The organism is Allobosea sp. 67-29 (assembly GCF_001898115.1).
Classification (GTDB): domain Bacteria; phylum Pseudomonadota; class Alphaproteobacteria; order Rhizobiales; family Beijerinckiaceae; genus Allobosea.
Genome location: NZ_MKSQ01000008.1, coordinates 19,250 through 75,709, shown reverse-complemented (window position 1 = coordinate 75,709; position 56,460 = coordinate 19,250). Strand labels below are relative to the sequence as shown.

At 67.1% G+C, this 56,460-nt stretch carries 55 protein-coding genes (1 of these 55 running past the window's edge); 30 read left to right on the top strand and 25 right to left on the bottom strand.

The features are described 5' to 3' along the window. From BGO20_RS06985 to BGO20_RS06970, 4 genes are all read left to right on the top strand, one after another. Positions 1-1,185: the end of a translocation/assembly module TamB domain-containing protein gene (locus BGO20_RS06985; protein WP_291661041.1), read on the top strand. The gene continues 3,135 nt to the left of window position 1, outside the view; 1,185 of the gene's 4,320 nt are visible here — the last part of the coding sequence; its start codon lies beyond the left edge, outside the window; the stop codon is at positions 1,183-1,185. A 390-nt stretch (positions 1,186-1,575) separates the two neighbouring features. Beyond that, positions 1,576-2,859, top strand: a complete 1,284-nt coding sequence (locus tag BGO20_RS06980) for a porin (protein ID WP_291661040.1) — start codon at positions 1,576-1,578, stop codon at positions 2,857-2,859. Positions 2,860-3,125: 266 nt separating this feature from the next. Next, positions 3,126-5,483: an OmpA family protein gene (locus BGO20_RS06975; RefSeq protein ID WP_291661039.1), complete on the top strand. Its 2,358-nt coding sequence runs from the start codon at positions 3,126-3,128 to the stop codon at positions 5,481-5,483. 10 nt (positions 5,484-5,493) lie between these two features. Then, entirely contained in the window at positions 5,494-6,564 is a 1,071-nt protein-coding gene (locus BGO20_RS06970) for a hypothetical protein (RefSeq protein ID WP_291661037.1), read from the top strand. Positions 6,565-6,684: 120 nt separating this feature from the next. Here the strand turns inward: BGO20_RS06970 and BGO20_RS06965 are convergent, their stop codons facing one another. Continuing rightward, a complete protein-coding gene (locus BGO20_RS06965) occupies positions 6,685-7,578 on the bottom strand; it encodes an alpha/beta fold hydrolase (RefSeq protein WP_291661035.1) in 894 nt (297 codons plus the stop codon). 92 nt (positions 7,579-7,670) lie between these two features. Continuing rightward, positions 7,671-9,749: a lytic transglycosylase domain-containing protein gene (locus BGO20_RS06960; protein WP_291661033.1), complete on the bottom strand. Its 2,079-nt coding sequence runs from the start codon at positions 9,747-9,749 to the stop codon at positions 7,671-7,673. 170 nt (positions 9,750-9,919) lie between these two features. Here BGO20_RS06960 and dapA point away from each other — a divergent pair, with 170 nt between their 5' ends. Genes dapA through smpB form a run of 3 tightly spaced genes read left to right on the top strand, consistent with a single transcriptional unit; the run spans position 9,920 to position 11,984 of the window. Next, positions 9,920-10,813, top strand: a complete 894-nt coding sequence (dapA, locus tag BGO20_RS06955) for a 4-hydroxy-tetrahydrodipicolinate synthase (RefSeq protein WP_291661031.1) — start codon at positions 9,920-9,922, stop codon at positions 10,811-10,813. 53 nt (positions 10,814-10,866) lie between these two features. Then, on the top strand, positions 10,867-11,514 hold the full coding sequence (locus BGO20_RS06950) for an FMN-binding negative transcriptional regulator (protein ID WP_291661029.1): 648 nt from the start codon (positions 10,867-10,869) through the stop codon (positions 11,512-11,514). Further along, positions 11,511-11,984, top strand: a complete 474-nt coding sequence (gene smpB / locus BGO20_RS06945; RefSeq protein WP_291661027.1) for an SsrA-binding protein SmpB — start codon at positions 11,511-11,513, stop codon at positions 11,982-11,984. Before BGO20_RS06950 ends, smpB begins: the two co-directional genes overlap by 4 nt. A 31-nt stretch (positions 11,985-12,015) precedes the next feature. Here the strand turns inward: smpB and BGO20_RS06940 are convergent, their stop codons facing one another. From BGO20_RS06940 to BGO20_RS06920, 5 genes are all read right to left on the bottom strand, one after another. Further along, positions 12,016-12,651: a LabA-like NYN domain-containing protein gene (locus BGO20_RS06940; protein WP_291661025.1), complete on the bottom strand. Its 636-nt coding sequence runs from the start codon at positions 12,649-12,651 to the stop codon at positions 12,016-12,018. 239 nt (positions 12,652-12,890) lie between these two features. Continuing rightward, positions 12,891-13,802, bottom strand: coding sequence for a GTPase Era (gene era, locus BGO20_RS06935; RefSeq protein WP_291661023.1), 912 nt, complete (start codon positions 13,800-13,802; stop codon positions 12,891-12,893). Continuing rightward, positions 13,795-14,526, bottom strand: coding sequence for a ribonuclease III (rnc, locus tag BGO20_RS06930; protein ID WP_291661020.1), 732 nt, complete (start codon positions 14,524-14,526; stop codon positions 13,795-13,797). Before rnc ends, era begins: the two co-directional genes overlap by 8 nt. Further along, a complete protein-coding gene (gene lepB / locus BGO20_RS06925; protein WP_291661018.1) occupies positions 14,523-15,290 on the bottom strand; it encodes a signal peptidase I in 768 nt (255 codons plus the stop codon). The genes rnc and lepB overlap by 4 nt, the downstream gene beginning before the upstream one ends. Positions 15,291-15,571: 281 nt before the next feature. Then, positions 15,572-16,693: a mechanosensitive ion channel family protein gene (locus BGO20_RS06920; protein ID WP_291661016.1), complete on the bottom strand. Its 1,122-nt coding sequence runs from the start codon at positions 16,691-16,693 to the stop codon at positions 15,572-15,574. 150 nt (positions 16,694-16,843) lie between these two features. Here BGO20_RS06920 and aqpZ point away from each other — a divergent pair, with 150 nt between their 5' ends. After that, positions 16,844-17,569 carry an aquaporin Z gene (aqpZ, locus tag BGO20_RS06915; RefSeq protein WP_291661014.1) on the top strand — a complete coding sequence of 242 codons (726 nt, stop codon included), beginning with the start codon at positions 16,844-16,846 and terminating at the stop codon, positions 17,567-17,569. 86 nt (positions 17,570-17,655) lie between these two features. Here aqpZ and acpS read toward each other — a convergent pair whose 3' ends face one another. Together acpS and BGO20_RS06905 are read right to left on the bottom strand one after the other, a co-directional pair. After that, entirely contained in the window at positions 17,656-18,060 is a 405-nt protein-coding gene (gene acpS / locus BGO20_RS06910; RefSeq protein ID WP_291661012.1) for a holo-ACP synthase, read from the bottom strand. A gap of 9 nt (positions 18,061-18,069) precedes the next feature. Then, positions 18,070-18,822 carry a pyridoxine 5'-phosphate synthase gene (locus BGO20_RS06905; RefSeq protein ID WP_291661011.1) on the bottom strand — a complete coding sequence of 251 codons (753 nt, stop codon included), beginning with the start codon at positions 18,820-18,822 and terminating at the stop codon, positions 18,070-18,072. 233 nt (positions 18,823-19,055) lie between these two features. On the opposite strand from BGO20_RS06905, the gene BGO20_RS06900 reads away from it, so the two are divergent. From BGO20_RS06900 to BGO20_RS06890, 3 genes are all read left to right on the top strand, one after another. Further along, a complete protein-coding gene (locus BGO20_RS06900; protein ID WP_291661010.1) occupies positions 19,056-20,771 on the top strand; it encodes an ATP-binding protein in 1,716 nt (571 codons plus the stop codon). Positions 20,772-20,875: 104 nt separating this feature from the next. Further along, the gene (gene rpoZ, locus BGO20_RS06895) at positions 20,876-21,271 is read left to right on the top strand and encodes a DNA-directed RNA polymerase subunit omega (RefSeq protein ID WP_291661009.1); all 396 of its coding nucleotides are present in this window, start codon (positions 20,876-20,878) and stop codon (positions 21,269-21,271) included. A 158-nt stretch (positions 21,272-21,429) separates the two neighbouring features. After that, a complete protein-coding gene (locus BGO20_RS06890; protein ID WP_291661704.1) occupies positions 21,430-23,640 on the top strand; it encodes a RelA/SpoT family protein in 2,211 nt (736 codons plus the stop codon). A 51-nt stretch (positions 23,641-23,691) separates the two neighbouring features. Here the strand turns inward: BGO20_RS06890 and BGO20_RS06885 are convergent, their stop codons facing one another. Beyond that, positions 23,692-24,537: a LysR family transcriptional regulator gene (locus BGO20_RS06885; protein ID WP_291661007.1), complete on the bottom strand. Its 846-nt coding sequence runs from the start codon at positions 24,535-24,537 to the stop codon at positions 23,692-23,694. Between the two features lie 117 nt (positions 24,538-24,654). Here BGO20_RS06885 and BGO20_RS06880 point away from each other — a divergent pair, with 117 nt between their 5' ends. The 3 genes from BGO20_RS06880 to parC all read left to right on the top strand — a co-directional run bounded on the left by BGO20_RS06880 (position 24,655) and on the right by parC (position 28,229). Beyond that, a complete protein-coding gene (locus BGO20_RS06880; RefSeq protein WP_291661005.1) occupies positions 24,655-25,038 on the top strand; it encodes a tautomerase family protein in 384 nt (127 codons plus the stop codon). Positions 25,039-25,100: 62 nt separating this feature from the next. Continuing rightward, entirely contained in the window at positions 25,101-25,862 is a 762-nt protein-coding gene (gene recO, locus BGO20_RS06875) for a DNA repair protein RecO (RefSeq protein WP_291661004.1), read from the top strand. Between the two features lie 120 nt (positions 25,863-25,982). Next, positions 25,983-28,229: a DNA topoisomerase IV subunit A gene (gene parC, locus BGO20_RS06870; RefSeq protein WP_291661003.1), complete on the top strand. Its 2,247-nt coding sequence runs from the start codon at positions 25,983-25,985 to the stop codon at positions 28,227-28,229. A 101-nt stretch (positions 28,230-28,330) separates the two neighbouring features. Here the strand turns inward: parC and BGO20_RS06865 are convergent, their stop codons facing one another. From BGO20_RS06865 to BGO20_RS06840, 6 genes are all read right to left on the bottom strand, one after another. Further along, entirely contained in the window at positions 28,331-28,939 is a 609-nt protein-coding gene (locus BGO20_RS06865) for an outer membrane protein (RefSeq protein WP_291661001.1), read from the bottom strand. A gap of 99 nt (positions 28,940-29,038) precedes the next feature. After that, entirely contained in the window at positions 29,039-30,055 is a 1,017-nt protein-coding gene (locus tag BGO20_RS06860; protein WP_291660999.1) for a DUF2336 domain-containing protein, read from the bottom strand. A 150-nt stretch (positions 30,056-30,205) separates the two neighbouring features. Beyond that, the gene (locus BGO20_RS06855) at positions 30,206-31,576 is read right to left on the bottom strand and encodes a PepSY-associated TM helix domain-containing protein (RefSeq protein ID WP_291660997.1); all 1,371 of its coding nucleotides are present in this window, start codon (positions 31,574-31,576) and stop codon (positions 30,206-30,208) included. 34 nt (positions 31,577-31,610) lie between these two features. Continuing rightward, positions 31,611-32,000 (bottom strand): hypothetical protein, encoded by a 390-nt coding sequence (locus tag BGO20_RS06850; RefSeq protein WP_291660995.1) that lies wholly within the window; start codon positions 31,998-32,000, stop codon positions 31,611-31,613. 90 nt (positions 32,001-32,090) lie between these two features. After that, a complete protein-coding gene (locus tag BGO20_RS06845) occupies positions 32,091-32,738 on the bottom strand; it encodes an RraA family protein (protein WP_291660993.1) in 648 nt (215 codons plus the stop codon). 111 nt (positions 32,739-32,849) lie between these two features. Beyond that, positions 32,850-33,614, bottom strand: coding sequence for an arginyltransferase (locus BGO20_RS06840; RefSeq protein ID WP_291660991.1), 765 nt, complete (start codon positions 33,612-33,614; stop codon positions 32,850-32,852). 81 nt (positions 33,615-33,695) lie between these two features. Between BGO20_RS06840 and BGO20_RS06835 the strand changes: the two genes are divergently transcribed. Continuing rightward, positions 33,696-34,526 (top strand): class I SAM-dependent methyltransferase, encoded by an 831-nt coding sequence (locus BGO20_RS06835; RefSeq protein WP_291660989.1) that lies wholly within the window; start codon positions 33,696-33,698, stop codon positions 34,524-34,526. Between the two features lie 24 nt (positions 34,527-34,550). Here BGO20_RS06835 and BGO20_RS06830 read toward each other — a convergent pair whose 3' ends face one another. From BGO20_RS06830 to BGO20_RS06800, 7 genes are all read right to left on the bottom strand, one after another. Further along, positions 34,551-35,024, bottom strand: a complete 474-nt coding sequence (locus BGO20_RS06830; protein ID WP_291660987.1) for an RDD family protein — start codon at positions 35,022-35,024, stop codon at positions 34,551-34,553. 57 nt (positions 35,025-35,081) lie between these two features. Beyond that, positions 35,082-36,326, bottom strand: coding sequence for a threonine ammonia-lyase (locus BGO20_RS06825; protein ID WP_291660985.1), 1,245 nt, complete (start codon positions 36,324-36,326; stop codon positions 35,082-35,084). Positions 36,327-36,405: 79 nt separating this feature from the next. Continuing rightward, positions 36,406-37,746: a branched-chain amino acid ABC transporter permease gene (locus BGO20_RS06820; RefSeq protein ID WP_291660984.1), complete on the bottom strand. Its 1,341-nt coding sequence runs from the start codon at positions 37,744-37,746 to the stop codon at positions 36,406-36,408. Positions 37,747-37,816: 70 nt separating this feature from the next. Continuing rightward, positions 37,817-38,122 (bottom strand): hypothetical protein, encoded by a 306-nt coding sequence (locus BGO20_RS06815; protein WP_362889177.1) that lies wholly within the window; start codon positions 38,120-38,122, stop codon positions 37,817-37,819. Positions 38,123-38,199: 77 nt separating this feature from the next. Beyond that, positions 38,200-39,165, bottom strand: a complete 966-nt coding sequence (hemB, locus tag BGO20_RS06810) for a porphobilinogen synthase (protein ID WP_291661701.1) — start codon at positions 39,163-39,165, stop codon at positions 38,200-38,202. A 363-nt stretch (positions 39,166-39,528) separates the two neighbouring features. Then, on the bottom strand, positions 39,529-39,660 hold the full coding sequence (locus tag BGO20_RS06805; RefSeq protein WP_291660983.1) for a hypothetical protein: 132 nt from the start codon (positions 39,658-39,660) through the stop codon (positions 39,529-39,531). Between the two features lie 163 nt (positions 39,661-39,823). Next, positions 39,824-39,979, bottom strand: a complete 156-nt coding sequence (locus tag BGO20_RS06800) for a hypothetical protein (RefSeq protein WP_291660980.1) — start codon at positions 39,977-39,979, stop codon at positions 39,824-39,826. A gap of 322 nt (positions 39,980-40,301) precedes the next feature. Here BGO20_RS06800 and BGO20_RS06795 point away from each other — a divergent pair, with 322 nt between their 5' ends. From BGO20_RS06795 to BGO20_RS06780, 4 genes are all read left to right on the top strand, one after another. Further along, positions 40,302-41,357, top strand: a complete 1,056-nt coding sequence (locus tag BGO20_RS06795) for an enoyl-CoA hydratase/isomerase family protein (protein ID WP_291660978.1) — start codon at positions 40,302-40,304, stop codon at positions 41,355-41,357. Beyond that, positions 41,354-41,800 (top strand): DUF6163 family protein, encoded by a 447-nt coding sequence (locus BGO20_RS06790; RefSeq protein ID WP_291660976.1) that lies wholly within the window; start codon positions 41,354-41,356, stop codon positions 41,798-41,800. Before BGO20_RS06795 ends, BGO20_RS06790 begins: the two co-directional genes overlap by 4 nt. A 228-nt stretch (positions 41,801-42,028) precedes the next feature. Further along, positions 42,029-42,541 (top strand): transcriptional regulator LdtR, encoded by a 513-nt coding sequence (gene ldtR, locus BGO20_RS06785; RefSeq protein WP_291660974.1) that lies wholly within the window; start codon positions 42,029-42,031, stop codon positions 42,539-42,541. 265 nt (positions 42,542-42,806) lie between these two features. Further along, the gene (locus tag BGO20_RS06780; RefSeq protein ID WP_291660971.1) at positions 42,807-44,051 is read left to right on the top strand and encodes a L,D-transpeptidase family protein; all 1,245 of its coding nucleotides are present in this window, start codon (positions 42,807-42,809) and stop codon (positions 44,049-44,051) included. Between the two features lie 186 nt (positions 44,052-44,237). On the opposite strand, the gene BGO20_RS06775 is transcribed toward BGO20_RS06780, so the two are convergent. After that, positions 44,238-44,366 carry a hypothetical protein gene (locus tag BGO20_RS06775; RefSeq protein ID WP_291660969.1) on the bottom strand — a complete coding sequence of 43 codons (129 nt, stop codon included), beginning with the start codon at positions 44,364-44,366 and terminating at the stop codon, positions 44,238-44,240. Positions 44,367-44,457: 91 nt separating this feature from the next. Next, positions 44,458-45,699 (bottom strand): MFS transporter, encoded by a 1,242-nt coding sequence (locus BGO20_RS06770; protein ID WP_291660966.1) that lies wholly within the window; start codon positions 45,697-45,699, stop codon positions 44,458-44,460. Positions 45,700-45,767: 68 nt separating this feature from the next. On the opposite strand from BGO20_RS06770, the gene BGO20_RS06765 reads away from it, so the two are divergent. The 11 genes from BGO20_RS06765 to BGO20_RS06715 all read left to right on the top strand — a co-directional run. Further along, entirely contained in the window at positions 45,768-46,232 is a 465-nt protein-coding gene (locus tag BGO20_RS06765) for a helix-turn-helix domain-containing protein (RefSeq protein ID WP_291660965.1), read from the top strand. A gap of 116 nt (positions 46,233-46,348) precedes the next feature. Further along, complete coding sequence (gene glyA / locus BGO20_RS06760) at positions 46,349-47,647, top strand: serine hydroxymethyltransferase (RefSeq protein ID WP_291660963.1); 1,299 nt, start codon at positions 46,349-46,351, stop codon at positions 47,645-47,647. Positions 47,648-47,687: 40 nt separating this feature from the next. After that, a complete protein-coding gene (gene nrdR, locus BGO20_RS06755) occupies positions 47,688-48,185 on the top strand; it encodes a transcriptional regulator NrdR (RefSeq protein WP_291660961.1) in 498 nt (165 codons plus the stop codon). Further along, entirely contained in the window at positions 48,178-49,314 is a 1,137-nt protein-coding gene (gene ribD, locus BGO20_RS06750; protein WP_291660959.1) for a bifunctional diaminohydroxyphosphoribosylaminopyrimidine deaminase/5-amino-6-(5-phosphoribosylamino)uracil reductase RibD, read from the top strand. The genes nrdR and ribD overlap by 8 nt, the downstream gene beginning before the upstream one ends. Next, positions 49,314-49,961, top strand: coding sequence for a riboflavin synthase (locus BGO20_RS06745; RefSeq protein ID WP_291660957.1), 648 nt, complete (start codon positions 49,314-49,316; stop codon positions 49,959-49,961). The genes ribD and BGO20_RS06745 overlap by 1 nt, the downstream gene beginning before the upstream one ends. Positions 49,962-49,995: 34 nt before the next feature. Continuing rightward, positions 49,996-50,511 (top strand): 6,7-dimethyl-8-ribityllumazine synthase, encoded by a 516-nt coding sequence (ribH, locus tag BGO20_RS06740; protein WP_291660955.1) that lies wholly within the window; start codon positions 49,996-49,998, stop codon positions 50,509-50,511. After that, a complete protein-coding gene (gene nusB / locus BGO20_RS06735) occupies positions 50,508-50,975 on the top strand; it encodes a transcription antitermination factor NusB (protein WP_291660952.1) in 468 nt (155 codons plus the stop codon). Before ribH ends, nusB begins: the two co-directional genes overlap by 4 nt. A 179-nt stretch (positions 50,976-51,154) precedes the next feature. Continuing rightward, on the top strand, positions 51,155-52,153 hold the full coding sequence (gene thiL, locus BGO20_RS06730) for a thiamine-phosphate kinase (protein ID WP_291660950.1): 999 nt from the start codon (positions 51,155-51,157) through the stop codon (positions 52,151-52,153). Positions 52,154-52,189: 36 nt separating this feature from the next. Beyond that, complete coding sequence (locus BGO20_RS06725; RefSeq protein ID WP_291660948.1) at positions 52,190-53,392, top strand: MFS transporter; 1,203 nt, start codon at positions 52,190-52,192, stop codon at positions 53,390-53,392. Positions 53,393-53,446: 54 nt separating this feature from the next. Further along, positions 53,447-54,235 (top strand): (S)-ureidoglycine aminohydrolase, encoded by a 789-nt coding sequence (gene allE / locus BGO20_RS06720; protein ID WP_298922368.1) that lies wholly within the window; start codon positions 53,447-53,449, stop codon positions 54,233-54,235. A gap of 211 nt (positions 54,236-54,446) precedes the next feature. After that, positions 54,447-56,460, top strand: a 2,014-nt coding sequence (locus BGO20_RS06715) for a sodium-translocating pyrophosphatase (protein ID WP_299857146.1), incomplete at its 3' end; no start/stop codon positions are given.

Here is a 56,460-nt window from a genome sequence, read left to right as displayed (position 1 = left end):
CTCAGCGGCAACGCGACCCTCTCGAACGGCAGCTTCACCGACGCGCTGCAGGGCATTCGCCTGGCCGATATGCGGGCGCGGATCGCGGCCAGTGGCGACAACCTGACGATCGAGAGCGCCTCGGCACGCACGCCCAATGGCGGCACCATCTCGGCCAGCGGCCAGGTCAAGGTCGATCCGACCGCGGGTTTCCCGGGGACGATCCGCATCCAGGGCAACCGCGCCCAGCTCCTCTCCAGCGGCCTCGTCACCGCCGTCGCGGGGCTCGATCTCGACATCTCGGGGCCGCTCGCCCAGCGCCCGCGCATCGGCGGACGCATCGACGTCGATTCGCTGGAGGTTTCGGTGCCGGACCGCCTGCCCGCCTCGCTGCGGCCTGTCGACGGCATCAAGCATGTTCACGCCAAGGGGACTGCCGCGGCGCGCCTCGCGGCGGCGCGCAAGGCCCGGCAGGCTCGCGCCCGAAAGGGTCGGGCCGGACCGGCTTTCGATGCGGCGCTCGCCTTGACGGTCTCCGCGCCGAATCGGGTCTTCATCCGCGGACGGGGAATCGACGCCGAGCTGGGCGGCGAGATCCGCGTCGGCGGGACGCTGGCGGCGCCGGCGCTCGACGGAGGCTTCGAATTGCGCCGAGGCCGCCTCAACGTGTTGACCCAGCGCCTCGATTTCAGCCGCGGCCGCCTGACCTTCGCTGGCGGCCTGATTCCCCAGCTCGATTTCGTCGCCGAGACGCGCGCCGCGGACGTGACCGCGAAGATCATCGTCAGCGGCCCGGCCGACCAGCCGGCCTTCGCCTTCACCTCCGAGCCGCAGCTGCCGCAGGACGAGGTGCTGTCGCGCCTGCTCTTCGCCAGGGCTTCCGGTTCGCTCTCGCCCTTCCAGGCCGTGCAGCTTGCACAGGCTGCGGCCCAGTTCGCCGGCGGCGGCGGCGACGACACCTTCGAGCGCCTGCGCAAATCGCTGGGCGTCGACAATCTGGATATCCAGATGGGCGAGGGCGGGCCGACCGTCGGTGCCTCCCGCTACATCAGCGACAACGTCTCCGTCGGCGTGAAGGTGGGGACCAAGCCGGAGGACAGCGGCGTCTCGGTCGGCATCGACCTGACCAAGCGCCTCAAGCTGCAGGCCGAGACCGGCGCGGACGGAAGCGCCGCGGTCGGCCTTGGAGCCGAGTGGGAATACTGACTCGCGGCGGCTGCCTCGGATTCGTGGATTCGGCTGGGAGATTCGCCGTTCACGCCGCTTTCGCTGGGCCAGATCCGCGCCAAACCGGCCTATGCGGTTAACGCCGTGTAAATTTCGGCAGTTAAAGCGTGGCTCGCCTGCAACACCGGTTTCCAAAGCACCCTGTGCACAGCCCTCGCGGGCGGATCGTGGTTGATCGGCAGGGCGGCATTCGTATGGTGGGAATGCGTCGGGACGTTCCCGGTCGCTGTTTTTCGTCTTCGCCTCTGAATTGGGTCAGGGACGCGGGCGAAAGACCGGGAAGAGGCAGGTTCTGCGATCAGGCAAAAGCCTGGGGCGGGGGGCAGGCCGAAGCCCGAGGGTCTCGAAACTCTTTTGGAGGTTTACCAAATGAAGCTCGTCAAGAGCCTCCTCCTCGGTACCGCCGCCGGCATCGCCGCGGTCGCCGGGGCTCAGGCCGCCGACCTTCCCTCGCGGAAGGCCGCTCCGGTCGAGTACGTTCGCGTCTGCACCGCCTACGGTGCCGGCTTCTTCTACATCCCGGGCACCGACACCTGCCTCCGCGTTGGCGGTCGTGTCCGCGCCGAGATGGGCTTCGCTGAGCGTTGGAGCCGCGGCGCTGACGGCTACGGCACCCGTTCCTACGGCCGTGTCCAGTTGGATGCCCGCACGCAGACCGCCTTCGGCACCCTGCGCGCCTTCATCCGCCAGGACATCTACAGCCGCTCGGGCTTCATCCGTTACGGCCAGTACTACGGCACCACCCTCGGCGCGGCGACCAACGAGCCGACGATGGACAAGGCCTTCATCCAGTTCGGCCCGATCACCGCTGGTAAGGCGCAGTCGTTCTTCGACTTCTACGCTTCGGACCTCGGCTTCGCTGGCGTCATCAACTCCGACCACAGCCCGAACCTGTTCGCTTACACCGCGACCTTCGGCGGCGGCTTCTCGGCGACCCTGTCGCTCGAAGACCCGACCACCGGCGTGAGCCGTGGCGCGATCGGCGGCCTGACCCGTGAAGGCAACTCCTGGCCGGACGTCGTCGCCAGCCTGCGTGTTGACCAGGGCTGGGGCTCGGCTCAGCTGGCCGGCGTCATCGCCAACCGTGGCACCTACACCCCGGGCGCCGCTCGCGTGAGCAGCGACGACGTGGGCTACGCCATCGAAGGCGGCGTCAAGCTGAACCTGCCGATGCTCGCCGCTGGCGACTATCTCTGGCTGCAGGGCACCTATGCTGACGGCGCGCTGGGCTATCTCGGCGTTAGCACGATGAACCTCGGCCGCTTGGTCCTGGGCGCCGTCCCGGACTACGTGACGGACCCGGTCTCGGGTAGCCTGAAGTCGTCGAAGGGCTACAGCATCCTGGCCGCGCTGCGCCACTACTGGACCCCCACGATCCGTCAGGAAGTCTACGCTTCGTACACCGATCTTGACGTCCATTCGGCGGTCCTCGGTCAGCGCAAGATCGACCCGCGCCTGTTCCAGGTCGGCACCGCCGTCATCTGGTCGCCGGTTGCTGGCCTCGACCTCGGCGTCGAGGTTCTCTACCAGCGCCTCGAGACCGGCCGCCGCGTCGCCGACGCCAAGCTGACGGCTCTGGGTGTTCCGCAGCTCGCGGGCATCAAGTCGGAAGACGCCTTCCAGGGCCGTCTCCGCATCCAGCGCGACTTCTGATCGGTTCTCCGATCTCAGTCGGAAGCCCCGGGGAAACCCGGGGCTTTTTTCGTTGGCTGTGGGTGGTTGAATCTTCCCGGTTGACGACCTTGGGACGATCCGCGCTCATTGATCCCAGAAGCCCGAAATCGGTTCCTCGCGCCCGGCTTTGCCATGGGTGTGTTGAATCGCGAGATCGGGACATGGCTCCAAGCCCTTGACGAGACTATGATTGGGCAAAGGAGAGCGGCTTCGCCGTGCTGGCGGCGAGGAATGAGGGGCGAACGATGTCGCAGCCGACGCGCTGGCTCTGGGGCGTGATTCCCTTGGCGCTGCTATGGGGCGCCGGCAATCTTTTCCTCGACCCTGCGATCCAGCGGGACGTAGCGGCGCGGGCCGAACGGGCCGTGCATGCGGGGGCCGGTACCGCGCCGGGAGCGAGGCCCGTGACGGCCCTGGTCGAGGGGCGTGACGTCACCATCGCCGGTGAAGTTCTGTCCGCGGACGGTGCGGGCAAGGCGATGGCGCAGCTGCGCAGCGAATTCGGCGTGCGTCGCGCGCTTGGGGGACTGTCCCAGGTCGTAGCCCAGAAGCCCTATTCCTGGTTCGTCAGCAGATTGCCCGGTGTGGTGACGATCGGGGGCTTCGTCCCGGATCTCGCGGTCGCCGATGCGAATACCGCCGCCGCGGCGGCAGCCCTGCCGGGTCTGCGGATCGACGACCGCCAGACCGTCGCCTTCGGCGCGCCCGAAGGTTTTGCGGCGATGACCGCGGCGATGATGGCCGCCGTGCCGCAACTCGCATCGGGGCGGATCGCGCTGGACGATGGCCGCTTCTGCATCGAAGGCAAGGCCGCCAGCCCCGAGGCTTTTCAGGCCCTGGAGGCGATTGGCGCGAAGCCGCCGGTCGCCGGCTTCGCCGCGGTTCCCTGCGGTCTGGAGCCGCCGACGATCGCGCCCTATCGCTGGAGTGCGGCGCATCTGACGCCCGATACGCTCGAAGTCGAAGGCTTCTTTCCCGACCAGGCTGCCCGGCAGCAGATCCTCTCGGCCTTGAAGGCCAGCTTTCCGTCTCCCGTTGCGATCACGGACGCCATGAAGCCCGGCGCGGGAGCGCCCGCCGCCTTCATCGACAAGGTTCGGCGTGCCGCAGCCGATCTCGCCCGGCTGAGAAGCGGCAAGGCCGAGATTGTGGGGGATGCCTACAAGCTCTCCGGGCTGGGTCCGGCGACCTACGCCGCTTGCCAGGCTTTGCGTCTGCAGATCGCGCAGCTCGACGGCCCCGACTCGGTCGCCCAGGCGACGATCGAATGCCCGCCTGCTCCGCCGCCTGAGCTGGCCATGCCGCCTTTGCCCGAAATTCCCGGCCTCAATCTCGAAGGCGTGACGCCTGCGCCATCGACATCTCCCGCGGCCGTGCCCGAACAGGCTCCTGTGCCGGAGCCCAGCCGCGCTGCCGCTCCTTCGCCGGCCGCCGCGACGCCCGCCGTGCAGGCTCCGCCGGTCGCCAAGCCAGCTCCTGCGCCGATTGTGCCGTGGACGGCGCGGCGCGAAGGGCAACGCCTTGTCATGGCAGGATCGGTGCCCGATCTGGCCGCGAAGGCCGATATCCTGGCACGGGCCGGGCAGCTCTTCGGCGGCTTCGGCGTCGATGATCGCATGGAGCCCGTCGCTGGAATGCAACCTGCCGGAGATTTCGCCGCCTCCGCAGGCTATGCATTGGAGGCTCTGTCGAAGCTCAAGGCGGGCAGCGTCTCGATTCGCGAGGGCGGTCTTTCGATCGCGGGCGAAGCTGCCGATGCCGCCGGTTGGCAAGCCCTGCAGGGCCTGCTGGCAGGCGCTCACCCTCCGGGCTTGTCCGTGCCGACAGTGGCTGGGGCGGTGAAGGTGCGCCCCTACGGCCTCTCGCTATCGGCTGATCGCAGCGGCGCAAGCTTCTCCGGTTATCTCCCCGATGAGGCGACCCGCGCCGCGCTCCGGGCCCTGGTAGCGGAAACGCCGCTGGGCAGCAGGCTCGACGATACCACGGTGATCTTGCCGGGTGCGCCGGACGGCTTCGCCCAGGCAGCCAGGACGGCCCTCGCCGATCTTCTGCGCCTGGATATCGGCTCGGCGACCATCACCGACCAGTCCGTCACCTTACGTGGTCTGACCTGTCGGGACCTGATCCGGAGCGAGGTCGAGACCAGCGCGTCGACCGGCTTGCCGTCCGGCTTCACGGCAGACGTGGTCGTCGGCCAGCGCCAGACGGGCTGCGTCGTCGATCCGCCGGCGAGCTGCCAGAACGACCTCGACGGCTTGACCAGGCATAACCCGGTGCTGTTCGCACAGGGCACATCCGTGGTCGAGCTCGACGCGGTGACCGAGCGCGTCATCGGCGAGGCGGCGACGATCCTGAAGAAGTGCCCCGGCTCGCGCGTGACGATCGAGGGACATGCCAATCGCGACGGCGACTGGCGCGGCTTCGACAATCTCGATCTGTCCCAGAGGCGGGCGCTGCGAGTACGCGACGAACTGGTCCGACGCGGCATCGACCCCGCCCAGCTCGACGTGAGGGGATACGGATCGACCCGGCCGCTCGTGCCGTATGGGGCCCCGCGGGCCCGCGAGATGAACCGCCGGGTCCAGTTCACGGTGGCGAAGTAGGGGGACGGACATGCTCTATCTCGCCAGCCGGTTCGCCTGGTTTCTCCTCGCCGCGCTCGTCCTCGGCTTCGCCATGGGCTGGATCAGCCATAGCGGGCGCTCGCGCCGCCTCTGGAGCGGCGGCTGGAGCTTCATCGCGCTGCTTTGGGCCGGCGGCGCGGCCTTGACCTGGTTCCAGCTCGTCAACGGCGTGCCCGCGATGTGGCTCGAAACGGCGCTGCTGTTCGCCGCGGTCTACTGGCTGGGCTGCGTGGCCGGCACGATCCTTCGTCCGTCCGAGGCCGCTGCCGGCGTATCGGCCCCGCTTTCGGGGCCGGCAGCGCAGCCGGAGAAGCCGGCAGCGGACGTTCCCGCCTCCACAGCGGTCCTAGCAGCCGTCGTGGCGGTTCCGGACCATATCGAGCCTGCGCTTACGCCCGTCGCGAACGAGTCTGCTTTGCCCGGCGAGCGCCCTGCCGCTCTGAAAGAGGCGCGCGGCGGCAAGCCCGACGATCTCAAATTGATCAAGGGAATCGGCCGGCAGAACGAAGGCCGCCTGCATGGGCTCGGGGTCTGGCATTTCGAGCAGGTCGCGGCCTGGACATCCGCGAATGTCGAATGGGTCGGCAGCTATCTCGCCTTTCCCGGTCGCATCGAGCGGGAGGACTGGGTCGGTCAGGCAAAGCTTTTGGCCGCCGGAGGCTCGACGGAATTTGCCGACCGGGCACGTTCGGGGCTGGTGGAGACGTCGCGCGACGATGGTCCCGCCGGAGAAGGCAACGTCGCGGCGCCGGAGGTCGGCGAATTCGAGGGCCGGCGGCCGGCGAACCTGATCGCTTCGGCGCGCGCCGGCAACGCCGACGACCTGACGCTGGTCAAGGGAATCGGACCGGCCATCGCGAACGATCTCAACCGGCTGGGCATCTGGCATTTCGATCAGCTCGCCGCGCTCGCAGACGACGAGATGCGCTACGTTTCGGCCTTTGCCGGGGTGCCCGGGCGCGGGCTGGCGGAGAACTGGCGCGAGGATGCCGGCATTCTCGCCCATGGCGGCGAGACCCAGCACTCGCGCGCGCTGAAGGCGGAGCGAGGAGCCGGCTGAGCCAGCGATCACCGCTCGAGCAGCGGCCCGAGAAAAGCGGAATCCGCTTCTCGGAAAAATGCGACGCTCCCGCGCCGAGCGGGATCATCGTTATCGCTTCCGACGGGGAGGCGCGATCATCTAGGCGCCGTGCCGTTCCGCCTTGGCGACGAGCTTGCCGATGCGGCGGATCATGTCCCTGCTGCCGAGCAGCGGCGCGTGGCCCTGGCCGGGCGCGACATGGATTTCGCAGTCGGGATGGCGCGCCGCCATCTCTTCCAGCGTCTTCTCGGCGAGCAGGTCGGAATTCGCTCCGCGGATCGCCAGCATCGGCACGCCCTGCAGCGCGTCGAAATACGGCCAGAGGACAGGCAGCGGCGCTTCGAGGTCCAGTTCCTCCAGCACCTTCATCAGGTTGGTATCGTAGTCGGGACGCAAGGGACCGTCGCGGTCGGTCCAGCTCCGTCTCGCCATCAGCTCCCATTCGGCATCGCTCAGCAGCGGAAACTGCTGGTCGGAAAGCCGCTTCAGGATCTCGGCACCCTCAGAGAAGCTGCGCGGCTTCGGCAGCTTGCCGACATAACCTCGGATGCGCAGCAGGCCGCGCGCATCGATGACCGGGCCCACATCGTTGAGCACCACGCCCTTGATGACGGCGGGCCGTGCCGCCGCGAGCGCCATCGTCAGGAGGCCGCCGCGCGAGGTCCCGATGAACGCGGCCCGATCGATGCCCGCGACCACCAGGACCTGCATGAGGTCGTCGAGTTCGATGCGGACATCGTAGTTCTTCCAGTTGCTGTCATAGGCCGAGAGGCCGCGTCCGCGATAATCCAGCGCAAGCACGCGCCTGGGCCTCGCGTCGTCCTGTGACAGGGCCAGCGCGATCTCGTGGAAATCCGCGGCGGTTCGCGCGAAGCCCGGCAGGCAGATGACCGGGAGCGCGGGCGAGGCGAGGGGGCCGTAGTCGCGCGCGTGCAGCTTGAGCCCATCGGACGCCGTGAAGAAGCGGGAGGCGAAATCGGTCTCGGCAGTCATGGGGATCTCGGTCGGGGCGATCCCGGCACCTAACCATGCCCGCAGCGGACGCGAAAGCTCGCTGCAGCGGCTGCGTCGGGCGCGGCGCGCGTTCAGTCCCGTGGGCCGCCGCGTTTCAGGTCGTGGTCGATCAGATAGGCGGTGCGCTGGTTGAGGCGCTGGCGGTAGACCTGCAGGTTTTCCATCACGCGCTGCACGTAGTTGCGCGTTTCGGAGAAGGGAATCCGCTCGACCCAGTCGACGGCGTCGACATCCGGATCGCGCGGGTCGCCATAGGCCGCGATCCATTTCTTCACGTTCGGCGAGCCGGCATTATAGGCGGCGAAGGTCAGGATGTAGGAGCCGCGCCATTCCCGGAGCAGGTCGTTGAGATGGGCCGCGCCCATCCGTGCCGCGTAGAGCGGGTCCCGGCCGAGCTTTTGCCAGTCGAAGGGCAGCCCGGCGCGTCGCGCCGTCTCGCGGGCGGTCGCCGGCATCATCTGCATCAGCCCGCGCGCGCCCGCATGCGACATCGCGGTCGGATCGAAGGCGCTCTCCTGACGGGCGATGGCGTGGACGATGGCGCGTTCCATCGGGTCGCCCAGGACGTCGAAGTCCGGCACCCCATGCGTCGGATAAGCTGCCTGGTCGAGCGGGAAACCGCGCTGCAGCGCGGCCTTGCCGATGGCAACCAGGGTGCGCGCGTCCGACTCCCGCCGCGCGATCGCCGCGATCGCTTCGAGAGCCGGCGCCGTATGCAGGCGTCGGGCGAGATCGACGAGCATCAGATTGGCGAGACCGCGTTCGCCGATCCGGTAGAGCAGGCGCACGCCGCGATGTCCCGGCAAGGCATCGAGGCCCGAGGCGGCCGTGAGGCGCAGCGGCAGGTCGTTGAGCCCGAGCCTGGCCCGGGCGAGCTGCCCGTAATAGGCGACGGGCTGTTCCGCGGCCCTGCCGAATGCGGCCTTGGCGTGTTCCGGCCTGTCGAGCGCCTCATAGGCGCGGCCCTGCCAGTAGGCTGCGCGGGCGACCGAAATGGGCGTTTCGGCGATAGCAGCCGCTGCGTCGAAATGCCTGAGCGCCGCCTCTGCGTTCTTCAGGAAGCGCAGCGCGATGAAACCCGCCTGCCATTCGGCCTCGATCCGTTCGGCTGGGTCCTCCGCGCCGTGGCCTGCGGCGATCTCGTAGGCCTTCTGCGCGTTTCCCGCATCGAGCAGCTTGCGCGAGAGGATGCGACGCTCCTCCCACCAGCCGTCGCCATCGCCGAGCAGGGCGGGATCGCGCGGGATGGCGGTCATCGCCTTGGCGGCCTCGTCGAGCTTGTCGGCCCGGCGTGCCTGCTGCGCCTGCAGGAAGGCGAAGGAGATGTCTCCCCGCAGCGAGGCCGGCACGGCCGAGATCAGCTTGTCCGAGATCGGTCGCCTGGCCCTGGCGCTGGCCAGGCGGGCCTTGGCCAGCGCGACATAGTCGGGCGAGACGCGTGCAGCGCTCCGCAGTGCCGCCGCCGCGTCGGGCCGGAACAGGTAGCGTTCGGCACGCAGGCGGTGATCCTCCTGCGTCAACGCCTCGCCGAACCGGCCGAGCACGATCTTCTCCAGCCCCTGCCCGAAAAGATCCGTTCGCCAGCTTTGCCGGATCAGCGAGAGAGCCTCGTCGGTCTTGCCTTGGTCGTCGAGCGCCAGTGCCAACGCGATCCGTCCGGCCGGCGAAACCGGCTGCCGGCCGTGAAAAAAGGCGCGAACGATCGCCGGACTCTTCCTCTCGGTGATCAGCGCTTCCTCGGCGCGGCGTCGAAACCGGGTTGTGGCCGGATAGTCCGGATGATCGCGCAGGAAGGCGTCGATGCGTGTAAAGGAGACGCCACGGGCATTGGCATGGATCGCGACCCATTCCAGCAGTGCCCGGATGGCCGGTTCGTCGATCCGTGCGGAGAGGGCATCACCCTCCGATAACGCGCCCTTGCGATAGGCCGTGACGGCTGCACGGACCACCGCGAGGTTGATCGCGTCGTCCTCGCGCAGGGCGCCGGAAGGATAGGGCGGCAGCGAACCGGTGGACTCGACATCGGGTATCATCGCCAGCGTTCGCTGGCTGGCGAGTGCGCCGTCGTCGCCCGCCTGGGTCGCGGAGGCGGAGAGCAGCAGCGGTAGCAGTATGCCCGGCAGTCGTCGCCGGACGGCAGGCGGGGCCATGGCGTGACTCCATCCTCGTGCTGGCATCGGATGATGGTCGGGGAAGCAGGTTTAGGAAAGCTTAACCATGAGGCCACGCATTTTCATGGGTTGTTGGCTTTGCCTTGGCGAGGCGACGGTTTATGTGTGACGGCCCGCAACCCCGTGTTTTCGCCGCAGGACCGTCCCCCATGACCAAGCACCCCGCCTTCACCGGCTCGATGCCCGCTCTGGTCACGCCGTTCAAAGACGGCAAGGTCGACGAAGCTGCGCTCAGGGCGCTGGTCGATTGGCAGATCGAGAGCGGCTCGACTGGGCTCGTGCCCGTCGGCACCACCGGCGAGAGCCCGACGCTCTCCCATGACGAGCACAAGCAGGTCGTCGAGATCGTCGTCGCGCAGGCCAAGGGCCGCGTGCCGGTCATCGCCGGAGCCGGCTCGAACAACACCACGGAGGCGATCGACCTCGCCGTCCATGCCGAGAAGGCGGGGGCTGACGCTGTCCTCGTCGTCACGCCCTATTACAACAAGCCGACCCAGGAGGGCATGTATCAGCACTTCAAGGCGGTGAACGATGCGATCGGGCTTCCCATCATCATCTATAATATCCCGCCGCGTTCGGTGGTCGACATGTCGGTCGAGACGATGACCCGCCTCTACGAGCTGAAGAACATCGCAGGCGTGAAGGATGCCACCGCCAATCTCGCCCGGGTCTCGCAGCAACGCCATGCCATGGGGCCGGACTTCATCCAGCTCTCGGGCGAGGACATGACGGCGCTCGCCTATATGGCGGCCGGCGGCCATGGCTGCATCTCGGTCGTCGCCAATGTCGCGCCGCGTCTTTGCGCCGACCTGATGGAGGCGGCCCTCAAGGGCGACTACGCCAAGGCGCTCAAGGTGCAGGACCGTCTGGTGCCGCTGCATGATGCGACCTTCAAGGAGCCGGGCCTCGCCGGTGCCAAGCACGGGCTCAAGCTGCTCGGCCGCATCGAGGAGGAGATCCGCCTGCCGCTGATGCCGGTGACGCCGGCGACGGGCAAGACCATCCGCGAGGCCATGGTTTTCGCCGGGCTGCTGAATGCCTAAATAGGGTTTGCGCTCGACCGGTCGCCCCGGCCGAAGCCAGGGATACCGGAACGATGTACGAGCCCAGTCACTTCAAGGTCGAGGACCGCGCGCAGTTGCATGCGGTCATCCGACAGCACCCGCTGGCGACGCTGGTCACGGCCGGCGAGGGCGGTTTGATGGCCAATCCGGTGCCTTTCGTCCTGCATGCCGACGAGGGCGAGCAGGGCCTGCTGCGGGCTCATCTCGCTCGCCCCAACGCGCAGTGGAAGGCGATCGCTGCCGGAGCCGAGACGCTGGTGATCTTCACCGGTGTCGAGCGCTACGTCACGCCCGCCTGGTATGCGACCAAGCGGGAGAGCGGCAAGGTCGTGCCGACCTGGAACTACGTTACGGTGCAGGTCCGCGGCCCGGCCCGTACGATCGAGGATCAGACCTGGCTCAGGGCGCAGTTGGAATCATTGACTCGGCAGCAGGAGGCGCCGCGCGCCGAGCCTTGGGCCGTGGCCGATGCGCCGGAGCCGTTCATCGCCGCGCAGGCGCGCGGCATCGTCGGCATCGAGATCGCGATCGCCTCGATTGTCGGAAAGTTCAAGCTCAGCCAGAACCGGCGGGAAGACGACAAGCTCGGCGTTCTCAACGGCTTGAGCGCCGATCCTGAATCGGGATCGCAGGCCATGGCGGCGTTGGTCAAGGAACACGGATTCGGTGGTTCGGTATGAAGAAGCCTGATCCTGCCCGCTATCGGCTCGCCGCCGACAACCGCAAGGCGCGCTTCAACTACGAGATCAAGGAGACGCTCGAGGCGGGCATCGCCCTGCAGGGCACCGAGATCAAGGCGCTGCGCGGCGGCAAGGCGACAATCGGGGAGAGCTATGCCGGCCCGATGGGCGAGGAGCTCTTCCTGTTCAACGCCTATATTCCGGAGTATCTTGAGGCGAACCGCTTCAACCACGAGGTCCGCCGGCCGCGCAAGCTCCTGCTGCATCGGCGCGAGATCAACAAGCTGATGGGCGCCGTGCAGCGCGAGGGCATGGCCCTGATCCCGCTCAAGGTCTATTTCAACGACCGGGGACGGGCCAAGGTCGAGATCGGCCTCGGCAAGGGCAAGAAGCTTCACGACAAGCGCGAGACCGAGAAGACCCGCGACTGGAACCGCGACAAGCAGCGGATTTTGAAGACTGGCGGGTGAGCTTCCCGCGCTCCCCTTCCGCTTTGTTGCCTCACCCCTCGACCGGCTCGTCGCCCTGGCGGATGCCGTAGCGGCGCTCCAGCGACGGGTTGGCCGGGGCGCCCGGTCCGCCGGGAGTTCCGCCGCTCCGGCTCGCGCGTTCGGCCGGGTCGCGTCCGATCTTCGGCATGAGCTGGGCCAGATCGACGAACTCGTCGCATTGCCGGCGCAACTCGTCCGAAACCATCGGCGGGTTGGTCGAGATCGTCGAGACCACCCAGACCTTCACGCCCTTGCGCTGCACCGCCTCGACCAGCGGGCGGAAGTCGCCGTCGCCGGAAAACAGGTAGATCTGATCGAGATGCGGCGCCAGTTCGAGCATCTCGATCGCCAGCTCGATGTCCATGTTGCCCTTGACACGCCGCCGGCCGGTGGCGTCGGTGAATTCCTTCGCGGCCTTGGTGATGACGCGATAGCCGTTGTAGTCGAGCCAATCGACGAGCGGGCGGATCGAGGAATACTCTTCGCTCTCCACCAACGTGGTGAAATAGAAGGCGCGGATGAGGTTGCCGCGCCCCTGAAACTCCCTCAGAAGCCTGCGGTAATCCATATCGAAGCCGAGCTGCTTCGAGGTTGCGTAAAGATTGGCGCCGTCGATGAACAGCGCAATGCGCGGCGAGGCGGCCATGGCAATCACTCCTGCTGAAATCACTTGAAGTAATCAGATTGGAAGCAAAACGCGTTTTAACAATGTCGTTTCATGAACGAAATTTGACAAGTTTCAAGGAGCAGCCGTGGCCTGTTGCCGCAGGCGGAGCATGCCGTTGCGGCGCCGCAGCGGCTATGGCCGCGAAGACATGACGCAGGCCCGCATCGCGGCGGCATTCCGCTGGGCGGCAAATCGGGAGACGACGGGCGTCCCGTCGCTCACCCCTTCGGAAAGTCGAGCCCCATCTCGCGATAGCGTTCGGGGTCGTCGCTCCAGTTCTCGCGGACCTTCACGAACAGGAACAGATGCACCTTCGCCTCGGCCGCTTCCGCGATCTCGGCACGGGCCTTCTGGCCGATCGCCTTGATCGTCTGGCCGCCTTCGCCGAGCACGATCTTCCGCTGGCCCTCGCGTTCGACATAGATCGTCTGCTCGATCCGCACCGAGCCGTCCGGCTTCTGCTGCCAGCTCTCCGTCTCGACGGTGGAGCGGTAGGGCAATTCGTCGTGCAGCCGCTCGAAGATCTTCTCGCGGGTGATTTCGGCGGCCAGGAAGCGCAGCGGCGCGTCCGAAATCTGGTCTTCCGGATAGAGCCACGGGCCGGGGGGAAGCCGCTTCTCCAGCCAGGCGAGGATATCCTTGACGCCGTAGCCGGTCAGCGCGGCGACCATGAAGGTCGCCTCGAACTGGCCCCTCTCGTTCACCTTGGCGGTGATCTCGAGCAGCTTCTCCTTCGGCACCGTGTCGATCTTGTTGAGGATCAGGAATTTCGGCTGCTTCAGCTCAGCGAGCTTCTCCAGCAGGACCGTGTTCTCTTCATGCTCGAAGCGGGCGACGTCGATCAGCACGCCGATCAGATCGGCATCGGTGGCGCCGCCCCAGGCGCTCGTCACCATGGCGCGGTCGAGCCGGCGCTTGGGCGCGAAGATTCCGGGCGTGTCGACGAAGATGATCTGCGCAGTCCCGGAAAGCGCGATGCCGCGCACCTGCGTGCGCGTGGTCTGCACCTTGCGCGAGACGATCGAGATCTTGGCGCCGACGAGCTGGTTGAGCAGTGTCGACTTGCCCGCGTTGGGGGCACCGATCAGCGCGACGAAGCCGCAGCGCGTGGGTTGATCCGCCTCAGACATCGTCGCCCTCCGGCTTGTCGTTCCACAAACCCTCGCGTTTCAGAAAAGCTTCCGCCGCGGCCTGCTCGGCCAGCCGCTTCGACGGCCCGCGCGCCTCGCTGTCCGCGAGCCCGGTGATCCTGGCCGCCACGACGAACACCGGCGCATGGTCGGGGCCGGAACGGCCGCGCTCGCTATAGGTCGGCGTCGGATAGCCCTTGCCTTGCGCCCATTCCTGCAGCGCCGTCTTGGCATCGCGCAACGGACGCACCGGCTTCATCAGCCGCTCGCCGAAAGCGCGCTCGACCAGCGCGCGCGCCGCCTCGTAGCCGCCGTCGATGAAGACGGCGCCGATGATCGCCTCGCAGGCATCGGCCAGGATCGCCTTGTTCTTGCGTGCCCCGCCCAGGATCTCGCCATCGCCCAGGCGCATGAACTGCCCGAGGTTCCAGGCCATCGCTACTTCGGCGCAGGTCTCCTTGCGCACGAGATCAGCGAGGCGGCGCGAGAGATTGCCTTCCTCGGATTGCGGATAGCGTCGGAACAGCATGTCTGCGATCGACAGGCCGAGCACTCTGTCTCCGAGGAATTCCAGGCGCTGATAGCTTGCCAGCCGCGACTCCTCGGCGCTCATATGGGTGAGCGCAGTCTCCAGCAGCGACCTGTCGGCAAAGCGATGACCGAGCGCAGCCTCGAGCCGCGCCGTGTCCGGGGCCTTGCGCCCGCCTTCGCCCGCTTTGCTCACTTGATGGTGCTGAAGATCCGGTTCCAGCGAACCGTATAGGGCCATTCCCAGATCTTCCAGGCCGAAGCGCCTTCGTCGATCGAGAAGAAGATGATCTCGGCCCGCCCAACGAAATTCTCGAACGGCACATAGCCGACGCTGCGGTCGCGCGAGTCGAGCGAATTGTCGCGGTTGTCGCCCATCATGAAGAAATGGCCGGGCGGCACGGTGAAGACCTGGGTGTTGTCGAATGTGCCGGTGTCGCCTTCGCGCTCGATGATCTGATGCGTCACCCCGTTCGGCAGCGTCTCGTTGTAGCGGATCACCGGAACATTGCGGCCCCAGTTGTCGGAGGTGACATAATCGGCGATGCGCTCGCGCTTCACCGGCTGGCCGTTGATGTTGAGGATGCCGTCGATCATCTGAATGTGGTCGCCGGGCAGGCCGATCACGCGCTTGATGTAGTCGGTCGAATTGTCGCTCGGCAGCTTGAACACCGCGATGTCGCCACGCTTCGGCTCGGCTGCCCAGACACGGCCGGACATGACAGGCGGGCCGAACGGGATCGAATAACGCGAATAGCCGTAGGTGTATTTCGAGACGAACAGGTAGTCGCCGATCAGCAGGGTCGGGATCAGCGAGCCCGAGGGGATGTTGAAGGGCTGGAACAGCAACGTGCGGATGACCAGCGCGATGAGCAGGGCCTGGACGACGACCTTGATCGTCTCGAAGATGCCGCCTTCTTCCTTGGCCGCCTTGGATTTGCTGTCGACGTCGTTGGCCACGCGGGCGCTCCCTGCAGCACCAGGCCGAAACGTGGAGGGCACATCCCGGACAATCCCGATGCGATAACAAACATGCGGACCGCCGCTGTCGCGCCCGACGGGGCGTGCGGCGATCCGGACTGCGATCCAGCGCGCGGTCTACAGCATCGGGCCGGAAAGTGGAAACCACTTTTCAGCGCTATCCCGAACCCTGGCAAGGGGATAAGGCAAGCTGACGCCAACCTCCGCGCCGCCTGGCGCCATCCGGTCATCCTTCGGGGCTTAAGGCGCCCCGACTATGGCTATTCCGCGGCGGCGCGGACTGCTGCCAGCGCTTGGCTATCGGCGCGCTCACCGGGCTGCATGCGCAGCCGCGGCAGAGCATAGGGATGCTCCTCCTGCAGGAAGGCGATAAGTTTTTCGCGGACTTCACAGCGCAAGTCGAAAGCACGCGGGGAGGTGCGGGCGCTGACCAGGATGCGCACTTCCATCACATGCTCGCGGAAGTCGGTGACCTGGACGGCCATGACCTGCCTGTCCCACAGCTTCGAACCTTCGGCGATCTCCTGCACCTTGGCGCGGATGGTCTGGATCGGCGCACGGTGATCGAGATAGATCATCACGGTGCCGATCAGAGCCGCGCTCTCGCGCGTCCAGTTCTGGAACGGCTTCTCGATGAAGTAGCTGAGCGGCAGGATCAGCCGCCGCCAGTCCCACAGCCGCATCACCACATAGGTTGAGGTGATCTCCTCGACATTGCCCCATTCGCCCTCGACCAGCAGGGCGTCGTCGATGCGGATGGGCTGCGTCACGGCGAGCTGGATGCCGGCGAAAATGTTCTTCAGCACCGGCTGGAGCGCGAGCGCGGCGATCAGTCCGGCAGCGCCGGCCGAGGCGAGCAGGCTGACCCCATACTGCCTCACGCCGTCGAAGGTCATCAGCAGCGTCGATAGCCCGATGACCAGGATCATGAATTCGCCGACGCGCTGGAGGATGCGCGTCTGGGTGACGTGCTTGCGGGCCAGCAGATTGTCTTCGGCGTCGAGCTTGAAGCGCCGCAGATAGACGGTCGTCCAGACGTGCAGCGCCGTCTTCGCCATCCAGCCGACGAGAACGATGAAGCACAGCAGCAGGCCGTGGCGGATGATCTCGGCCTGATGGTCGCTGAGCGGGGCGACACCGGCGCCCAGCGCCAGCGCGATCGTCAGCGTCGCGAAGCGGGTCGGCCCCTTGGTACGCGCGACGAGCGAACGCCAGAACAGATCCATGCGGCTGACCAGCCGGGTCAGCAGGGCGAACAGGTTGCGATGGATCAGCAAGGCTCCCGCCGCGGCGACCGCGAGGATCGACAGGCTGATCAGCCAGGCGGGCAGAAAGCCGAAATGCTGGTCGAGCCAGAGATTGATGTGGGCGGCTGCGCTCAAATCGCTCTCCTTCCGGGTGACAACGATGTTGCAACGCAGCAGGCGCGTCAAGGTTCGGCCGGGGAAGCGCGTCACGGGGTGGAGGGCGGATGTTGACGAATCCTGCGGCGAGGATCAGTGTCCGCGAGTATTCAATTGGGGGTTATTTTAATGAATGCAAAGAAATATGTCGCCGAAGCTATCGGTACGTTCTGGCTTACTTTTGCTGGCTGCGGCAGCGCAGTCATCGCCGCCGGTTTTCCGAATGTCGGTATAGGGCTGCTCGGCGTTTCGCTCGCCTTCGGCCTCACCGTCGTCACGATGGCCTATGCCATCGGCCATATTTCGGGCTGTCATCTCAACCCGGCCGTGACCGTCGGCCTCGCCGCCGGGGGGCGTTTTCCCGGAGGGCAGGTCGTGCCCTACATCGTGGCGCAGGTCGTGGGCGGCATCGTCGCGGCGGCCGTTCTGTATCAGATCGCGCGTGGGGCGCCCGGCTTCGACTTGACGGGCGGCTTCGCCTCGAACGGCTATGGCGATCACTCGCCCGGCAAGTACAATCTCGTTTCGGCCTTTCTCATGGAAGTCGTGATGACGATGATGTTCCTGTTCATCATCATGGGCTCGACCCACGGCAAGGCGCCGGTCGGCTTTGCGCCGCTCGCCATCGGCCTCGGCCTTTGCCTGATCCATCTGGTCAGCATTCCGGTGACGAACACCTCGGTGAACCCGGCCCGCAGCACCGGTCCGGCGCTGTTCGTCGGCGGCTGGGCGCTGCAGCAGCTTTGGCTGTTCTGGGTCGCACCGTTGCTCGGAGGCATCCTCGGCGGCGTAATCTACCGCTGGCTGAGCGACGAACCTCAGGCCGCGATCACGGGTACGCAGCCGGCGGAGTGATCCCGAGGCGCTGCCTTCGGGCAGGGGAAGAGGCCGGCGCTGCCAGCGCCGGCCTTTTTTCTGCGGCGCTGAAGCCTGCGGCGTATTCAGCCGGCGAGCGGTCGGGCCTCGATCACCACGAAGGCCTGCGCCAGCGGCGGATCATCGGTCAGCGAGACATGGACGACGGCGGCGAACCCGGCCGGCGTCATCGTCTTCAGCTTTTCCGCCGCGCCGCCGGTGAGGCGCATCGTCGGACGGCCTCCGGGCAGGTTGACCACTTCCATGTCGCGCCAGAACACGCCCGCGCGCATGCCGGTGCCGAGAGCCTTCGAGCAGGCTTCCTTGGCTGCGAAGCGCCGAGCATAGGAGGCCGCGCGCGTTGCGCGCCTGTCGGATTTTACCCGCTCGCCCTCGGTGAAGACGCGGTGCGTGAAGCGCTCGCCGAAACGGTCGAGCGACTTCTGGATGCGCGTGATGTCGCAGAGGTCGGAGCCGATGCCCAGGATCATGGAGGGGAGTTAAGCGCTTGCCCGGCCTTCGTCCATGGCTTTCCGCATCTGGCGGATGGCGGCTTCGAGCCCGACGAAGATCGCTTCGCCGATCAGGAAGTGGCCGATATTGAACTCGGCGAAGTCCGGCACGCCTGCCAGCTTGCGGGCTGTGTCGAAATCCAGCCCGTGCCCGGCATGGACTTCCAGGCCGAGCTCCGCGGCCCGTTCGGCGCCGTGCTTCAGCCTCCGGAATTCCGCTTCGGCCTTGGCTCCGTCGCCGTCGGCGACCGCGTGGCACCAGCTCCCCGTATGCAGCTCGACGACGGGCGCTCCGAGCTTCGCAGCCATGGCGATCGGAGCGGCGTCGGGCTCGATGAACAGGGAGACACGGCAGCCGGCAGCCTGCAGCCGGGCGATCCGCGGGCCGAGCGCAGCTTGTTGGCCGACGACGTCCAGCCCGCCTTCGGTGGTCCGCTCCTCGCGCTTCTCCGGTACGAGGCAGGCTGCGTGCGGCCGGAAGCGCTCGGCGAGGGCGATCATCTCGTCGGTGGCGGCCATTTCGAAGTTGAGCGGCTTCGTCAATTCGCCCGACAGCCGCGCCATGTCGGTGTCGCGGATATGGCGCCGGTCCTCGCGCAGGTGAGCGGTGATGCCGTCGGCGCCGGCGGCGATGGCGAGAAGCGCGGCGCGGACCGGGTCGGGCAAGGCACCGCCGCGGGCATTCCGCACCGTCGCGACATGGTCGATGTTCACACCCAGGCGCAACCGCTCGGCCATCATCCGTTCCCTTCGAGTTTCCGTGCCGTCCATAGACGAAACCGGGCATCGGGCTCAATGCAGAGGATGTGATGGCGAGGCCACCGATTCTGATCGATCGGCGTGGCGCCACTTCTAGGCACAAATCGCCGGCAGATCTTTCCGGTTCGCTAACCGCAAATCCAACTGTCACGCGGCATGAAAGCAATCGTAACCGGCGCCCGCTTACGCATGGTCGGGGACGAGGTGTCGAAGCCATGCAACTTGCCGTGAAATCGGGCCATTTCCAGGAAGACGTGATGCCGGACCGCCGTGGGACCGGCCAGCCGCCTGAGCGCGTGCTGGGCCGGGTCATCGCATGCGACGGCTCGCGCGCCACGATCCTCAGCGCGGTCTCGACCGGCAACTGGCTGGCGGCCGATGCCTGGGCGATCGGGCGCATGGTCTCGATCAATCTCGGCCGCAGCCGCATCGTGGCGCTCGTCTACCGCGTGCACGCGGTCGAGGCGGCCTGGACCGATACCGCCGAGAACCCGATCCAGGTCGAGGTCGAATTCCTCGGCGAGGTGCTGGAAAGCCCGGATGGCGCGACCCGGTTCCAGAGCGGCATCACCGGCTATCCTCCGATCGGCGCCGTCGCGCACCGCATCCGCGCCGGCGATCTCGCGCTCGTCCATGATCTCGGCGAGCGCGGCGGTGTCGTGATCGGCCAGGTCACGCAGGATGCGAGCATTCCTGCGACCGTCAACATCCAGGACATGCTCTCGCGTCACTTCGCCCTGCTCGGCACGACCGGCGTCGGCAAGTCGAGCGCCGTGGCGCTGCTGCTGCGCAAGGCGGTTTCGGTTCGGCCGCGCCTGCGCGTACTCATCCTCGATCCGCACAACGAGTATTCCAGCGCCTTCCCGGACCTGGCCCTGACCATCGACGGCGAGGCGCTCGACCTGCCGTTCTGGATGTTCAAGCAGGAGGAACTGGCCGACATCGTCTTCCGTGGCCGCCCGGCGCTGGACGACGAGCCCGACATCCTGCGGGAGGCGGTCGCCGCGGCGCGGGAGCGCTATCGCATGCCGGCCACCCCGGACGCGGCTCGCGACCTCGGCGCCTCGCTGCTGCTGAAGCGCCCGCTCGATCTCGGTGCCGGTCGCTCCGCCGCGCCCGACGCGGCTGCGGAAGGGGCCGACGCTCCGACGCCCTACCGGCTGAAGGATGTCTTCAAGGTCATCGACGAGATGATCGGCCTGCACGAGCAGCGCTGGCCGCGAGCGGCGCTTCGCTCGCTCAAGGTCCGGCTCGAATCGCTCCATGCCGACCCGCGTTATCGCTTCATGTTCGGCCGCGCCAACATGTACGAGACGATGGCGCCGATCCTTGGCCAGATCTTCCGCATTCCCCTGCACGGCCGCCCGATCACCGCCTTCCAGCTCGGCGGCCTGCCGGGCGAGGTGGTCAACGCCGTTGCCTCCGTGCTCTCGCGCCTTGCCTTCGAACTCGTCATGGCGAGCGAGGGTGCGCTCGAGGTGCTCGTGCTGTGCGAGGAGGCGCATCGCTATGTCCCCGCCGATCCGCAGCTCGGCTTCGCGCCGACGCGCCAGGCCATCGCCCGCATCGCCAAGGAGGGCCGCAAATACGGCGCCTATCTCGGCGTCGTGACGCAGCGCCCCGGTGAGCTCGACCCGACGATCCTCTCGCAATGCTCGACGATCTTTGCGATGCGGCTCGCCAACGAGCGCGACCAGCAGATCATCCGGTCCGCCATCTCGGACGCCTCCGCGAGCACGATCGCCTTCCTGTCCTCGATCGGCAACCGGGAGGCCATCGCCTTCGGAGAAGGTGTCGCGACGACGATGCGGATGCGCTTCGCGGCGCTGGCGCCGCATGAGCTGCCGGCGATGGGCGGCAGGGGCACGGCGGAGGAGAAGCAGCGCTTCGACCCGACGCTGGACGATCTGCTGCGGCGGATGCGCGCCTGACGTCGGTCCGGTCGACCAGCGAAATTCTTGCATCGCGGCGGCTTTGGCTGTATGGCCGAGGCCAAATCCATTTCCCTGCATCGCCGAGATCGGAAGGAGCCGCCATGGCTCGCGTCACCGTTGAAGACTGCATCGACAAGGTCGACAACCGCTTCGAGCTGGTCCTGCTCGCGGCCCACCGCGCCCGCACCATCGCGTCCGGCGCGGCGATCCTCGTCCCGCGCGACAACGACAAGAACCCGGTCGTGGCGCTGCGCGAGATCGCCGACGAGAAGCTGACGCCTGAAGACCTGAAGGAAGAGCTGATCCACTCGCTGCAGAAGCATGTCGAGGTCGACGAGCCGGAGCCCGAGACGGTGCCGCTGCTCGCCAACCCCGCGGCCGCTGCCGGCGGTGGCTCGGACACCGAGGTGCAGTTCGATCGCATGAGCGAAGAGGATCTGCTGCGCGGTCTCGACGGCCTCGTGCCGCCGACCGAGAGCGCTGACGACGAGGATTGATTTCCGCCTCGGAAATTCTTCACGCTTTTTCGCTAAAGCCCGGCAGTGCCGGGCTTTTTCATGCCGGGCTTCCGAAAAAGCGCCTTGCTGCCGCCCCGAGCTGTGCAAATAATGATGCGTTGCAATGATTGCAGGATGAGGCTGGGGCCCGCATGGGCATGATGCGGCAGTATGAGCTCGTTGACCGGGTCAAGAGCTACAATCCGAACACCGATGAGGATCTGCTCAACCGAGCCTATGTCTACGCCATGCGGGCGCATGGCACGCAGAAGCGTGCCTCGGGGGACCCCTTCTTCGCTCACCCGCTCGAAGTCGCCGCGATCCTGACCGATCTCAAGCTCGACGACGCGACCATCGTCGCCGCGGTGCTGCACGACACGGTCGAGGACACGGCGGCGACGCTGGAGGAGATCGAGAACCTTTTCGGGCCGGATATCCGCCGGCTGGTCGACGGGCTCACCAAGATCAAGAAGCTCGATCTCGTCTCGAAGAAGGCGGCGCAGGGCGAGAATTTCCGCAAGCTACTTCTCGCCATCGTCGATGACATCCGCGTGCTGTTGGTCAAGCTTGCCGACCGGCTGCACAACATGCGGACCCTGCACTTCGTGCCGCCGGAGAAGCGCCTGCGCATCGCCGAGGAGACGATCGAGATCTATGCCCCGCTGGCCGGCCGCATGGGCATGCAGGAGCTGCGGGAAGAGCTCGAGGAACTCGCCTTCCGTCACATCAAGCCCGAGGCTCACGCCACCGTCACCAAGCGCCTGGAGGAGGTGACCGAGCGCGAGGGCAAGGTCATCGGCGAGATCGAGCACGACCTGAAGGAGAAGCTCGCGGCGAGCGGCATCCAGGCCGAGGTCCACGGCCGGCGCAAGCGACCATATTCGATCTGGAAGAAGATGGAGCGCAAGTCCGTCTCCTTCGAGCAGCTTTCGGATATCTTCGGCTTCCGCGTCATCGTCGACAGGCCGGAGGACTGCTATCGCGTGCTGGGCCTGGTCCATATGACCTGGCCGATGGTGCCGGGCCGCTACAAGGACTACATCTCGACGCCCAAGCAGAACGACTATCGCTCGATCCACACGACCGTGGTGGGCCCGGGCCACAGCCGCGTCGAATTGCAGATCCGCACCGATAATATGGACCGCATCGCCGAATACGGCATCGCCGCCCACGCGCACTACAAGGATGGCCGCCCGGGCGAGCCGATCCAGCTCGCCGACGAGAGCCGGGCCTATCAATGGCTGCGCCGGACCGTCGACCTGCTGGCGGAAGGCGACAGCCCCGAGGAATTCCTCGAGCATACCAAGCTGGAGCTCTTCCACGACCAGGTCTTCTGCTTCACGCCGAAGGGCCGGCTCATCGCCCTGCCGCGTGGCGCGACGCCGATCGACTTCGCCTATGCCGTTCACACCGATGTCGGCAACAGCGCGGTCGGCGCCAAGATCAACGGCCGCATCGCTCCGCTGCTGACCGAACTGCAGAACGGCGACGAGGTCGAGATCACCCGCGCTGAAGGACAGGCTCCGCCTGCCGCCTGGGAATCGCTCGTCGTCACCGGCAAGGCCCGTGCCGCGATCCGCCGCGCCACCCGCGCCGCCGTGCGCCGGCAATATGCCGGCCTCGGCCGCCAGATCCTCGAGCGGGCCTTCACCCGTGCCGAAAAGGCCTTCTCCGACGACAAGCTCAAGGCCGCTCTGAAGCGCCTCGCTCGCAATACGGTGGACGACGTTCTCGCCGCCGTCGGCCGCGGCGAGATGTATTCCGGCGATGTGGTCAAGGCGGTCTACCCGGATCTGGAGCCTGAAAAGCGCGCGACGAGCGAGGGGCGGCCGGCTGCCGCGGCCAACAGCAAGGACTGGTTCGAGCTCGGCCAGGGCGACAACCTGAAGTTCAAGCTGCCGGGCGAGCCGGGTGCCGACGCGATTCCGATCCGCGGCCTGGGCCGCGATCTGCCCGTACGCTTCTCGCCGCAGGGCGGCGCCGTACCGGGCGATCGCATCGTCGGGATCCTGTCGCCGGGTGAGGGGGTGACGATCTATCCGATCCAGTCGCCGGCGCTGGCCGCCTTCGACAACGAGCCGGACCGCTGGCTCGATGTTCGCTGGGATCTCGACGACAAGGCGCCGCAGCGCTTCCCGGCGCGGATCGCGCTGAAGTCGATCAACGAGCCCGGCTCGCTCGCTCAGATCACCACGATCATCGCCGAGCATGACGGCAACATCGACGCCGTGCAGATGAACCGCCCGAATCCGGACTTCACCGACGTCACCATCGACCTGACCGTCTGGGACCTGAAGCACCTCTCGGCAATCATCAGCGAGTTGCGCGAGAAGCGGCAGATCAGCCGCGTCGAGCGCGTCCTGGGCTGAGCCGGGCACAGGCGCGGCCCTGCTTGGGGGACCGGCGCGCGGCGAGCGGGATCAACCCCGGAAGGCTGCCGCCAGCTCGCGCACGAAGCCGCGCCCGCGGGCACTCGCGACCTGGCTGCGCAGAACGACCTGGGAGCGGCCGAGCGGCGGCAGTCCCCAGGCCGCGCCGACGTCCACGGCGTCCCGCGGGGCGATTCGAGCTGCCAGCGGGGCGACCCCGAGGCCGCCCGAGACGGCCGCCACGACAGCCGCCATCCCGCCACCGATGAAGGCCTCGCGCCAGGGCCGCCCGCAGCCGGTCAGCGCCTCTATGGCGTGGCGCCTCAGGCGGCATTCGCTGACGAGGCTGATCATCGGCAGGGTCGCATCCGGCTGCGCTGCCAGGGCAGGCGAGGCGAACCAGCCGAAGACATCCTCTCGCAAGACCTCGCCGGTCTTGCCCGCGCCGATCCGGCGTACGACCACGGCATCGAGCTCTCCGGCCTCGAAGGCAGCTTCCAGCAAGCTCGAGGGCTCGATGCGGAGATTGACCACGAGGGACGGATCATGGGCGGTCAATCGCGCCAGCAGCGCAGGCACATCCGGCCCCACCGCCTGTTCGCTGAGCCCGATCGCGATGCCCTCTGGCTGCGTCTCGAGGGCCGCCAGGGCGCGCCCATGCGCCGACAGGAACTCCCGCGCCGCCGGCAGGAAACGTTCGCCCTCCGGCGTCAGGCGTACCAGACGCGGATGACGTTGCAGCAGCGGCTTGCCGAGCGTGGTTTCGAGCCGCTTGATCCGCGTGCTGACCAGAGATTGGGTCGAGCCGAGCGCTTCCGCCGCACGGGTGAAGCTGGAGAGTTCGGCCGCCCGGAGGAACGCGGAGACGGCTTCCACATCAAGAGCAGGTGAGGCCATAAATCAAGATTCCGTATCATTGATATATCGATAGATACGGTTTCACGTTTTTACCGCGATTGCTAGCTTGTCCATGTCGACGGCGGCCGCTCCCGCCGCCGCAGATGGAGAAGAACCATGCCCCTGATCAGGATTTCCATGCGCCGCGGCCGTCCGGCTTCCGAGCCGGCCGCGATCATCGACGGCGTCTACAAGGCCCTGCGCGAGACCTTCGAGGTGCCGGAAAAGGACCTGTTCGCCGTCGTCCACCAGCACGATGCCGACGAGTTCGTTTTCGATGCCAACTATTTCGGCTTCAATCGCAGCGACAGGCTGGTGATCATCCAGCTCACCGTCGCCAATACACGCGGCGTCACGCAGAAGAAGAAGCTCTACGCCGCGATTGCAGAGAACCTCGGCCGGGAGCCCGGCCTGAAGCCGGACGACATCTTTATCAGCCTCGTCGAGGTCAAGCGCGAGGACTGGTCGTTCGGCGCCGGCATCGCGCAATACGTCGCGTGAGGCGCGCGGTGCGCCACTAGCCCGGTTCCCTCTCAGGCGCTCCTGCCCTACATCCTGTCGTCATGGAGTGGACCGACGAGGGCACGATCATCGGCCTCAAGGCTCATGGCGAAAGCGCCGTGATCCTGGAGGCGATGACGCGCGAGCACGGCCGCCACCTTGGCCTCGTCAGGGGCGGGCGCTCCGCGAAAAGCCAGTCTCAGTTGCAACCGGGCAACCACGTCTCGCTGACCTGGCGCGCGCGACTCGACGAGCACCTCGGCGAGTACAAGGTTGAACTGCTCACTTCCCATGCCGCGCGCCTGATCGCGGCACCGGTCGCACTCTACGGGCTCGGCACGATCGCCGGCCTGCTGCGCCTCCTGCCGGAGCGCGATCCGCATCCCGGCCTCTACGAAGGGCTGTCCGTCCTCGTCGCGCATCTCGACGAAGCGGAGATGGCGCCGGCGCTGATCATCCGCTTCGAATTGGCGATGCTGGCGGAGCTTGGCTTCGGGCTCGATCTTGCGCGCTGCGCCGTCACCGGCTCGCCCGACGATCTCAGCCATGTCTCGCCGAAATCCGGCAAGGCGGTCAGCCGGGGGGCGGCGCAACCCTATCTCGACCGCCTGCTGAAGCTTCCTTCGTTCCTCGTCGAGGGGCAGGGCGGACGACGCCCGTCGCCGGCCGATATCCTCTCGGGCTTCGCCCTGACGGGCTTCTTCCTGCGCCGCCATATCCTTGATCCGCGTGGCCTGCGCGAGCCGCCAGAGCGGGCGCGGCTCGTCGAGATGGCGACCCGCGCGTCGACAGACACGCCGCTTGGCGAATCATCCACCGCCTAAGCGCGAAATGGCCGTCCCGCGTTTGCGCAGGGGGCTTCGTACCTGCATTGTTCTGGCGGGCCGATTCGCGACGTGCCATAGAGCAGGCGCGAATTGAGACGAGACGAGGGCTGACGCAGCATGGGCAAACCGGTCGATCCGCCGCCGGAAGACGAGTCCGAGCGCATCGATCTGAAATCGGCGCTCGAAGAGCGCTATCTCGCCTATGCGCTCTCCACGATCATGCACCGCGCCCTGCCGGATGCGCGCGACGGCCTGAAGCCGGTCCACCGCCGCATCCTGCATGCCATGCGGCTGCTCAGGCTCGACCCCGGCCAGGTCCACAAGAAATGCGCCCGCATCGTCGGCGACGTCATCGGCAAGTTCCACCCGCATGGCGACCAGTCGGTCTATGACGCGCTGGTGCGCCTCGCGCAGGATTTCGCCCAGCGCTACCCGCTCGTCGACGGGCAGGGCAATTTCGGCAATATCGATGGCGATAACGCCGCCGCCTACCGCTACACCGAAGCGCGCATGACCGAGGTCGCGCGCCTGCTCCTCGACGGAATCGACGAGGACGCGGTCGATTTCCGCGAGACCTATAACGGCGAGGACGAGGAGCCGGTCGTGCTCCCGGCCGCCTTCCCGAACCTGCTCGCCAACGGCTCGCAGGGAATCGCGGTCGGCATGGCGACCTCGATCCCGCCGCACAACGCGGCGGAGCTGTGCGACGCGGCGCTCTACCTGATCCAGCACCCGGAGACCTCCTCCGAGCAACTCATGACCTTCGTGCCCGGCCCGGATTTCCCGACCGGCGGCATCATCGTCGAGAGCCGGTCTTCGATGGCGGAGACCTATCGCACCGGGCGCGGCGCCTTCCGCACCCGCGCGCGCTGGCATGTCGAGGATCAGGGCCGCGGCACCTGGCTCGCGGTGGTCACCGAGATCCCCTACATGGTCTCGAAGGGCCGCCTGATCGAGAAGATCGCCGAGCTACTCAACGACAAGAAGCTGCCGCTGGTCGCGGACCTGCGCGATGAATCGGCGGAGGACATCCGTATCGTCATCGAGCCGCGCGCCCGCAATGTCGATCCCAACCTGATGATGGAATCGCTGTTCCGGCTCTCCGAGCTGGAAGCGCGTATCTCCATGAACATGAACGTGCTGACCGGCGGGCTGGTGCCGCGCGTGCTCGGGCTTGCCGAGGCTCTGCGGGCCTGGCTCGACCATCGCCGCGAGGTGCTGCAGCGGCGCTCGCGCTTCCGGCTCGGCCAGATCGACAAGCGCCTCGAAATCCTGCGTGGCCTGCTCATCGTCTATCTGGATCTCGACCGGGTGATCAAGATCATCCGCGAGGAGGACGAGCCGAAGATCGAGCTGATGAAGGTCTTCGACCTCACCGAGATCCAGGCCAACGCGATCCTCGACACGCGTCTGAGGGCGCTCCGCAAGCTCGAGGAGATGCAGCTCAAGACCGAGCTCGACGAACTCACCAAGGAGAAGTCGCAGATCGAGGATCTGCTCGCCTCCGAGGCGACGCAGTGGAAGACCATCGCCTGGGACATCCGCCAGGTGAAGAAGACCTTCGGCCCGGAAACCGCGATCGGCAAGCGCCGCACCGATTTCGCGGACATGCCGGAGACCGCCGATATCGACCTGACCCAGGCCATGGTCGAGCGCGAGCCGATCACGGTCGTGATCTCGAAGAAGGGCTGGATCAGGGCCTTGAAGGGCCATGTCCAGGACAAGTCGAGCTTCTCCTTCAAGGGCGACGATGCACTCCAGACGGCCTTCTTCACCGAGACCACGGCGAAGGTGCTGGTGCTGGCCTCGAACGGCAAGGTCTTCACGCTCGACGCCTCGAAGCTGCCCGGCGGCCGCGGTTTCGGCGATCCGATCCGCCTGATGATCGAGCTGGAGGAGACGGCCGAGATCGTCTCCGCCTTCCCCTATAAGCCGGGCTCGAAGCTGCTGATGGTGTCGAGCGAGGGCAGGGGTTTCGTCGCACCGGCCGACGATGTCGTCGCCAACACGCGCAAGGGCCGGCAAGTGCTCAATGTCGACGGCGCGCATGTCGCGATGCTGGCGGTGCCGGCCGATGGCGACCACGTCGCGATCATCGGCCAGAACCGCAAGCTGCTCTGCTTCCCGATCTCGGAAGTGGCGGAGATGGGCCGCGGCAAGGGCGTGCGCCTGCAGCGCTACAAGGATGGCGGCCTCTCCGACGCCAAGACCTTCAACCTGGCCGACGGCCTGACCTGGCGCGACACCTCCGGCCGGACCTGGACGGTGGCGCAGGCCGACCTGCTCGAATGGCTCGGCCACCGCGCCGAGGCCGGCCGCCTGCCGCCCAAGGGCTTCCCGAAGAGCAACACCTTCGGAGGGTGAGGTGGCCTGCGAATCTTCGCGTCCCGCTCTCGAATGGTGCGGGAAATCAGAGCCTTGCGAGCGGTTGCGGAATCAAGCGCGCAACCGCTTGAATCGGGGTCTCAGCGAATCCGCTGGCCGACAACGCCGACTTCGAGGCCGAGCGTCAGCTTGTCGGTGACGGCCCACTCCACGCCCGCGCGCGCCTCCGGCCGAAGGGCGATGTCGCTGCGCGTGAAGGGAGTGGAGAACGGCGTCGCACCATAGCGCCAGGTCTCGTTCGCCGCCGACATGCCGACCTTTGTGTAGAGCAGGACATCCGGCGTCACGAGCACGCCGGTCTTGATCTGGAACGCGCCGGCGAAGTCGCGCGTATAGGCGATGCTGCCGAAGCTCGGCACGCCGTATCCGCCGATGGAGGGAGCGTAGTCGACCGCGCCGACGATGCCGTAGACGAAATTGCCCTCTCGCCGCATCGTCCCCATCTCGAGGCCGAAGGTCGGTCCAGCGCTGGTCGCCATGTGCTTGCCGCTCGTCACCTGGAAGCCGGAGGAGATGCGGGCATAGGAGCCCTCCCACTTCGGCGAAAGGGTCGGGCCGTCCCAGGCGAAGGAAGGCAGGCTGCCGAAGCCGGTCAGGGGCAGCGCCGTCTGAGCGCGGGCTGCTCCCGCTCCGGTCGCGATCATCAGCGCTGCGGCCGCCATCGTGGCAGAAACAACCGAAAATCTCACGTTCAAGGCTTCCTTGCGCCGGACATTCCGCGAAACGCTAGCATGTGGCCGGCCGAATGTCGCGGTTTTGTGGCGCAGGCGCCGATACGGCCCCGGCGTTCAGGCGATCTTTGTCCGCAGCTTGAGGAAGCGCAGGGTCCGCTCGGCGGTGGCAAGGTCGAGTTTCGCATAGGCTTCGACGTCGTCGTCGATATCGCGCAGGGAGAAATACAGCCGCCGCGCGCGCAACTGCAGGATGGCGCGGAATGCGGTCGCGCCGACGCCGAGCGAGCGACAGGTCACCGCGATGCCGCTCGCGTCGCGCTGCATCAGCACGCGCAGCGCCTGCTCCGGCGTGATGTCGGCGACCTGGGACAGGACCTGCGCGAGATGGTAGGCCCGGTCTTCGTCGGCCAGCATGATCAGCACGTCGTCGACCTCGCGCACCTTGGCGGCGAGGTCGGAGAGTAGCAGCTTCACCTCGAGCCGCTGCTGGCGCGCCTGGCGGGCGAGCGATTGCGGGTCCGAGTTGGCGCCAGCCGCGGTTTCGGCGAGTTGCCCGACGATACGCAGCACGCGCTCGGCGCGTTTCGGCTCGAGGTCGGAACGGCGGGCCAGATTACCGGCGATCGCGGCGTCGCCGTTGCCACGCTCCAGCAAGCGGTCGAAGCCGCGATCCGAGAAGGCGGCGCCCTCATTGGCGCTGACCGTGGTGAGCACGGTCCGGTCGCCCCGCTCGACGAGGATGTCGGTGACGCGTTCGGACAGGCGCGCGCGCTCGGCGATGGCTGCCAGATGCTGCTGGGTCTGGCTGACGGCGATGGCGGCGAGGTCGCTGTCGGTCAGCACCGGCGACAAGGTCAGGACCAGCCGCGCCACCTCGGCATTGCCATCGCCGCCGAGCGTCACGGCGACGTTGCGTGGCAGGGTCGGCATGGCAGCGACGCGGTCGGCATAGCCCCTGCGCTCCTCGTCTCCGAGATGGGAGAGCGAGGTCACGGCGATCTGGCCGTAATGCTCCTTGCTGGCCTCGGTCGGCTCCTGGTCCAGCAGGAACAGGTCGGTGACGGCATTCAGCAGCTGACGGCGCGAATCCGACGACAGGTCGGTCGGCATCCGGGTCAGGTTGCGCAGCATGAAGGCCCCCAGGCAGTAACGTAGCCGGGACATTGCAAGGCGCGAACTTGATTTACTCTTAAGCCGATAGGGCTTTTTCCAAAGGAACGGGCGCGGATACGCCCGCTCCTCGACTTTTTTCTTCGACAGCTTATGCAGTGGCGATTGTCGTTAGGTTAATGCACGTTCTGGTTGCGCATTCCTGTGGGCCAGCCAGTCGATGAGCGCCATCGCGATCAGCGAGGCGCCGACGAGCGGGAAGACCACGCCGCCGACGGCCAGAATTGCGAAGACGATGACGAGGCTCCTCCGGTCCGCAGGCAAGGGTGGAGTGCCGAGAGAGCCGGCCGGCCGACGCTTCCACCACATCACCACCGCGGAGACGCAGAGCAGGACGGTGCCACAGCAGGCGGCGAGCATGACGAGCTGGTTCGCAAGGCCGAATTCCTGGCCCATATGGACGTTGATGCCCCATTCCAGTGCCTTGCCCAGCGGTCCGTAGTCGGCATAGCTCATGTCGAGGAGCGGCTTGCCGCTGTACTGGTCGAGATGAATGACGCGCTGGAGCGCGAGGTCCTTCGGATAGACCGAGCCGGTATAGACGCCACGGGGGCCGCTTGGCAGGTTCACGGCATAGCCCCGCGTCAGCCCGAGGCGGTCGAGCGTCGCCACCGCCGCATCGAGGCCGATGGGGCCCGTGCCTGCGCTCATCGACCGTGGCAGGCGAGCCTGTTCGAGCGACCATGTCGTCGGGCCGCCATGGGCGAGGTGCTCGTCCGACATGGGCACTGCCACGCGTACGCCTGCCGGATAACCGAAATTATGGCCGTTCGCCCACTGATTGACCTTGGCGCCCCACAGCACCGACCAAGGCATCCCGGTGACGGCGAGGAACAGGATGAACCCGCCTGCGAGCAGGCCCGTGACCGCGTGCAGGTCGCGCCAGAACACGCGCTGCCGCGGCTTGCCGCGCACCGTGACGATGCCGCCGCCCTGCCGACGCGGCCACCACAGATAGAGCCCGCTAAGCACGAGCAGGATCGCCCAGCCGCCGACGATCTCGATGACGCCTTTCGCGACCGGCCCGAAATAGCCGAGGCTGTGCAATTGCCGGACGATCCACATCGCGGTCCCGCGGTCCGCGATCTGCCCGAGGACGCGCGCGTCGTAGGGATCGACATAGACCACGGTCTTTGCGCCGTCGGTACCTAGGATCGTGACCTCCGCCGAATTCGTGGCCGTTTCGGGCGGCATGTATTTCACGGCCTTGCCCGGGAGCGCCTGGAGCGCCCTTGCGACGAGCTCGCTCGGAGGGCGGGGGGCGGCCGCGCGTGCCTCGACGCGCTTGACGTCCCGGTGAATCAGGCCGTCGAGCTCGCCCCTGAACAGGTAGAGTCCGCCCGTCACGGCGAGCAGGATGAGGAACGGCAGGGTGAGGAGACCGGCATAGAAATGCCAGCGCCAAACGGCGCGATAGAACGAGGTGGCGCGCTTGCCGGCGCGCTCGGGCGCGGCAGCCGCCGTCAGGGTGACGGTAGTCATGGCAGGAATCCTGATCTGAAGGGAAGGGGTTGCTTCAGACAGGAAGGGGCGGGGCCCGGGCGCCGAGCGGATAGACGCCGGTCGTAGCGGGGTTGGCCGTGTCGCTGCGAACCGGGGGGCGCGCGATGAAACGCCAAGCCGGGAAATTCGCCGTCACCGTCGCTGCGGCTGGCGGCACGGCCGTGGCCAGCGCGAGGCAGAACGTCGCGCAGCAGGCCGGCAGGCTGGTCTTGCCGCTTTGCCGGGCCGGGTCGAGCGGGGCGCTCTGGCCGGGGCTGCAGAGTGGGGTGGTGAGGAACGGGTCGGGCTGGGCGGCAAGCCCGGAGGCCAGTGCCGTCAGGGTGGTCTGCAGGACGAGGGCATAGGCGACGAACAGCGCGGTCGCGCTGCGCCGCCACCCCGTCCGTTGTGTCGCCCTCGCCATGTGGCCACGCTTAGCCGGTCGCGCGGCGGCGCGGAAGAGGCCTTATGCCGTCCGGGTTGCGACGGCCGCTCGGCTTGCCGAGCTGCGCCGTCAGAACTTGCCGTACTGCAGATAGGCCTGCTGCGGGTCCGTGCCGGAGAGGATCGCGGTGCGGACCTTGTTCTCCGTCGAGATGCCGGCTTCGGCCTTGTCGAGGACCTCCTCGAGGATCTCGACCGGGATGCGTACGACGCCGTCGCGATCGGCGAGGATATAGTCGCCCGGCCGAATCCAGACCGCGCCGATCTTGATCGGCTCGTCGACGGCCTTCGGCAGCCAGGCTCCGACGATGTCGCGCGGCGTGTAGGCCTTGAAATAGGCCTGGAAGCCCATCTCGATCATGAACTCGGTGTCGCGAGACAGCCCGTCGATGACGCAGCCGCGCACGCCCTTGTTCTTCAGCGTCTCGGCCGAGAGCTCGCCCATCAGCGCGATCTCCTCGGTGTTGGGCTGGCAGACCCAGACATGGCCGGGCTTGGCGGCCGAGAGCAGGCCGGTCCAGCCGAGGAGCGTCTCATGGGCATCGAAGGTTCCGGTCCTGCCTTCCACGGTGAACGCGGGTCCGGCGAGCTTCTGGCCCGGGAGCAGCGGTCGCAGTTCCGGCGGCAAGGTGAAGTCGCTCAGCCCCATCCCGCGCATCACGTCGTGGACGACACCGGTGTAGCAGCGCTCGAGGCGCTGGGTCAGCTCTTCGCTCATCGTTCCTCCGCGGGGCGCGACTCGGTGCTGCGCCGCCTGATTATGGAAGGAGCAGGGTGGCTGGACCGCTCCGAGGCGGCAACCTCCGCGGACGCGCGGCGCCGTTGCGTATCAATCGGTTGAAGCGGCGCGCTCGACCCGTTCCCAGCCTTGCGGCGTCAGGCGCTCCTGCGGCAGGAAGCGGGCCTTGTAGGCCATTTTGGGAGAGCCTTCGACCCAGTAGCCGAGATAGACATAAGGCAGCCCGAGACGCCTGGCACGGGCGATGTGGTCCAGCACCATGAATGTACCGAGCGAGCGGGGCTCGAGCGCCGGGTCGTAGACCGAATAGACCATCGACAGGCCGTCGTTCAGCGTGTCCGTGAGCGCCATGGCGAAGAGGTCGCCCTGGCCCCGGCCGGTAAAGCCGGAATCGGGGCCGCGGCGCCGGTACTCGATCAGGCTGGTCTCGACATGGGTGTCTTCGACCATCATCGCGAAGTCGAGGGCCGACATCGTCGCCATGCCGCCGTCCGGATGCCGCGCGTCGAGATAGCTGCGAAAGAGCGAGTAATGCTCGGAGCGTGGCTGTGGCGGCCGTGCTTCCCCGATGAGGTCGTCGTTGCGCGCCAGCACCTTGCGGAAGCCGCGCGACCAGAGAAAATCGTCGACGCAGACCCGCACCGAGACGCAGGCCCGGCAGACTTCGCAGGCCGGCCGGTAGGCGATGCTCTGGGAGCGGCGGAACCCGCCTTGCGACAGCACGTTGTTGAGGTCGCGGGCACGCGGTCCGACGAGATGCGTGAACACCTTCCGCTCCTCGCGACCCGGCAAATAGGGGCACGTGGTCGGCGAAGTGAGATAGAATTGCGGGGCATCCCGCAACGGGCGGGTCACGTCGGCTGGCTCCCCGGAAGCTTGCGCTCCTCAATGTAGCATCGGCGGCGGCGGCAACAAGCGCGATGGGGGGAGGCTGCCATGACTGGCGAAAAGGTGAAGCTCCACGGAGCGCAGGAAACGCTTCTCGTCACGCTCTGTGCCAAGGCCGGCGAGAGCGAGTTGTCCGATTCGTTGTTGAAGGATCGTTTCGCGGCTCGGGCGCTCGCGCGGATCGACTACGATTTCGGCAGGCTGAAGATCGACCGCGACATGATGATCGGCATCGCGCTGAGGGCGCATGTCATCGACGGCTGGACGCGCGATTTCTTGAACCGGGTTCCCGAGGCGACGGTGCTTCATCTCGGCTGCGGGCTGGATAGCCGCGTCTTCAGGGTTGCGCCGCAGCCGGGTGTCCGGTGGTTCGACGTCGACTATCCCGATGTGATCGCGTTGCGGCAGCACCTCTATCCGTCGCGCGACGGCTGCGTGTTGGTGCCGTCCTCGGTAACCGAGCCGCGCTGGCTCGACGCGGTGCCGCAGGACAGGCCGGCTTTCGTGATCGCGGAAGGGCTTTTGCCCTATTTGCCCGCGGAGGAGGTGGTGCTCCTGTTGGAGCGGCTAATGGGCCATCTGCCGGGTGGCGAACTCGCCTTCGATGCCTATAGCCGCCTCGGGCTGATGCTGATTGCCTGGCAGCCTTCCATCCGCGCCACGGACGCCACGCTGCATTGGTCTCTCGACGATCCGGAAGATCTGCTCCGGCAGTTGCCCCGTCTCGAACTCGTCGAGGAGCTGGCGGGGTACGGACCAGGCGGCTACGACCCGGCGCAGGTCGCGCGCATGTCCCTCGTCGCCCGAATGGCCATTCCCGTGATGGGGGCGATCCCGGCGCTCTCGCGCATCGGCCGGCTGCTGCGCTTTCGCTTCTGACGTTGCCGCGCAGCAGCCCGCTGCTCAGGCCCGCACCACGACGAGGCCCGTCAGCAGGTCATGGCCGAGACGTCGGTCCGAGCGGAACAGGCCGCATGCGATGTCGAGCAGCCACAGCGCCACCGTGCCGGCAGCCACGTAGAAAAACAGCGCGTGCACCGCCGCTACGATCCCGTCCGGCCGGCCGCCGTTTACCGTCTCGACCCTGAGGCCCGCGACTCGCATGCCCCAGGTCGACTGGCGCGGGCCGCCGACGGTCAGGGCCGCGTAGCCTAGCGCTGTGACGAAGGTTGCGGCGGGGATCAGGAACCAGGTCGCGCCGAAGGTGACGATGCCGAGCACAACCAGCAGCAGAAAGACCAGCCAGCCGAGAAAGAACAGCGCGATGATGTCGATGATCCAGGCGAACAGCCGCGATCCGAGGACGCCGCTGACGTTCTGGTAGGGGCGCTGCTCCAGGGCCGTGATCGGCGGCTGGCCGTAGCGGGTGTCGCTCATCGAGGTATCGTCCTCCAAGGGCGCGCGGGAATGCGGCCTTCAGGCCTCAATGTTTGGTCAGCGTGCCGGTTCCGCAAGACCGCGCGGCAGGATGCGCCGCGGTGCGAAGCCATTTTTTGCGAGCATTTCCTCGATCGCGCGAGAATGCGCTTCCCCGCGCGTCTCCACGGTGACGTCGAGCGTGACGCCCTTCGCCGGAACGTCGAGGAAGAGCCGGCCATGGCTGACCTCCAGGATATTGGCGCCTTCCTCGCCCAGCAGGCTCGCGATCCTGCCGAGAAGGCCGGGTCGGTCGCTGGTCGTGAGCCGGAAGGCGACGATGCGGTCCTCCCGCTCCAGCTCGCGCACCATGATCGCGGCCAGCAGGCGCGTGTCGATATTGCCGCCGCTGAGGACCAGCCCGACCTTGCGCCCGGCATAGCGCTGCGGATCCTTCAGCATGGCGGCAAGCCCGGCCGCGCCGGCGCCTTCCGTCAGAGAGTGCTGCAGGCAGGCATAGGCGTTGACGGCGCGCTCGATCAGGTCCTCGCCGACGAGTACCAACTCCGAGACCAGGCTGGCGACGATCGGCAAGGTCAGCCGCCCGACCGTCTTCACCGCGATCCCCTCGGCCAGCGTCGCGCCACCGATGGGCCGATCCTGTGCATGGATCGCATTGAAGAAGGAGGGATAGAGCCCGGCCTCGACGCCGATGAGCTCGATGCCGGGCTTGATCGCCTTGGCGGCGACGGCATTGCCGGCCATCAGGCCGCCGCCGCCGAGCGGGATGACGAGCACGTCGAGATCGGGCTCGTCGGCCAGCATCTCGCGCACGACGGTGCCCTGGCCCGCCATCACCGCGGCATCGTCGTAGGGATGGACGAAGACGAGTTGCTCGGCGCCGGCCAGCTCCTGCGCCCGGTCGGCCGACTCGGACAGGGTCTCACCGTGCAGCACGACCCGCGCGCCATGCGCGCGCGTGTTCTCGACCTTCACCAGCGGCGTGGCCTCCGGCATCACGATGGTCGCCGGAATGCCGAAGCGTTTGGCGTGGTAGGCGACCGCCTGCGCATGATTGCCGGCCGACATCGCGATGACGCCTCGCCGGCATTCGGCTTCGCTCAGCGAGAGGAGCTTGTTGACGGCGCCGCGCTCCTTGAACGAGGCGGTAGCCTGCATGTTCTCGTGCTTCACCAGGACCTGCGCGCCGGTCAGTTCGGACAGCCGCGGGGCCGGTACGAGGGGCGTGCGCAGCACATGGCGCCCGATCCGCCGCGCGGCAGCGTCGATATCCTCGGGCGTGATGGCGAAGGCTTCCGTCATGATGCGTCCATGCGTTTCGAAAGGCGTCCGACGGGGCGATGCGGTGCCGGAAAACAGGCCGAGGCGGGGCAGGCTGTCGTCAAACCTGCCGCGGCGTCAATTCGCCGTCGCCGAAGAAGCCGCCGGGACGCCAGATCAGCACGATCGCGAGCAGCAGATAGACGGCGAGGTCGCGCTGCTCGATCGGCAGGGTGGCCGACCAGATCGCCTCGAAGCCGGCGATGAACAGCCCGCCCAGCGCGGCGCCCGGCACCGAGCCGATGCCGCCGAGGATGGCGGCGACCAACGCCTTGAGCCCGAGCGTGAACCCGCCGGCGAACCCCATGCCGCCATAGATCACGGTGACGATGACGCCCGCCATGCCGCAGAGCGCGCAGGCGATGATGACGGCGATGTCGCGTACCGCGCGTGGATCGACCCCGAAGAGCGCCGCCGTGCGTTCGTCTTCGGAGACCGCCCGCCAGGCCCGGCCGTAGGCGGTGCGGCGGATGAGCTGCACGAGACCGAGCGTCGCCCCGAGCCCCACCAGCGTCAGGAACGTGGCGAGCGGGTTCAGCGTCACGATGAACGTTCCGGCATGGGCAAGCGGGAAGGGGGTGTTGAAGACCGGCGGCAGCCAGCGCAACTGCGGCCCTTGTGCGAGGCGCAGATATTCGGACAGGGCGATCGCGAGCCCAATCGTTGCGATCAGAACCTGCTGGCCGCTGGCACGCTCGAGATGGCGCAGCACGAAGCGCCCCATCGCGAAGCCATGGAGCGCCGAGACCAGGATCGCGACCGCGAAGGCGACCGCAAGGCCCGTGACCGGAGTCGAGATCGACAGCGACAGCAGCAGTGCGACGCCGACAACCGAGGCCAGTGCGCCAAGTGCCGCGAACTCCCCGAAGCAGAGGATGATCCGTCCGGTCAGCCCGTAGACGAGCGCATAGGCCGCCGCGAGCAGGCTGTAGATTGCCGCCGAGGGCAGGCTGCTGAGGCCCTGCTGCAGGCCGTAGGCGAAGCCGGCCGGAAGCGCCGGGAGGTCCTCGGCCGCCGCGGCTCCGGGATCGGGCGGGGGTTCGTTGCGGTCCTCGAGGTAGAAGCGGCGCAGGAAATAGAAGCTGGCCCGTGCCATCGGGCGCCCGTCCGAGGCGATGCCGATCAGTGTCGGCCGCCCGAGCCCGTTGCCTTCCGTTCCGAACAGGCAGTCGATGCTGCGCTGCCGTGCGATGCCGTCTCCGAGCTGCACGCGGTAGAGCAGGCGCAGCGCCCGCGGCACCGGTCCGGTCGTCACGCGCTCGATCTCGACATGGGCGCCCGGCGGATTGAGCGGCGGGATCGCCTGCCGGCACAGCCGCGTCTGGTCTGTGTCGAAACCCTCGCCGCAGCCGGCGAGGCTGACGAGCACAAGAGCCAGAATCGGCAGAAGGAGCGGGCGCATGCGAACCAGACGGTAGCGCTTGCCCGTGCCGTTTGAAACATCGCCTGGGAGCGGGCGATCCGCCGTCAGCTCAGACCAGACCGTCGAGATAGCGACACAGGATCCGGGCTCCGCGAGACAGCTCCTCGGCCTCGTCATCGCGCCCGACGCGGCGATAGGCGTCAGCCGCATCGTTCCGCGCTCCGATTTCCGTTTCGACCACGCGCCGCAGCTCGGCCCTGCCCAGCATCCGGCGGGGCACTTCGACCGCGCTGTCGCCGAATGCGTGAAAGACGTAGGTATCGTGCCTGCCATCGGCGGCAACGGCTTGCGCATTGTCCACGGCGGCGAGCAACTCGCGCAACACGCCGATTTCGGCGGATTTGCGCTCCCGCATGGCCGCCCGCAGATCGGTTCTCAGCAGCGCCCGAAAGCTCTGGCTCTCATCCATCGACATGCCGGAACTGCGATCGCTCAGCCTGCCTTCAGCTTCCGCGCCACGCGTGGTGCGAAATAGGTGAGCACGCCGTCGGCGCCCGCGCGCTTGAACGCGGTGAGGCTCTCCAGCATGGCCTTGTCGCCATCGAGCCAGCCGTTCTGCACTGCGGCCATCAACATCGCGTACTCCCCGGAGACCTGATAGGCGAAGGTCGGGACGCGGAACTGGTCCTTCACCCGCGCGATCACGTCGAGATAGGGCAGGCCGGGCTTGACCATCACCATGTCGGCGCCTTCATCGAGGTCGAGCGCGACCTCGGCGATCGCCTCGTCGGAATTGGCCGGGTCCATCTGGTAGGTGCGCTTGTCGCCGATCAAGGTGGCGTTGGTGCCGATCGCGTCGCGGAACGGGCCGTAGAAGGCCGAAGCATACTTGGCCGCATAGGCCATGATCTGCACGTCCTCATGGCCGCTTTCGTCGAGCGCGGCGCGGATCGCGCCGACGCGTCCGTCCATCATGTCGGAGGGAGCGATCACGTCGGCGCCGGCATCGGCCAGCGCCAGTGCCTGCCGGACGAGAATCGCGACGCTCGCATCGTTCAGGATGCGCTCGCCGTCCATCACGCCGTCATGGCCATGCGAGGTGTAGGGGTCGAGTGCGGCGTCGCAGATGATGCCGATCTGAGGGACCTCCTGCTTGATCGCCCGCACCGCCCGGCACATCAGATTCTCGGCGTTGAGCGCCTCCGAGCCGGTCGGGTCGCGCAGGGCTTTTTCGACGAAGGGGAAGGGCGCGATAGCGGGGATGCCGAGCTCGGCCGCCTCCGCTGCCTGCCGCACCGCCTCGTCGACATTGAGCCGGTCGACGCCGGGCATCCAGGCGACGGGCGTGCTGGCCTCGCTGGAATCCATCAGAAAGATCGGCCAGATCAGGTCGTCGGTCGTCAGCAGGTTTTCCCGCACCAGCCGGCGCGACCAGTCGGCCTTGCGGTTGCGGCGCATGCGGCGCGTGAGCCCGAGCGACGGCGCGTGAGCCTCGTTCTGGCGCGACTCGGGGGAGGGGAACGGCCTGACGACCCGGGATTCCATGGCAATGCCTCAACTGACGACGTCGCAGCGCGCCCGAGGCTCAAGCGGGGACGGCAGCGGCATGCCGGCTTCATATCACATCGGAACAATTCCAAAACAGGGCGCATGGTCGCAAGCCGGATCATGTTTGCCCTGTTGCCCGGAGGGCGCTGCGTCTGTCCCGCGGGAGCGTCGCGCGGTTCCGGTCATCCGGCTCAGTCTTGAGATGCCGATCGGCGCCGGCTTTTCCGGGCGGCGTGGAGGACAGCGCCGCGAGGTTGCCCGCGATCGAGCCGCTCAATACTGGCGCATGACTTCACGCAGAGCCATCAGCATCATCCAGACGAGGGCGGCGACCGTAATCCCCGCGGCCATGTTGGTCAGCAGTCCGGCGACCACGCCCATCGCAAGTGCAAAGCCTGTATTCATGGCGCGTACGCTGGCGGCGGCCTGTGGGCCTTTTGGGGTGCCGTTCCGGCTTTTTCGAGGTCTTTTGATTTCGGAATATTGTCGCCTGCAAGCACGCGGGCGATCGTCCGCAAGGAGCGGCCGGAAGCCGGCCGCCTGCGAAGCGCCGTGACCTGCGCGCGCCTCAGCTCCAGCGCACGATGATGATCGCGACGATCCAGGCCGCCGCCAGCAGGACCGTGCGCCAATGCTCGTCGAGCAGCCTTTGCCAATGCGGCAATGCAGCCGGGGAGGCATGCTCCTCAACTGCTCGCGAGGTCCCGTTGTCTCGATGGCTCATGACAGCCTCGGGTGGTTGGTGAAGCTTGCCTCGCGGCCGCATCGGGCAGCCGAGGCCGACGGCATTGTGCCTGTGAAGATTAGCGTGGGAAAGATATCCACGAAGTTTTCCTGGGGATAGTTCGCTTCGCTGCGGTGGCGTCACCAGTCGGCTCGCCCGCTTGCTCGAGCCGCTTGCTCCGAAAGGATGCCGACGATGAAAGCAGCAGCGGCGGTCGGCGCCTGGCATCTGCGAGCCCGGCTCCTGAAAGCCGTCACCGTTCCGCGTTGACAAGGCCGGCCCCGCCTTCCAGAACCGCAGCCCATCGCAACCGGAGCGGGCCATGGCGCAGGATCAGGACATCATCTGCGAGATCCGCGGCGCGGCCGGCGTCGTCATTCTCAACCGGCCGAAGGCGCTGAATGCGCTGAGCCTCGGCATGGTGCGCGAACTCGCCCGTGCGCTCGACGCCTGGGAGGACGATCCTCAGGTGACGCGTGTCGTCGTCCTCAGTACGAGCGAGAAGGCGTTCTCGGCCGGAGGCGACATCCGTTGGCTGCATGATTGCGGCAAGGCGGGACGCCATGACGAGATGCTGGCGTTCTGGGGCGAGGAGTACGTCCTCAACCACCGCATCAAGACCTATCCAAAACCCTATGTCGCGCTGATCGACGGCATCGTGATGGGTGGCGGCGTCGGCATCTCCTTGCATGGCAGCCATCGCATCGCCGGAGACCGCTATCTCTTCGCCATGCCGGAAGTCGGCATCGGGTTCTTCCCGGATGTCGGCGCGACCTATGCGCTGCCGCGCTTGCCCGACGCTTTCGGCGTCTTCCTTGCCCTGACCGGGGAGCGGATCGGTGCCGCCGACGCGCTTTCGGCGGGACTTGCTACGCATGCGGTCCCGAGCGACCGCATGGCCGAGCTCGCCGATGCGCTGACCAGCCGCACGGCGATCGACGATATCCTCGTCGGCTTCACGATCGCCCCGCCGCCCGGCCCGCTGCAGGCCGAAGCCGCGACGATCGCCGATGCTTTCGCTGCCGCCTCTCCCCAGGCTGTCGTCGGAAGGCTGAACGCCCTCGCCGGTCGCGGCAGCGCCTTCGCCGGCAAGCTCGCCCAAACCCTCGCCACCAAATCGCCGACCAGCGTCGCCATCGCTCACGAGCAGATGCGCCGCGGCCGGGAGCTGGACTTCGCCGAGGCGATGCGCACCGAGTTCCGGATCGTCTCGCGCATTGCCCGCGGCCACGATTTCTACGAGGGCGTGCGCGCCGTCGTCGTCGACAAGGACCAGTCTCCGCGCTGGCTACCGGACAGGCTCGACGCGGTCGACCCGGCGGCGATCGCAGCCTATTTCGCGCCGCTCGGCCCGGCCGAGCTGAAGCTGGGGAAGTGAGTTTGGGTCTGGGCGGCGACGGCGAAGCCCTCCGCGGCGAGCAGGCGGGCGAAGGCAGCCAGAAGGGATCGGCGCGCTGGCGGCTGGTCCTGGTCTGGTTCCTGCGGCTGCTCTCGGTTTTCTGGCTGGCGAAGGGCTTGCTCGCCTGGACGGTGATTTTCGGCGTGTCGGCGGATGCGCAGCCCGCCTTCGAGAACCGTCTCCTCAGCTTCCAGGCCATCATCGTCTATTTCGCGGTGATCGACCTTGTCGCGGCGGTCGGGCTCTGGCTGACCTCGACCTGGGGGGGCGTGCTCTGGCTGCTCGCCAGTTTGAGCCAGCTTCTGCTGAGCTTCTTCTTCCCCCGTTTCGTGCCTCTGACAGGCTGGATGGTCGGCATCTATGTGGCGCTGATGGCGGCCTACTTCCTCGTGACCTGGGCGGCCGAGAACGAGGCGGAATAGCCCGGGAGGCGTCGCGCGTCCGGCCCGCAGGCCCGTCGATTGCGGCGAGTCATGGTAAGAATCGCTTTAGCTTAAGCCTTTCTGGCTTCACCTACGATTCACCCAAAGGGGTAAATCCCTGATTCATCCTGATATTTAAACTCGTTTTCATCCGGTCAGGCTTATGGTGTTTTTCAGAAGCGGACCGGGAAGCAAATCCCGGCTGACACACAACAGGCGGGATATACCATGAAAGCGAGCGTCAAGACTTCCGAGGTTGCCAAGACTAACGAGGCTGAACTGAGCGTGAAGCCCCTTTATCTTGAGTCGCTGACCCTGGTGGAGCGGCTGCATCGCCGGCTTCTCGATGTCATCAAGGATGAATTCGAGCGTCGCGGCCGGGACGACGTCAACAGCGTGCAGGCGCTGCTGCTGTACAATATCGGCGACGCCGAGCTTTCTGCCAGCGAACTGCGGACCCGCGGCTACTATCTCGGCTCGAACGTCTCCTACAACGTCAAGAAGTTGGTCGAGCTCGGCTATCTTCATCACGCCCGGTCGCGGATCGACCGCCGTTCGGTCCGCATCAGCCTCACCCAGAAAGGCTCGGAGGTACACGACATCGTGAAGGGCGTTTACGACAAGCATGTCCGCACGGTCGAGCAGATCGGCGGGATCGCCGCGGATGACTTCGAGCGTATGAACAACGCCCTGCTGCGGCTGGAGCGCTTCTGGACCGACCAGATCCGCTACAAGCTCTGACGCCTCATGCCCACCTGCGGGGCGGCCGGGTCGCGCCGGCCGTCCGGGCCCCTTCCTCGGCGAGCGGCCGCGGCAGCCGGGTGTGACTTTACTGCCATGCATGCCGCAAAACGTAGGCATGCCCTAAATTCGCCGCTCTCATCACACCTCTTTAACTGTGATACGACACCGTCGCCGGCATGGGAGCCGATCTGGTGCGCTGCCGCTCCCCCGGCGGCGTTTTTGTGCCGGTCGCCCGTATTCGGATGAAGTGAAGAGGGAAGAGATGTCGCAACTGAGCCTGACTCGCCGCGAGACCGTGCTGGCGTTGCTTTCGGGCGCTGCCACGGCCGCCGCAGCCCCGGCGTTCGCGCAGCAGGCCGAATGGCTTCAGAATTACGATGCCGGCCCGCGCAACTCGGTGTTGCGCTCGTCGACGCCGATGCTCTCGCCCGAGACGCTGCAGGCGACCGAGCAGGCCATCGTCGCCTATCGTGACCTCGCTGCACGTGGCGGCTGGCAGCCGGTTCAACTGCCTGATCGTCTTGGCCTCGGAGCGCGGGGCCCTGCCGTCGCGGCCTTGCGCCAGCGCCTCGCAATTACCGGCGATCTCGTGCAGAAGGCGGGCGAGAGCAACGTTTACGACTCCTATGTCGAGGCGGCGGTGCGCCAGTTCCAGGCCCGTGTCGGCCTGTCGACCACCGGCGCGATCAACCGGGCGACGATCATCGCGCTCAACGTGCCGATCGAGCGGCGCATCCGTCAGCTTGAGACGAATGTCGTGCGCCTGCGCACCTGGTCCGGCAATCTCGGCAATCGCTACGTCGTCGCGAACATTCCGGCCGCGATGGTCGAAACGGTCGAGAACGGCCATGTCGCGACGCGTCATGCCGCGGGCGTGGGCAAGATCGACCGCCAGTCGCCGCTGCTGCAGACCAAGATTCCGGAAGTGAATTTCAACCCGACCTGGACGGTTCCTGCCTCGATCATCAAGAAGGACCTCATCCCGAAGATGAGGAAGGAGCCGAACTACCTCACAGAGAACAAGATCCGCATCATCTCGCAGAGCGGCGCCGAGATTTCGCCCTCGCAGGTGAACTGGAATTCGGACGAGGCGACGCGTTACACCTTCCGCCAGGACCCGGGCGGCGATTTCAATTCGCTCGGCTTCGTGCGTATCAACATTCCGAGCCCCTACGGTGTCTATATGCATGACACCCCGGCCAAGGGCATCTTCGGCGACGACTACCGCTTCGTCTCCTCGGGCTGCATGCGCGTCCAGAACGTGCGCGACTATGTCGCCTGGCTGCTCAAGAACACGCCCGGCTGGGACCGCGCCAAGATCGACGAGGTCATCGCCTCGGGGCAGCGCGTCAACGCGCGCATCGCCGATCCGGTGCCGTGCTACTGGGTCTATGTCACCGCCTGGGCGACGCCGGATGGCGGTGTTCAGTTCCGCGACGACATCTACAACAAGGACGGACTCGGGCCGGCGCCGGTCGCGGCGCTGCAGGGCGAGAACGACATCTGATCCTTCGACAGGGCGTCGATCACAGGCCCGCCGGTCGCTCGGCGGGTCTTTTCGTATGAATTGTCGGTATTTGCGGGGATCGGTCGCCGATCCGTCGGAACCGTTCGATCGGGTGATGTCGGCGAAGGTTCCCCGAACCTGATGCGGAGGGCTGCACGAGCCCTCCGCCGTGACCTGAAGGAGCGCTTAGCTCCAGAAGCCTTGCTGATAGTCGCGAGGTGAGAACGATTCCGTTTCGTCCTGCTGGATCTCGCATTCGTCCTCGCGACCGTACTCGGCCTCCGAGGCACAATCGCAATCGTGCCGTTCGAGCATGTATCTCTCCTTTCGTTGATGAGGGAGGTGCTTCGGCAATGCCTAGATATGGCCTCATGTTGCGATGCACAAGCTGACCTAGCTGGAGGCCTCAGGCGCAGGGAGATCGCGCGGGTTCCGCGCCGGTGCGCCGCCGCAGCCAGGCGGCGGCACTCGCCAGCGCGGCTATGGCGGCCATCGATGCAAGCAACCCCGCGGTGCCCTGGAACAGGCCGGGATAGCCGTGAGCCGCGATCAGAGGCGTGCTGATCAGTGGCGAGCAGAACTGGCCGATGAAGATCGACGAGGTCAGGATGCCGCCGGCCAGCCCGCGCGCGGCCCGCGGCGCGAGGTTCAGCGCCAGCGCCACGAAGCTCGGCGAGACGAGCGCGTAGCCGGCACCGATCGCGGCCGCAGCCAGGAAGAGCAGCCACGTCGCTCCGGCGAGCGGCAGGAGCAGGAAGCCGAGCGCCATCGCGCCATAGCCGAGCAGGAAGACGCCGCCATAGCCGCTGCCACGCTGGATGCGCGGATAGAGCAGCGCCAGGCAGCCCCCCGAAACCATCAGCACGCCGAGGATGGCCCCGGTCATCACAGGGCTGGCATGGCCTCGGGATGCCAGGAAGAACGAAATCTGCGTCGGCATGACAAAGAAGATCATGTTGGTTGCCGCCTGCAGCAGAGCCAGCAGGGCGAGCGAGACGCGCCATGGACCTGCTCCGTCGCTGCTGTCGTCGGGTTTGGCGCCGACAGTACGAGGAGCGCGTTCGGGATCGGCGATGACCCGCCACATCAACGGCAGGAACAGGATGGCGAGCCCATAGATCGCGAAGGGCAGGCGCGGGGAAAGGACGGCGATCCACCCGGCGAGCGAGATGAACACCAGCCCGCCGAAGTTGCGCGCCGAGATCTGCAGGCCGGTCAGCGCATTGCGCGCATGGCCGCTGAAGTAATCGCCGATCAGCGCGGTCTGTGCCGTCATGATCAGCGCGACGGCGATGCCCAGGACGAGACGGCTGGCGAAGATCGTCGGCAGGTCCGGCAGGACCAGCCCGGCGCAGCCGGCGATCACGAAGAGGACCGTTCCGGCCAGAAGCAGCGCCCGGCGCCCGAACCGGTCGGCGAGCAGCCCCGCCAGCGGGGCGCAGATGGCGACGCTGAGGGAAGGGGCGGGCACCAGCAGCCGCGTCAGCATCGCCGCGTTCGGATCGGCGCTGAACAGCCGCTCCAGCCCGGGCAGCGCCGGGCTGATCGTCGCGTTCGCCATTGTGGTGAGCGATGCCGCCATCAGCAGCGCGATGGCGCGCGGGTCGCGCCACAGTGCGTTTTTGCTTTCTAAATCAAGCTCTTTCATTATTTTTCCTCTTGTCGGGATCGCAGGTTCGGAGGACTCTACGAATTCAAGTCAACTTGAGGTCAAGCATGTCGCTACTGGATATCGGAGAGATCGCGCGGCGCACTGGTGTGCCGCCTTCGACGCTGCGCTATTACGAGGAGGTCGAGCTGATCCGGTCGGAAGGCCGGCGGGGCCTGCGCCGGCAATATGACGGCGACGTCCTGCTCAGGCTGTCGCTGATCGGCTTGGGCAAGGCGGCAGGCTTCTCGCTCGGCGAGATCGCCGGCATGTTCGGCAGCGACGGGCGGCCCGATATTCCGCGCGAGCAGTTGCACGCAAAGGCGGATGAGCTGCAGCGGCAGATCCTCGGATTGAGGACGTTGCGTGACGCATTGCGGCATGTCGCCGATTGCCGGGCTCCGAGCCATCTCGAATGCCCGAGTTTTCGCGCGCTGCTGAAGTCCTCGGCTCGCCGGCCTTTGATCTATCGTCCGTCCAGCGGGCAATCAGACAGACAGTTGGCCCCTGGACGGCGCGGGCGTGCAGGCTGACCGCTCCCGTGGCGTCGCAGGTGACCATCTATCGCTTGGACAGCCCCCCGCCGCATGATAGGGACGCCGCGACAGGCCCGGCCCCTTGGCCGGCCGCCGAATCTCAGGAGCCGGACATGAGCGAAGCCGCGCTGAACAAGCACCTTTCGAATTCCTTCTTCGGCGCCTCGCTGCATGATGCCGATCCAGAGATCGCCCGCGCCATCGATCTGGAGCTCGGTCGCCAGCGCGACGAGATCGAGCTGATCGCCTCCGAGAACATCGTTTCCCGCGCCGTGCTCGAGGCGCAGGGCTCGGTGATGACCAATAAATACGCCGAGGGTTATCCGGGCCGGCGCTATTATGGCGGCTGCCAGTTCGTCGACATCGCCGAGAAGCTCGCCATCGAGCGCGCCTGCCGGCTGTTCGACTGCAAGTTCGCCAACGTCCAGCCGAATTCCGGCTCGCAGGCCAACCAGGGCGTCTTCATGGCGCTGATGCAGCCGGGCGATACCTTCATGGGCCTGGACCTCGCCGCCGGCGGGCACCTGACCCATGGCGCGCCGGTCAACCAGTCCGGCAAGTGGTTCAACGTCGTCTCCTATGGCGTCTGCGTCGTCGACCAACTGATCGACTACGATGCGATGGAGCGCCTCGCCGTCGAGCATAAGCCGAAGGTCATCGTCGCCGGCGGCTCGGCCTATGCCCGCCACTGGGACTTCGCCCGCTTCCGTGAGATCGCTGACAAGGTCGGCGCCTATTTCATGGTCGATATCGCCCATTTCGCCGGGCTCGTCGCCGGCGGCGCTCATCCTTCGCCGTTCCCGCATGCCCATGTCGTCACCACGACGACGCACAAAACCCTGCGCGGCCCGCGCGGCGGCATGATCCTGACCAATGACGAGGCGATCGCCAAGAAGGTCAATTCGGCGATCTTCCCTGGCATTCAGGGCGGCCCGCTTATGCATGTCATCGCCGCCAAGGCGGTCTCGTTCCACGAGGCGCTGCAGCCAGAGTTCAAGACCTATGCCCACGCCGTCGTCGCCAACGCCAAGGCGCTGGCCGAGACGCTGAAGGCGAAGGGCTTCGACCTCGTCACCGGCGGCACCGACAACCATCTGATGCTGGTCGACCTGCGCTCGAAAAAGCTGACCGGCAAGGCAGCGGAGGCCGCGCTCGGCCGCGCCCACATCACCTGCAACAAGAACGGCATCCCCTTCGACCCCGAGAAGCCGATGACCACTTCGGGCATCCGCCTCGGCACCCCGGCGGCGACCTCGCGCGGCTTCGGCATCGCCGAGTTCAAGCAGGTCGGCGAACTGATCGCCGAGGTGCTGGACGGTCTTGCCACGAACGGGGAAGAGGGCAACGTAGCCGTCGAGGACGTGGTGAAGGCCAAGGTGACGGCGCTGACGGCGCGCTTCCCGATCTATTGAAGCATCTCGAAGGGGCACTGAGAAAGGCTGGCGAGTAAAAATGCGCTGTCCCTATTGCGGCTCCCTCGACACGCAGGTGAAGGACTCCCGTCCCACCGACGATCACGCCTCGATCCGCCGCCGCCGCGTCTGCCCGGATTGCGGTGGCCGCTTCACCACCTTCGAGCGCGTGCAATTGCGCGAGCTTACGGTCGTGAAGCGCTCGGGCCGCCGCGCGCCGTTCGATCGCGACAAGCTGGAGACCTCGATCGCGCATGCGCTGCGCAAGCGCGCCGTCACCCCCGAGCGCATCGAGCGCATGGTCAACGGCATCGTGCGTCAGCTCGAAAGCTCCGGCGAGGCCGAGATTCCGAGCTCGACCATCGGCGAGTTGGTGATGGAGGGCCTCAAGGGGCTCGACGACGTGGCCTATGTCCGCTTCGCCTCGGTCTACAAGAACTTCCGCGAGGCCAAGGATTTCGAGGAACTGCTCGGCCAGCTCGGTACCATCGAAGAGGAGGAGGGCGCTTCCGCCCCGCTGCCCCGCGCTGATGACTGACCGGGATGCGGTCGACCGCGCCTTCATGGCACAGGCGCTTGACCTCGGCGCGCGCAATCTCGGCCGAACCTGGCCCAACCCCTCGGTCGGCGCCATCGTCACCCAGGACTCGCCCGATGGGCCGGTCGTGGTGGCCCGCGGCCTGACCCAGGCCGGGGGACGCCCGCATGGCGAGGCGCTCGCCTTCGCCCGCGCCGGCGCCGGCGCCGCGGCAATGGGCGGTACGCTCTATGTCACGCTCGAACCCTGCTCGCATCGTTCCTTGCGGGGAGGCATCCCCTGCGTCGAGCACACCATTCTGTCCGGCGTGAAGCGCGTGGTTTCGGCGATGGCGGATCCCAACCCCTTCATCGCCGGGCTCGGCCATGCGCTGCTGCGCACCGCGGGCATCGAGGTCGTCACCGGCGTGTTGGAGGATCAGGCGCAACGCGCCCATTGCGGCCATGTCCTGCGGGTGACGCAGGGGCGGCCGATGGTGACCTTCAAGATCGCTCGGACGGCCGATGGCTACGCCGGCGGAGCGGGGGCCACGCCCATCGCCGTCTCGTCTCCGGCAGCGAGCGCCTGGGTGCATCTCCAGCGGGCGCATCACGACGCGATCATGCTCGGTGTCGGTTCCGTGCTCTCGGACGACCCGCAGCTGACGGTGCGTCTGCCGGGCATGGCCGATCGCTCGCCGGTACGGGTCATTCTCGACTCGTATCTCAAATTGCCGCTGGCCTCGAAGCTGGCTCGCACCGCGCGTGAAGTGCCTGTCTGGGTCATCGCCGCCGAGACGGCGCCGGTCGAGCCCGAGGCGGCGCTGGTCGCGGCCGGCGTCGAGGTCATGCGTGTCGGGGCCGCGCCGGACGGCCATCTCGACCTGCACGAGGCGCTCACCCTGCTTGGCGCGCGCGGTATCACGCGCGTCTTCTCGGAAGGCGGTCCGCGCATCGGCGAGAAGCTCGCTTTGGCCGGGCTTGCCGACGAGGTCGTCGTCTCGACCTCGCCAAAGGCGCTGGGCGAACCCGGCATCGTCGCCCTGCGCCCCGGCCTTGCGGGATTGCTGGCCGACCCCGATCTTTACCGCCTCGCCGGGACCGAGCTGATCGGCGGCGACCGTTTCGAGCATTTCGTGAGGAGAGGCTGATGTTCACCGGGATCGTCACCGCCATCGGCGAGGTCGTCGAGTCCGAGCGCAAGGGGCCGAACCTGAAGCGCCTCGCCATCGCCTGCCCCTATGAGGCGGAAGGCATCGCCATCGGAGCCTCCATCGCCTGCGCCGGCGTCTGTCTCACGGTGACCGCCCTGCGCCCGCGCGCGGATGGCGAATCCGGCTGCGTCTTCCAGGTCGAGGCTGCCGCCGAGACGCTGGCCAAGACGCTGGTCGGCGAATGGGAGCCCGGCACCAGGATCAATCTGGAACGCTCGCTCAAGGTCGGCGAGGAACTCGGCGGGCATCTCGTCACCGGCCATGTCGACGGCGTCGGGCGCATCCTCAAGATCGAGGCGATCGAGCCCGATCCGGACGAGCCCTGGGGTGCGACCGCCCGCTTCCACATCCGCGCCCCGCAGGGGCTTGCCCGCTTCATCGCCGCGAAGGGCTCGATCAGCCTCGACGGTACCTCGCTCACGGTCAACACGGTCGAGGACGATGTCTTCACGGTGCTGCTGATCCCGCATTCCTTCGCGGTCACCACCTGGGGTCAGCGCAGGGAGGGCGACCCCGTTCATGTCGAGGTCGATCTGATGGCACGGTATGCCGCGCGGCTTGCGGAGGCGCGCCCGCAGGGGTAACGAGCCTGCTCACATTCCAAGAAGGACAGAAGAAATGGCCGGACCCCGGCAGACCTCGGTCGACAAGGCCGCAACTCCTGCCGTCGAGATCGACGGCGCCCGCGTTCTCGTGGTCGAGGCGCGCTTCTACGACAAGCTTGCCGACGAGCTCCTCGCGGGCGCGACCGCCGTGCTCGAAAAGGCCGGCTGCCGTGTTGATGTCGTCACCGTTCCCGGTGCGCTGGAGATTCCCTCCGCCATCGTCATCGGTCTGCGCGCCGCCGACGAGTCGGTCGATCCTTACGAGGCCGTCGTCGCGCTCGGCACCGTCATCCGCGGCGAGACTGGACATTACGACATCGTCGCCGGCGAGAGCTCGCGCGCGCTGATGGACCTGTCGGTCGCCTTCGCCCTGCCGCTCGGCAACGGCATTCTGACCGTCGAGAACGAGGCTCAGGCCTGGGCCCGCGCCAACCGCTCCGAAATGGACAAGGGCGGCGGCGCCGCCGAGGCCGCTCTGGCTGTGTTGCGCTACAAGCGCTCGCTGGTCGAGACGGAGCAACCGGAATGAGCCGGGCCGAAATGCGGCGCGGCGCTCGCCTTTCGGTGGTTCAGGCGCTCTACGAGATGGAGATCGGCGGCCGTGGCGTGATCGAGGCCATGGCCGAGTTCGAGGCCTTCTGGATCGGCAAGGAAGTCGAGGAGATCGAATTGCCGAAGGCGGAGATCGCCTTCTTCCGCGATCTGCTCGGCGGTGTCGTGCGCGAGCAGCGGCTGGTCGACCGCACTGTCGACGATCTGCTCGCCAAGGGCTGGCCGCTGAAGCGTGTCGAGGCGGTGGTGCGCGCGATCCTGCGTGCCGGCGCCTACGAACTCGCCTTCCGCAAGGACGTGCCGGCCCGCGCCGTGATTTCCGAGTATGTTGCCGTCGCCCGCGCCTTCTACGATGGCGAGGAGATCGGCATGGTCAACGCTGTTCTCGACCGCATGGCCCGCGAGTTCCGCGCCGACGAGTTCGACGCCCCGGCCGCGTAGCCCGACATGATGAAAGGCTCGGACATTCGAGCCCTCATCCTGAGGAGCAGTCAAAGGCTGCATCTTGAAGGGTGTTCCAGATTGCTCCGGATTTGCGTTCTGGAGCATCCTTCGAGACGCCGCTGCGCGGCTCCCCTGGATCAGGGCCGCGCAGAAAAGGCTAGCGGCTTGGGGGGATCATGAACAGCCAGAACTCCCGCCCCGGCGAATTCGAGCTGATCGAGCGCTATTTCGCGCCGCTCGCCGGTCCCGGCGGCCTCGGCCTTCTCGACGATGCCGGCCTGCTGCGGCCGGGGCGCGGCTACGAGGTCGTCGTGACCGCCGATGCGCTGGTCGCCGGCGTGCATTTCTTCCCCGACGATCCGCCGGCCGCGATCGGCTGGAAGGCGCTCGCCGTCAATCTCTCGGACCTCGCCGCCAAAGGGGCAAAGCCGGAGGGCTTCGTCCTGACCCTCGCGCTGCCGCGCGACTGGACCGAGGACTGGCTGAAGGATTTCGCCGCGGGCCTCGGCAAGCTGGCCGGACAGGCCGGCTGCCCGCTGATCGGTGGTGACACCGTCTCGACCGCTGGCCCGCTCACTCTTTCGATCACGGCCCTCGGCACCGTTCCGGCCGGTCGCATGGTCCGTCGCTCCGGCGCGAAGCCGGGCGATGTCGTTCTCGTCTCCGGCGCCATCGGCGATGGCGCGCTCGGTCTGAAGGTTCACGGCCCGGGCAAGCCCGGCTGGGTCGCCGTGCTCGACGAGGAGCAGCGCGGTTTCCTGGCCGGTCGCTACCTGCATCCGCAGCCCCGGACGGCGCTCGCGGACATTCTCCAGCGTCACGCCAGCGCCGCCATGGACATCTCCGACGGCTTGATCGGCGATCTGGCCAAGCTTGTGAAGGCATCCGGCGTCGGTGCCGAGATCGACCTCGATGTCGTCCCGCTTTCCGCCCCGGCCCGCGCCGCGCTCATGGCCGATCCTGCGCTGGCGGAACTGGCCTGGACCGGGGGAGACGACTACGAAATTCTCTGCACGGCGCCGGAAGGAGAACATCTTGCTCTGGTTTCCGCGGCTGCGGAGCGGGGTGTTCCGCTGACGCCCATCGGTCGGATTCTCCCGGAGGCGGGCGCTGTGCATTACATCGGGGAGGGCGGTGCGCAGGTCTTCGCGCACGGCTCCTTTTCTCATTTCTGAAAGCGGGCCCTTGCGGCGCCGCAGAACGGCGTGGCGATGAACCAGCATGTCCCGGTCGCCGAGGGCGACAGGCTCGCGAAGCGCAATGCGCTCATCTTGTCCGGTGCGCAGGCGCTCGGCGGCGCCAACCCGGCGATCGTCGTCTCACTCGGTGGCCTAGTCGGCGCGCAGCTCGCCTCCGACAAGACGTTCGCGACCGTGCCGGTCAGCCTGCTGCAGCTCGGTATCGCGGCCGGCGTCATCCCGGCCGCCATGCTGATGCGCCGTCTGGGCCGGCGTGGCGGCTATCTCATCGGCGCCCTGGTCGGTGCGACGGGGGCGAGCCTCGCGGCGGGCGGCGTCGTTTCCCGGCACTTCTGGCTGTTCTGCCTCGGGACCTTCGTCTGCGGGCTCTACGGCTCGTTCGTCCAGAGCTATCGCTTTGCCGCTGCCGACACGGCGAGCCCGGGCTTCCGGCCGCGCGCGATCTCCTGGGTCATGCTCGGCGGGCTGGCGGCGGGCGTGATCGGCCCCCAGTCGGTGTACTGGACCCGGGATTTGACGCCCGCTGCGCCTTTCGCCGCGAGCTTCCTGGCTCAGGGCGCGCTCGCCCTGCTGGCGATCTGCATCGTGTCGCAGCTCCATGCGCCGCCGGTGAAGGCCGTGCGCAACGATCTCGGCCGCCCGCTCGGCCAGATCGTGCGCCAGCCGAAGTTCATCGCCTCGGTGATCGCCGCGCTCGTCGCCTATGGGCTGATGAGCTTCGTGATGACGGCTGCGCCGATGGCCATGGTCGCCTGCGGCCATTCGGTCGGCGATGCCGCCCTCGGCATCCAGTGGCATGTGCTGGCGATGTACGGGCCGAGTTTCTTCACCGGCAAGCTGATCGAGCGCTTCGGCAAGGAGACGATCACGATCACAGGGCTGGCGCTGACGGCGCTGGCAGCGATCACCGGCCTGACAGGGTTGAGCGTCGGGCATTTCTGGCTCGCGCTCGTGCTGCTCGGCCTGGGCTGGAATCTCGGCTTCATCGGAGCGACCGCTCTGGTGACGGATTGCTACCGGCCGGAGGAACGGGTGAAGGTGCAGGCTGCCAACGACTTCCTGGTCTTCGGCTCGGTTGCCATCGCCTCGTTCTCGTCGGGGGGGCTGCTGAGCCATGGTGGCTGGGAGACCGTCAACTGGCTGGTGTTTCCGCCGGTGGCGGTCGCGTTGTTGCTCGTCCTCTGGCAGCGCACGCAGAGGCGTGCCGCCGCTTGAGCGGCCTGGTCGATATCGGCGAGACGGAGACGGGGTGAAGCGATGAGCCAACGCATGTTTCCAGCTGCGACGGGCCGCGTTCCGCCCGGGGCGATCGGCCACAATCGCGGCATCGTGCGCCCGAACTACGCCTTCATGCCGCCGGAGGGCGTGCTCGTCAGCCGTCTTCCGCAGTATCAGGCGACGGTCGCGCGTATTCTCGCTGCGCCGGTGCTCGGCGCGAGCTTCGCCCAATATGTGCTCGAGATTGCGCCCGGCGGCGGCACCGCGGCCCCGTTCGCGGAGGAGGGCATCCAGCACTTCTTTTATGGGCTGGCGGGCGAGGCGTCATTCGGCCTCGCAGGCGATGCGCCGAAGCCGCTCGCCGCCGGTGGCTTCGCCTATCTCCCGCCCGGCACGCCGTTCAGCCTGCGCAACGAGACGGCGGAGACGGTCCGGGTGCTGGCCCTGCGCAAGCGCTACGAGACGGCTCCCGTGTTGGCCGTGCCCGAGCCGATCCTGTCGCACCAGGATGCCGTGCCGATGACGAATCACACCGGGATGGAGGGGCGCGGCTTCCAGTTCCTGCTGCCCTATGGCGACATGCGGTTCGACTTCGAGATGAACCTGATGTGGTTCAAGCCTGGCGTCTGCTTTCCGGCGGTCGAGACCCATGTGATGGAGCACGGGCTCTACATGCTCGAAGGGCAGGGGCTCTACCTCCTCGGAGAGGATTGGCACGAGATCTGGGCGCGGGATTTCATCTGGATGGGCGGCTATTGCCCGCAGCAGTTCTATCCGACCGGGCAGGAGGATGCGTGCTACCTGCTGTACAAGAACGTCAATCGCGACATCGCGCTCTGACGCTTCCTGCCGCCGCAGCTGACATTCGACGAAATTTGTAAGCGCAGCCGTTTGCGCTCCTCGTCGAAACTTGCCACAAATTCGCCTGACACTGGCGACGCAGAGCGGGCCTTTCAGTCTTCGGGGCCCGTTTTTTCGCTGCCTGACGTCCAACGCTGCAAAGAGGAGCGATCACGCTCCCACGGCTGGAAGCTCAAGGTCAGGAAATCGAATGTCAGCTCTGCTTCTCATCATCATATTGAGTGCGCTTTCCATAGCCTACGGCGTCTGGGCCTATGGCGATGTGATGAAGCGCGATGCCGGCAACCAGCGCATGCAGGAGATTTCCGGTGCGGTCGCCGAAGGCGCGCAGGCCTATCTCAAGCGTCAGTACATCACCATTTCCATGGTCGGCGTCGTGCTTTTCGTCGCGCTCGCCTGGCTGCTCGGCAAATGGGTGGCGATCGGCTTCCTGATCGGTGCGGTCCTCTCGGGCACGGCCGGTTTCATCGGCATGAACGTCTCGGTGCGCGCCAACGTCCGCACGGCGCAAGCCGCGATGCAGTCGCTGGGCGAGGGCCTCGACGTCGCGTTCAAAGCCGGCGCGGTCACCGGCCTGCTCGTTGCCGGCCTCGCTTTGCTCGGCGTCGCGGTCTACTACGGCGTCCTGACCTCGGCTCTCGGCTTCGAATCCTCCAGTCGCACCGTCATCGATTCGCTCGTGGCGCTGGGCTTCGGCGCCTCGCTGATCTCGATCTTCGCCCGTCTTGGCGGCGGCATCTTCACCAAGGGCGCTGACGTGGGCGCCGACCTTGTCGGCAAGGTCGAGGCCGGGATCCCGGAGGACGATCCGCGCAACCCCGCGACCATCGCCGACAATGTCGGCGACAATGTCGGCGACTGCGCCGGCATGGCGGCCGACCTGTTCGAGACCTATGCGGTGACGCTGGTCGCGACGATGGTGCTGGCGGCGATCTTCTTCGCCGGTCAGCCGGTGCTCGGCACGATGATGCTTTATCCGATGGCGATCGGCGCGGCCTGTATCGTCACCTCGATCATCGGCACCTTCTTCGTGAAGCTCGGCGCCAACCAGTCGATCATGGGGGCGCTCTACAAGGGCTTCATCGCGGCCGGCGTGCTCTCGGTCGGCGCGATCGCCGCCGTGAACTATGCGATGTTCGGCGGCTTCTCCGCTGCCTTCAAGACCGTGCAGGGCGTCGGCTTCACCTCGGGCGGCCTCTTTGCCTGCGCGCTGGTCGGTCTCGCGGTGACGCTGCTCATCGTCGTCATCACCGAGTACTACACCGGCACCGGCAAGCGTCCGGTGGTCTCGATCGCCCAGGCCTCGGTGACCGGCCACGGCACCAACGTCATCCAGGGCCTCGCGGTGTCCCTGGAATCGACCGCGATGCCCACCATCGTCATCATCGCCGGCATCATCGTGTCCTACAGCCTTGCCGGCCTCTTCGGCATCGCCATCGCCACCACGGCCATGCTGGCGCTGGCTGGCGTCGTCGTCGCGCTCGACGCCTTCGGCCCGGTGACGGACAATGCCGGCGGCATCGCCGAGATGGCGGGCCTGCCCAAGGAAGTCCGCCACTCCACCGATGCGCTCGACGCCGTCGGCAACACCACCAAGGCGATCACCAAGGGCTACGCGATCGGCTCGGCCGGCCTCGGCGCTCTCGTGCTCTTCGCGGCCTATACCTCGGACCTGAACTTCTTCATCGGCGAAGCCAACAAGGCGGGGTCGACCACCTTCCAGTACTTCAAGGGGGTGACGGTCGATTTCACGCTGTCCAACCCCTACGTCGTCGTCGGGCTGCTGCTCGGCGGCCTGATCCCCTTCCTCTTCGGCGGCATGGCCATGACGGCGGTGGGCCGCGCGGCGGGCTCCGTCGTCGAGGAAGTGCGCCGGCAGTTCAAGGAGAAGCCCGGCATCATGGAGGGCACGGAACGGCCTGATTACGCCCGCGCCGTCGACCTGCTGACGAAGGCCGCGATCAAGGAAATGGTGGTGCCCTCGCTCCTGCCGGTGCTGGCGCCGATCGTGACCTATTTCGTGATCTACTGGATCGCCGGCAAGAACAACGCCTTCGCGGCCGTCGGCGCCATGCTGATGGGCGTGATCGTCACCGGCATCTTCGTGGCGATCTCGATGACCTCGGGCGGCGGAGCCTGGGACAACGCCAAGAAGAGCTTCGAGGACGGCTTCGTCGACAAGGACGGCGTGCGCCACATGAAGG

Coding starts and splice junctions, on each gene's coding strand:
- BGO20_RS06980 (WP_291661040.1), top strand. CDS start 1,576: ATGAAGCTCGTCAAGAGCCTCCTCCTCGGTACCGCCGCCGGCATCGCC.
- BGO20_RS06975 (WP_291661039.1), top strand. CDS start 3,126: ATGTCGCAGCCGACGCGCTGGCTCTGGGGCGTGATTCCCTTGGCGCTG.
- BGO20_RS06970 (WP_291661037.1), top strand. CDS start 5,494: ATGCTCTATCTCGCCAGCCGGTTCGCCTGGTTTCTCCTCGCCGCGCTC.
- BGO20_RS06965 (WP_291661035.1), bottom strand. CDS start 7,578: ATGACTGCCGAGACCGATTTCGCCTCCCGCTTCTTCACGGCGTCCGAT.
- BGO20_RS06960 (WP_291661033.1), bottom strand. CDS start 9,749: ATGGCCCCGCCTGCCGTCCGGCGACGACTGCCGGGCATACTGCTACCG.
- dapA (WP_291661031.1), top strand. CDS start 9,920: ATGACCAAGCACCCCGCCTTCACCGGCTCGATGCCCGCTCTGGTCACG.
- BGO20_RS06950 (WP_291661029.1), top strand. CDS start 10,867: ATGTACGAGCCCAGTCACTTCAAGGTCGAGGACCGCGCGCAGTTGCAT.
- smpB (WP_291661027.1), top strand. CDS start 11,511: ATGAAGAAGCCTGATCCTGCCCGCTATCGGCTCGCCGCCGACAACCGC.
- BGO20_RS06940 (WP_291661025.1), bottom strand. CDS start 12,651: ATGGCCGCCTCGCCGCGCATTGCGCTGTTCATCGACGGCGCCAATCTT.
- era (WP_291661023.1), bottom strand. CDS start 13,802: ATGTCTGAGGCGGATCAACCCACGCGCTGCGGCTTCGTCGCGCTGATC.
- aqpZ (WP_291661014.1), top strand. CDS start 16,844: ATGAATGCAAAGAAATATGTCGCCGAAGCTATCGGTACGTTCTGGCTT.
- acpS (WP_291661012.1), bottom strand. CDS start 18,060: ATGATCCTGGGCATCGGCTCCGACCTCTGCGACATCACGCGCATCCAG.
- BGO20_RS06905 (WP_291661011.1), bottom strand. CDS start 18,822: ATGATGGCCGAGCGGTTGCGCCTGGGTGTGAACATCGACCATGTCGCG.
- BGO20_RS06900 (WP_291661010.1), top strand. CDS start 19,056: ATGCAACTTGCCGTGAAATCGGGCCATTTCCAGGAAGACGTGATGCCG.
- rpoZ (WP_291661009.1), top strand. CDS start 20,876: ATGGCTCGCGTCACCGTTGAAGACTGCATCGACAAGGTCGACAACCGC.
- BGO20_RS06890 (WP_291661704.1), top strand. CDS start 21,430: ATGATGCGGCAGTATGAGCTCGTTGACCGGGTCAAGAGCTACAATCCG.
- BGO20_RS06885 (WP_291661007.1), bottom strand. CDS start 24,537: ATGGCCTCACCTGCTCTTGATGTGGAAGCCGTCTCCGCGTTCCTCCGG.
- BGO20_RS06880 (WP_291661005.1), top strand. CDS start 24,655: ATGCCCCTGATCAGGATTTCCATGCGCCGCGGCCGTCCGGCTTCCGAG.
- recO (WP_291661004.1), top strand. CDS start 25,101: ATGGAGTGGACCGACGAGGGCACGATCATCGGCCTCAAGGCTCATGGC.
- parC (WP_291661003.1), top strand. CDS start 25,983: ATGGGCAAACCGGTCGATCCGCCGCCGGAAGACGAGTCCGAGCGCATC.
- BGO20_RS06860 (WP_291660999.1), bottom strand. CDS start 30,055: ATGCTGCGCAACCTGACCCGGATGCCGACCGACCTGTCGTCGGATTCG.
- BGO20_RS06855 (WP_291660997.1), bottom strand. CDS start 31,576: ATGACTACCGTCACCCTGACGGCGGCTGCCGCGCCCGAGCGCGCCGGC.
- BGO20_RS06850 (WP_291660995.1), bottom strand. CDS start 32,000: ATGGCGAGGGCGACACAACGGACGGGGTGGCGGCGCAGCGCGACCGCG.
- BGO20_RS06845 (WP_291660993.1), bottom strand. CDS start 32,738: ATGAGCGAAGAGCTGACCCAGCGCCTCGAGCGCTGCTACACCGGTGTC.
- BGO20_RS06835 (WP_291660989.1), top strand. CDS start 33,696: ATGACTGGCGAAAAGGTGAAGCTCCACGGAGCGCAGGAAACGCTTCTC.
- BGO20_RS06830 (WP_291660987.1), bottom strand. CDS start 35,024: ATGAGCGACACCCGCTACGGCCAGCCGCCGATCACGGCCCTGGAGCAG.
- BGO20_RS06825 (WP_291660985.1), bottom strand. CDS start 36,326: ATGACGGAAGCCTTCGCCATCACGCCCGAGGATATCGACGCTGCCGCG.
- BGO20_RS06820 (WP_291660984.1), bottom strand. CDS start 37,746: ATGCGCCCGCTCCTTCTGCCGATTCTGGCTCTTGTGCTCGTCAGCCTC.
- BGO20_RS06815 (WP_362889177.1), bottom strand. CDS start 38,122: ATGCGGGAGCGCAAATCCGCCGAAATCGGCGTGTTGCGCGAGTTGCTC.
- hemB (WP_291661701.1), bottom strand. CDS start 39,165: ATGCGCCGCAACCGCAAGGCCGACTGGTCGCGCCGGCTGGTGCGGGAA.
- BGO20_RS06805 (WP_291660983.1), bottom strand. CDS start 39,660: ATGAATACAGGCTTTGCACTTGCGATGGGCGTGGTCGCCGGACTGCTG.
- BGO20_RS06800 (WP_291660980.1), bottom strand. CDS start 39,979: ATGAGCCATCGAGACAACGGGACCTCGCGAGCAGTTGAGGAGCATGCC.
- BGO20_RS06795 (WP_291660978.1), top strand. CDS start 40,302: ATGGCGCAGGATCAGGACATCATCTGCGAGATCCGCGGCGCGGCCGGC.
- ldtR (WP_291660974.1), top strand. CDS start 42,029: ATGAAAGCGAGCGTCAAGACTTCCGAGGTTGCCAAGACTAACGAGGCT.
- BGO20_RS06780 (WP_291660971.1), top strand. CDS start 42,807: ATGTCGCAACTGAGCCTGACTCGCCGCGAGACCGTGCTGGCGTTGCTT.
- BGO20_RS06775 (WP_291660969.1), bottom strand. CDS start 44,366: ATGCTCGAACGGCACGATTGCGATTGTGCCTCGGAGGCCGAGTACGGT.
- BGO20_RS06770 (WP_291660966.1), bottom strand. CDS start 45,699: ATGAAAGAGCTTGATTTAGAAAGCAAAAACGCACTGTGGCGCGACCCG.
- BGO20_RS06765 (WP_291660965.1), top strand. CDS start 45,768: ATGTCGCTACTGGATATCGGAGAGATCGCGCGGCGCACTGGTGTGCCG.
- glyA (WP_291660963.1), top strand. CDS start 46,349: ATGAGCGAAGCCGCGCTGAACAAGCACCTTTCGAATTCCTTCTTCGGC.
- nrdR (WP_291660961.1), top strand. CDS start 47,688: ATGCGCTGTCCCTATTGCGGCTCCCTCGACACGCAGGTGAAGGACTCC.
- ribD (WP_291660959.1), top strand. CDS start 48,178: ATGACTGACCGGGATGCGGTCGACCGCGCCTTCATGGCACAGGCGCTT.
- BGO20_RS06745 (WP_291660957.1), top strand. CDS start 49,314: ATGTTCACCGGGATCGTCACCGCCATCGGCGAGGTCGTCGAGTCCGAG.
- ribH (WP_291660955.1), top strand. CDS start 49,996: ATGGCCGGACCCCGGCAGACCTCGGTCGACAAGGCCGCAACTCCTGCC.
- nusB (WP_291660952.1), top strand. CDS start 50,508: ATGAGCCGGGCCGAAATGCGGCGCGGCGCTCGCCTTTCGGTGGTTCAG.
- thiL (WP_291660950.1), top strand. CDS start 51,155: ATGAACAGCCAGAACTCCCGCCCCGGCGAATTCGAGCTGATCGAGCGC.
- BGO20_RS06725 (WP_291660948.1), top strand. CDS start 52,190: ATGAACCAGCATGTCCCGGTCGCCGAGGGCGACAGGCTCGCGAAGCGC.
- allE (WP_298922368.1), top strand. CDS start 53,447: ATGTTTCCAGCTGCGACGGGCCGCGTTCCGCCCGGGGCGATCGGCCAC.